Source organism: Bradyrhizobium sp. Kon69 (genome assembly GCF_055807515.1).
This window is the reverse complement of the sequence record NZ_JBVVOS010000023.1, coordinates 1-56,284: the sequence shown is the minus strand read 5'-3', so window position 1 is coordinate 56,284 and position 56,284 is coordinate 1. Positions and strand designations below refer to the sequence as shown.

The 56,284-nt window shown below is 63.3% G+C and carries 54 protein-coding genes and 4 pseudogenes (1 of these 58 cut by a window edge); 18 read left to right on the top strand and 40 right to left on the bottom strand.

Annotated features, from left to right (window positions below; translation table 11 throughout):
* The 11 genes from AC0L3U_RS27695 to AC0L3U_RS27645 all read right to left on the bottom strand — a co-directional run.
* Positions 1-410 carry the 5' end (the start) of a TRAP transporter large permease gene (locus tag AC0L3U_RS27695; RefSeq protein WP_473363951.1) on the bottom strand. 895 nt of this gene lie to the left of the window's left edge, so 410 of the gene's 1,305 nt are visible here — the first part of the coding sequence; it begins with the start codon at positions 408-410; the stop codon falls past the left edge of the window.
* Positions 411-444: 34 nt separating this feature from the next.
* Positions 445-1,038 (bottom strand): TRAP transporter small permease subunit, encoded by a 594-nt coding sequence (locus AC0L3U_RS27690; RefSeq protein ID WP_473363950.1) that lies wholly within the window; start codon positions 1,036-1,038, stop codon positions 445-447.
* 9 nt (positions 1,039-1,047) lie between these two features.
* Entirely contained in the window at positions 1,048-2,046 is a 999-nt protein-coding gene (locus AC0L3U_RS27685; RefSeq protein WP_473347510.1) for a TRAP transporter substrate-binding protein, read from the bottom strand.
* Positions 2,047-2,085: 39 nt separating this feature from the next.
* Entirely contained in the window at positions 2,086-3,744 is a 1,659-nt protein-coding gene (locus AC0L3U_RS27680) for a hydantoinase B/oxoprolinase family protein (RefSeq protein ID WP_473363949.1), read from the bottom strand.
* A 2-nt stretch (positions 3,745-3,746) separates the two neighbouring features.
* Positions 3,747-5,831, bottom strand: coding sequence for a hydantoinase/oxoprolinase family protein (locus AC0L3U_RS27675; protein WP_473363948.1), 2,085 nt, complete (start codon positions 5,829-5,831; stop codon positions 3,747-3,749).
* Between the two features lie 140 nt (positions 5,832-5,971).
* Positions 5,972-6,808, bottom strand: a complete 837-nt coding sequence (locus AC0L3U_RS27670; protein ID WP_473363947.1) for an NAD-dependent protein deacetylase — start codon at positions 6,806-6,808, stop codon at positions 5,972-5,974.
* Positions 6,809-6,845: 37 nt separating this feature from the next.
* On the bottom strand, positions 6,846-7,976 hold the full coding sequence (locus tag AC0L3U_RS27665; protein ID WP_473363946.1) for a helix-turn-helix transcriptional regulator: 1,131 nt from the start codon (positions 7,974-7,976) through the stop codon (positions 6,846-6,848).
* Between the two features lie 52 nt (positions 7,977-8,028).
* Complete coding sequence (locus AC0L3U_RS27660) at positions 8,029-8,652, bottom strand: hypothetical protein (RefSeq protein ID WP_473363945.1); 624 nt, start codon at positions 8,650-8,652, stop codon at positions 8,029-8,031.
* A 16-nt stretch (positions 8,653-8,668) separates the two neighbouring features.
* A complete protein-coding gene (locus AC0L3U_RS27655) occupies positions 8,669-9,913 on the bottom strand; it encodes a YadA-like family protein (protein WP_473363944.1) in 1,245 nt (414 codons plus the stop codon).
* 390 nt (positions 9,914-10,303) lie between these two features.
* Positions 10,304-11,140 (bottom strand): SDR family oxidoreductase, encoded by an 837-nt coding sequence (locus AC0L3U_RS27650; protein WP_473363943.1) that lies wholly within the window; start codon positions 11,138-11,140, stop codon positions 10,304-10,306.
* Between the two features lie 73 nt (positions 11,141-11,213).
* A complete protein-coding gene (locus AC0L3U_RS27645; RefSeq protein WP_473363942.1) occupies positions 11,214-12,533 on the bottom strand; it encodes a solute carrier family 23 protein in 1,320 nt (439 codons plus the stop codon).
* A gap of 125 nt (positions 12,534-12,658) precedes the next feature.
* Between AC0L3U_RS27645 and AC0L3U_RS27640 the strand changes: the two genes are divergently transcribed.
* Positions 12,659-13,993: a dicarboxylate/amino acid:cation symporter gene (locus AC0L3U_RS27640; RefSeq protein WP_473363941.1), complete on the top strand. Its 1,335-nt coding sequence runs from the start codon at positions 12,659-12,661 to the stop codon at positions 13,991-13,993.
* 266 nt (positions 13,994-14,259) lie between these two features.
* On the opposite strand, the gene AC0L3U_RS27635 is transcribed toward AC0L3U_RS27640, so the two are convergent.
* From AC0L3U_RS27635 to AC0L3U_RS27595, 9 genes are read right to left on the bottom strand one after another with little or no spacing between them, the layout of a single operon-like run.
* Positions 14,260-14,607: a RidA family protein gene (locus AC0L3U_RS27635; RefSeq protein ID WP_473363940.1), complete on the bottom strand. Its 348-nt coding sequence runs from the start codon at positions 14,605-14,607 to the stop codon at positions 14,260-14,262.
* Positions 14,608-14,622: 15 nt separating this feature from the next.
* The gene (locus tag AC0L3U_RS27630) at positions 14,623-15,744 is read right to left on the bottom strand and encodes an NAD(P)/FAD-dependent oxidoreductase (protein WP_473363939.1); all 1,122 of its coding nucleotides are present in this window, start codon (positions 15,742-15,744) and stop codon (positions 14,623-14,625) included.
* Entirely contained in the window at positions 15,741-17,159 is a 1,419-nt protein-coding gene (locus AC0L3U_RS27625) for an FAD/NAD(P)-dependent oxidoreductase (protein ID WP_473363938.1), read from the bottom strand. Before AC0L3U_RS27625 ends, AC0L3U_RS27630 begins: the two co-directional genes overlap by 4 nt.
* Positions 17,156-17,452, bottom strand: a complete 297-nt coding sequence (locus AC0L3U_RS27620; RefSeq protein WP_007614350.1) for a (2Fe-2S)-binding protein — start codon at positions 17,450-17,452, stop codon at positions 17,156-17,158. Before AC0L3U_RS27620 ends, AC0L3U_RS27625 begins: the two co-directional genes overlap by 4 nt.
* 19 nt (positions 17,453-17,471) lie before the next feature.
* Entirely contained in the window at positions 17,472-18,608 is a 1,137-nt protein-coding gene (locus AC0L3U_RS27615; RefSeq protein WP_473293807.1) for an NAD(P)/FAD-dependent oxidoreductase, read from the bottom strand.
* Between the two features lie 8 nt (positions 18,609-18,616).
* Positions 18,617-19,423 (bottom strand): ABC transporter permease, encoded by an 807-nt coding sequence (locus AC0L3U_RS27610; RefSeq protein ID WP_027570300.1) that lies wholly within the window; start codon positions 19,421-19,423, stop codon positions 18,617-18,619.
* Positions 19,420-20,295 carry an ABC transporter permease gene (locus AC0L3U_RS27605; protein ID WP_473363937.1) on the bottom strand — a complete coding sequence of 292 codons (876 nt, stop codon included), beginning with the start codon at positions 20,293-20,295 and terminating at the stop codon, positions 19,420-19,422. Before AC0L3U_RS27605 ends, AC0L3U_RS27610 begins: the two co-directional genes overlap by 4 nt.
* Positions 20,292-21,326 (bottom strand): ABC transporter ATP-binding protein, encoded by a 1,035-nt coding sequence (locus AC0L3U_RS27600; protein ID WP_473363995.1) that lies wholly within the window; start codon positions 21,324-21,326, stop codon positions 20,292-20,294. The genes AC0L3U_RS27605 and AC0L3U_RS27600 overlap by 4 nt, the downstream gene beginning before the upstream one ends.
* Before the next feature lie 23 nt (positions 21,327-21,349).
* A complete protein-coding gene (locus tag AC0L3U_RS27595) occupies positions 21,350-22,384 on the bottom strand; it encodes an ABC transporter substrate-binding protein (protein ID WP_473363936.1) in 1,035 nt (344 codons plus the stop codon).
* Positions 22,385-22,654: 270 nt separating this feature from the next.
* On the opposite strand from AC0L3U_RS27595, the gene AC0L3U_RS27590 reads away from it, so the two are divergent.
* The gene (locus AC0L3U_RS27590) at positions 22,655-23,554 is read left to right on the top strand and encodes a LysR substrate-binding domain-containing protein (RefSeq protein ID WP_473347494.1); all 900 of its coding nucleotides are present in this window, start codon (positions 22,655-22,657) and stop codon (positions 23,552-23,554) included.
* 254 nt (positions 23,555-23,808) lie between these two features.
* Here the strand turns inward: AC0L3U_RS27590 and AC0L3U_RS27585 are convergent, their stop codons facing one another.
* The 9 genes from AC0L3U_RS27585 to AC0L3U_RS27545 are packed head-to-tail and all read right to left on the bottom strand — an operon-like array spanning position 23,809 to position 32,578.
* Positions 23,809-25,182, bottom strand: coding sequence for an amidohydrolase family protein (locus tag AC0L3U_RS27585; protein WP_473363935.1), 1,374 nt, complete (start codon positions 25,180-25,182; stop codon positions 23,809-23,811).
* Positions 25,179-26,762, bottom strand: coding sequence for an ABC transporter substrate-binding protein (locus AC0L3U_RS27580; protein ID WP_473363934.1), 1,584 nt, complete (start codon positions 26,760-26,762; stop codon positions 25,179-25,181). Before AC0L3U_RS27580 ends, AC0L3U_RS27585 begins: the two co-directional genes overlap by 4 nt.
* Before the next feature lie 22 nt (positions 26,763-26,784).
* Positions 26,785-27,435 carry an aspartate/glutamate racemase family protein gene (locus AC0L3U_RS27575; protein ID WP_473363933.1) on the bottom strand — a complete coding sequence of 217 codons (651 nt, stop codon included), beginning with the start codon at positions 27,433-27,435 and terminating at the stop codon, positions 26,785-26,787.
* 8 nt (positions 27,436-27,443) lie between these two features.
* Positions 27,444-28,328 (bottom strand): polysaccharide deacetylase family protein, encoded by an 885-nt coding sequence (locus AC0L3U_RS27570; protein ID WP_473363932.1) that lies wholly within the window; start codon positions 28,326-28,328, stop codon positions 27,444-27,446.
* The gene (locus tag AC0L3U_RS27565; RefSeq protein ID WP_473363931.1) at positions 28,315-29,130 is read right to left on the bottom strand and encodes an ABC transporter substrate-binding protein; all 816 of its coding nucleotides are present in this window, start codon (positions 29,128-29,130) and stop codon (positions 28,315-28,317) included. The genes AC0L3U_RS27570 and AC0L3U_RS27565 overlap by 14 nt, the downstream gene beginning before the upstream one ends.
* A 16-nt stretch (positions 29,131-29,146) precedes the next feature.
* On the bottom strand, positions 29,147-29,911 hold the full coding sequence (locus tag AC0L3U_RS27560; RefSeq protein ID WP_473363930.1) for an amino acid ABC transporter ATP-binding protein: 765 nt from the start codon (positions 29,909-29,911) through the stop codon (positions 29,147-29,149).
* A complete protein-coding gene (locus AC0L3U_RS27555) occupies positions 29,908-30,765 on the bottom strand; it encodes an amino acid ABC transporter permease (protein ID WP_456767980.1) in 858 nt (285 codons plus the stop codon). The genes AC0L3U_RS27560 and AC0L3U_RS27555 overlap by 4 nt, the downstream gene beginning before the upstream one ends.
* Positions 30,762-31,586 carry an ABC transporter substrate-binding protein gene (locus AC0L3U_RS27550; RefSeq protein WP_473363929.1) on the bottom strand — a complete coding sequence of 275 codons (825 nt, stop codon included), beginning with the start codon at positions 31,584-31,586 and terminating at the stop codon, positions 30,762-30,764. Before AC0L3U_RS27550 ends, AC0L3U_RS27555 begins: the two co-directional genes overlap by 4 nt.
* Before the next feature lie 35 nt (positions 31,587-31,621).
* The gene (locus AC0L3U_RS27545; protein WP_473363928.1) at positions 31,622-32,578 is read right to left on the bottom strand and encodes an N-carbamoyl-D-amino-acid hydrolase; all 957 of its coding nucleotides are present in this window, start codon (positions 32,576-32,578) and stop codon (positions 31,622-31,624) included.
* 151 nt (positions 32,579-32,729) lie between these two features.
* Between AC0L3U_RS27545 and AC0L3U_RS27540 the strand changes: the two genes are divergently transcribed.
* Together AC0L3U_RS27540 and AC0L3U_RS27535 are read left to right on the top strand one after the other, a co-directional pair.
* A complete protein-coding gene (locus AC0L3U_RS27540; RefSeq protein WP_473363927.1) occupies positions 32,730-33,656 on the top strand; it encodes a LysR family transcriptional regulator in 927 nt (308 codons plus the stop codon).
* A 23-nt stretch (positions 33,657-33,679) separates the two neighbouring features.
* Positions 33,680-34,393, top strand: a complete 714-nt coding sequence (locus AC0L3U_RS27535; RefSeq protein WP_473363926.1) for a type 1 glutamine amidotransferase — start codon at positions 33,680-33,682, stop codon at positions 34,391-34,393.
* 208 nt (positions 34,394-34,601) lie between these two features.
* Here the strand turns inward: AC0L3U_RS27535 and AC0L3U_RS27530 are convergent, their stop codons facing one another.
* Together AC0L3U_RS27530 and AC0L3U_RS27525 are read right to left on the bottom strand one after the other, a co-directional pair.
* Positions 34,602-35,069, bottom strand: a complete 468-nt coding sequence (locus AC0L3U_RS27530; protein WP_473363925.1) for a nuclear transport factor 2 family protein — start codon at positions 35,067-35,069, stop codon at positions 34,602-34,604.
* Positions 35,070-35,146: 77 nt separating this feature from the next.
* On the bottom strand, positions 35,147-35,551 hold the full coding sequence (locus AC0L3U_RS27525; RefSeq protein WP_473363924.1) for a YbgC/FadM family acyl-CoA thioesterase: 405 nt from the start codon (positions 35,549-35,551) through the stop codon (positions 35,147-35,149).
* 1,215 nt (positions 35,552-36,766) lie between these two features.
* On the opposite strand from AC0L3U_RS27525, the gene AC0L3U_RS27520 reads away from it, so the two are divergent.
* On the top strand, positions 36,767-37,501 hold the full coding sequence (locus AC0L3U_RS27520) for an outer membrane protein (RefSeq protein ID WP_007596410.1): 735 nt from the start codon (positions 36,767-36,769) through the stop codon (positions 37,499-37,501).
* A 291-nt stretch (positions 37,502-37,792) separates the two neighbouring features.
* Positions 37,793-37,894, top strand: coding sequence for a hypothetical protein (locus AC0L3U_RS27515; protein ID WP_369126693.1), 102 nt, complete (start codon positions 37,793-37,795; stop codon positions 37,892-37,894).
* Positions 37,895-40,054: 2,160 nt separating this feature from the next.
* Here the strand turns inward: AC0L3U_RS27515 and sbmA are convergent.
* A complete protein-coding gene (gene sbmA, locus AC0L3U_RS27510; protein ID WP_473363923.1) occupies positions 40,055-41,266 on the bottom strand; it encodes a peptide antibiotic transporter SbmA in 1,212 nt (403 codons plus the stop codon).
* A gap of 630 nt (positions 41,267-41,896) precedes the next feature.
* On the opposite strand from sbmA, the pseudogene AC0L3U_RS27505 reads away from it, so the two are divergent.
* Together AC0L3U_RS27505 and AC0L3U_RS27500 are read left to right on the top strand one after the other, a co-directional pair.
* A pseudogene (locus tag AC0L3U_RS27505) lies at positions 41,897-42,630 on the top strand (outer membrane protein).
* A gap of 211 nt (positions 42,631-42,841) precedes the next feature.
* A complete protein-coding gene (locus AC0L3U_RS27500; RefSeq protein ID WP_374762392.1) occupies positions 42,842-43,183 on the top strand; it encodes a transposase DNA-binding-containing protein in 342 nt (113 codons plus the stop codon).
* Between the two features lie 206 nt (positions 43,184-43,389).
* Here the strand turns inward: AC0L3U_RS27500 and AC0L3U_RS27495 are convergent.
* Positions 43,390-43,983 (bottom strand): annotated as a pseudogene (locus AC0L3U_RS27495) (IS5 family transposase); the annotation flags it as partial.
* A 435-nt stretch (positions 43,984-44,418) separates the two neighbouring features.
* Here AC0L3U_RS27495 and AC0L3U_RS27490 point away from each other — a divergent pair.
* The 4 genes from AC0L3U_RS27490 (at position 44,419) to panC (ending at position 47,115) form a co-directional block, all read left to right on the top strand.
* Positions 44,419-44,676 carry a hypothetical protein gene (locus AC0L3U_RS27490; RefSeq protein WP_374762393.1) on the top strand — a complete coding sequence of 86 codons (258 nt, stop codon included), beginning with the start codon at positions 44,419-44,421 and terminating at the stop codon, positions 44,674-44,676.
* 6 nt (positions 44,677-44,682) lie between these two features.
* Positions 44,683-44,955, top strand: coding sequence for a phosphoribosyl-dephospho-CoA transferase MdcG domain-containing protein (locus tag AC0L3U_RS27485; RefSeq protein ID WP_374762394.1), 273 nt, complete (start codon positions 44,683-44,685; stop codon positions 44,953-44,955).
* 421 nt (positions 44,956-45,376) lie between these two features.
* Positions 45,377-46,249, top strand: coding sequence for a 3-methyl-2-oxobutanoate hydroxymethyltransferase (panB, locus tag AC0L3U_RS27480; RefSeq protein WP_259219193.1), 873 nt, complete (start codon positions 45,377-45,379; stop codon positions 46,247-46,249).
* 14 nt (positions 46,250-46,263) lie between these two features.
* Positions 46,264-47,115: a pantoate--beta-alanine ligase gene (panC, locus tag AC0L3U_RS27475; RefSeq protein WP_259219194.1), complete on the top strand. Its 852-nt coding sequence runs from the start codon at positions 46,264-46,266 to the stop codon at positions 47,113-47,115.
* 71 nt (positions 47,116-47,186) lie between these two features.
* On the opposite strand, the gene AC0L3U_RS27470 is transcribed toward panC, so the two are convergent.
* The 3 genes from AC0L3U_RS27470 to AC0L3U_RS27460 are packed head-to-tail and all read right to left on the bottom strand — an operon-like array spanning position 47,187 to position 48,852.
* Positions 47,187-47,879 (bottom strand): zinc ribbon domain-containing protein, encoded by a 693-nt coding sequence (locus AC0L3U_RS27470; RefSeq protein WP_259219195.1) that lies wholly within the window; start codon positions 47,877-47,879, stop codon positions 47,187-47,189.
* A gap of 29 nt (positions 47,880-47,908) precedes the next feature.
* Entirely contained in the window at positions 47,909-48,259 is a 351-nt protein-coding gene (locus AC0L3U_RS27465; protein WP_246648870.1) for a recombinase family protein, read from the bottom strand.
* Positions 48,256-48,852: a recombinase family protein gene (locus tag AC0L3U_RS27460; protein WP_259219197.1), complete on the bottom strand. Its 597-nt coding sequence runs from the start codon at positions 48,850-48,852 to the stop codon at positions 48,256-48,258. The genes AC0L3U_RS27465 and AC0L3U_RS27460 overlap by 4 nt, the downstream gene beginning before the upstream one ends.
* Before the next feature lie 520 nt (positions 48,853-49,372).
* Between AC0L3U_RS27460 and AC0L3U_RS27455 the strand changes: the two genes are divergently transcribed.
* From AC0L3U_RS27455 to AC0L3U_RS27440, 4 genes and pseudogenes are all read left to right on the top strand, one after another.
* Positions 49,373-49,675 (top strand): hypothetical protein, encoded by a 303-nt coding sequence (locus AC0L3U_RS27455; protein WP_219682286.1) that lies wholly within the window; start codon positions 49,373-49,375, stop codon positions 49,673-49,675.
* Positions 49,672-50,103, top strand: coding sequence for a type II toxin-antitoxin system VapC family toxin (locus AC0L3U_RS27450; RefSeq protein WP_219682287.1), 432 nt, complete (start codon positions 49,672-49,674; stop codon positions 50,101-50,103). Before AC0L3U_RS27455 ends, AC0L3U_RS27450 begins: the two co-directional genes overlap by 4 nt.
* A gap of 5 nt (positions 50,104-50,108) precedes the next feature.
* A pseudogene (locus tag AC0L3U_RS27445) lies at positions 50,109-50,831 on the top strand (DUF7146 domain-containing protein); the annotation flags it as partial.
* Between the two features lie 330 nt (positions 50,832-51,161).
* Positions 51,162-52,091: a DUF2493 domain-containing protein gene (locus AC0L3U_RS27440; RefSeq protein ID WP_259219198.1), complete on the top strand. Its 930-nt coding sequence runs from the start codon at positions 51,162-51,164 to the stop codon at positions 52,089-52,091.
* A 126-nt stretch (positions 52,092-52,217) separates the two neighbouring features.
* On the opposite strand, the gene AC0L3U_RS27435 is transcribed toward AC0L3U_RS27440, so the two are convergent.
* Together AC0L3U_RS27435 and AC0L3U_RS27430 are read right to left on the bottom strand one after the other, a co-directional pair.
* Entirely contained in the window at positions 52,218-52,391 is a 174-nt protein-coding gene (locus AC0L3U_RS27435; RefSeq protein ID WP_259219199.1) for a hypothetical protein, read from the bottom strand.
* Positions 52,391-52,897 (bottom strand): RNA polymerase sigma factor, encoded by a 507-nt coding sequence (locus tag AC0L3U_RS27430; RefSeq protein ID WP_259219200.1) that lies wholly within the window; start codon positions 52,895-52,897, stop codon positions 52,391-52,393. The genes AC0L3U_RS27435 and AC0L3U_RS27430 overlap by 1 nt, the downstream gene beginning before the upstream one ends.
* Before the next feature lie 114 nt (positions 52,898-53,011).
* On the opposite strand from AC0L3U_RS27430, the gene AC0L3U_RS27425 reads away from it, so the two are divergent.
* Positions 53,012-53,890: a protein-L-isoaspartate O-methyltransferase family protein gene (locus AC0L3U_RS27425; protein WP_259219201.1), complete on the top strand. Its 879-nt coding sequence runs from the start codon at positions 53,012-53,014 to the stop codon at positions 53,888-53,890.
* 111 nt (positions 53,891-54,001) lie between these two features.
* Here AC0L3U_RS27425 and AC0L3U_RS27420 read toward each other — a convergent pair whose 3' ends face one another.
* On the bottom strand, positions 54,002-54,340 hold the full coding sequence (locus AC0L3U_RS27420; protein ID WP_259219203.1) for a hypothetical protein: 339 nt from the start codon (positions 54,338-54,340) through the stop codon (positions 54,002-54,004).
* Between the two features lie 408 nt (positions 54,341-54,748).
* On the opposite strand from AC0L3U_RS27420, the pseudogene AC0L3U_RS27415 reads away from it, so the two are divergent.
* Positions 54,749-55,186: pseudogene (locus tag AC0L3U_RS27415) on the top strand (transposase); the annotation flags it as partial.
* 99 nt (positions 55,187-55,285) lie between these two features.
* On the opposite strand, the gene groEL reads toward AC0L3U_RS27415, so the two are convergent.
* On the bottom strand, positions 55,286-56,284 hold a 999-nt coding region (gene groEL, locus AC0L3U_RS27410), incomplete at its 5' end, for a chaperonin GroEL (protein WP_473363922.1).

Below are 56,284 nucleotides of genomic sequence, written 5' to 3'. Positions count from 1 at the left end.
TCGCGGGAATAGCCGCGGCGCGTGAGCTCGTTGAGCGACATGCGGCCGATCACCTGCGTCGTCGCCGCCGACGAGCCGGAGATCGCCGCGAAGATGGTGCAGCCGATCACATTCACATGCAGAAGACGCCCCGGCAGAAGCCCTGCCCAGGGCGCGAGCCCCTGGAACAGCGAACGTGACAAACGGGTGCGAAACAGTAGCTCGCCCATCAGGATGAACAGCGGCAACGCCAGCAATTCCTGCGTCGTCAAGATGTTCCAGGCGTATTGCGGCAGCAGCTTGTCGAGCGGGATCGAGCGGAACATCGCCAGCAGCAGCGTCGCAGTGAGCGCAAGCGTCAGGCCGATCCATACGCCGCATGCCAGAAGCGCAAACAGGATCGCAAAGAGTGCAACGACTTCGATGGTCATGAAATGCGGTGTCCGCTGGCTGGCGCGTGGGCGATCATTCGACGGGCGAGGCCTTCATGCGGTGATCTTCCAGCGGCAGGCCGAGCACGGCCTGGATCGCGCGCGCCAGGAACTGCAGCGTCAGCAGCAGCATGCCAAAGGTGACGACGGCCTGCGGAAACCACAGCGGGGTGTCGCTCGAGGTCGAAACCTGGCCGCGCACATAGGCGCCGAAGGCGAACTTCGCCATCGATGATGTCAGGAAGGCCATGAAGGCGAAGCCTGCGGCGGCCGACAGGATTTCGATCGCGCGCTGAAACGGGACGGGGACGTTCTTCAGCAGCAGCACGACACGGATATGGCCGCCGACACGCAGGGTCATGGCGGCGCCGAACGTGAAGGACGCCGCCATCAGATAAGAGGAATATTCCCACGCGATCGAGATCGTGGGCGGAAAGAACGGCAGGAAGTTCGAGAGGAAGCGCGTGGCGACCTCGCACAGCATCAGCAGCGTCAGCATCAAGAGGCAGCCGCCGCCAATCCAGCCGTCCAACCGGCCAAGACGGTCGATGCCGTCGAGCAGGATGCGCAGCGGCGCCGGCGCCGCTGCGTTGAGACTCTGCGGAGCTGCGGGCGAAACGCTGGCCACGGTCCGTCCTCAGCGCTTCATTTCGGCGAGATAGGCCCGCACCGGCTTGTCGGCCGCCGGCACGCGCTTGACGAAAGCGTCGAGCTGCGGCGCGGTCTTGGCGCGAATATCCGTGATCATCGCTTCCGAGACCGGTACCACCTCCATGCCGCCTTCCTTGAGCCGGTTGAGGCTGTCGACATCCGCCTTGAGCGAGTTCGCCCAGAAGCCCGGCTCCATCTTGGCGGCAATGCCCGCGACGAGCTGTTGCTGATCGGCGCTCAGTGCCTTCCAGGAATCGAGGTTGACGGTGAGCATCTGCGAGGACCAGACGTGGTTGGTCGGGTAGATGTATTTCAGGAATTCCCAGAATTTACCGTCGACGCCCGACACCGCCGAGGTGGAGACGCCGGAGACCGCGCCGGAGGCCAGCGCCGGGATGGTCTCGCCCCAGGGAATCATCACCGGCGCCATGCCGACCACGGCCAGCATATCGACGGCGTTCTTGTCGGGCACGCGGATCTTGATGTTCTTCAAGCCGTCGACATCGGCGACCTTGACCTTGAGGTGCAGATATTGCGTCGGCCACGGCACGATGTAGAGGATCTTCTGGTTGTTGCGCGCGGCGACCTTCTCGTATTCGGGCCGCACATATTTGTGCAGCACCTTCAATTCGTCCATCGAGCCGCAGAGAAAGGGAATGCTCTCGACGCCCATGAAGGGCTCGTCGCCGACCTGCTGGATGTTGAGGACGTCGGCGAGCGGCACCAGGCCGTCGCGCACGGCGCGCAGATGCTCGGGGCCCTTGAAGCCGAGTTGGCCACCGGCCTTCACGGTGATCGCGACCGAGCCACCCGTCTGCTTCTTCACCTCTTCCGCGAAGGCAAACGCGTTCTGAGTGTGGAAATTGCCGTCGGGCCATACCGTCGACATGTCCCAGCTCACCGTCGCAGCGCGCGCGCGGGTCGAGATGTGGCCGGCTGCGAGCAGTGTCGCTGCGCCCGCTGTAAAATTCCGTCGCGTGATCATTGAGCCCCTCCGTTTGCTACGCGCACGACGCCTAAAGCGTCATCGCGTATGCCCATAAACTGCAACCGCGTTGTCGGCAGACACGAGGCCGCTTTCAATGTCGTCGTTGACGGCTGTCGGCGCGCGCTCCCGGGGATCGCCGATGCCGGCGCCGCCTGGCGTCAGCACCACCAGCCGGTCGTCCGGCGGTACCTGCTGAAAGCCTTTTCCACGCAGCTTCTTGCCGGACTTCAGGCCGACATAGCCGGCCTCGCCGTTCTTGCCGCCATCCCGGCCACGTGGCGGATGATCGATGCGGTCGAATGCCGCCAGAATGTCGAACGGCGCATCGACGCCGCTGCCGACTTCGATGATCTGGCCGAGGCCACCGCGGGTGCGCCCTGCCCCGCCCGAATCCGGACGCAGCTCCTTGCGCCAGAAGATCAGCGGCGTCTGCGTCTCGGCGATCTCGACCGGCGTGCCCCGCACGCCGCTGGGATAGGCGGTCGCCGACAGTCCGTCCTTCGCGAAGCGCGCGCCGGTGCCGCCATTGGAGGTCACCGCCATCGAGAATCCGTAATTGCCGCCGGCGCCCGAGCGGGTCTGTCCGCGCACGTTGAGATTCCACAGGCACGAGGTGCCTTCCGCGGGCACGCGCTCGGGAATGATCTGGCGCAGGCAGCCGAACACGACATCAGGCAGCATCTGGCCGATGATGTGACGCGAGGCGACCGGCGCCGGCTTCGGCGCATTGAGGATCGCGCCCGGGGGCGCCGACACCGTCAGTGGCGAGAGCGAGCCGGCATTGTTCGGGATCTGCGAGGCGACGACGCAGCCGAGACCGAACACGGTGTAGGCGATGGTGTAGGACAGAGGCACGTTGATGCCGAACCTCGACGCGGCCGAGGTGCCGTCGAAATCGACGTGGATGCCTTCGTCCGAGATCGTCAGCGTCGCCTCGAGCGAGACCGGCGCGTCATAGCCGTCGACCACCATGGTGTTGTGCCAGGTGCCCTTCGGCAGCTTGGCGATCTCGGCCAGCACGGCCTCGCGCGAGCGGTCGCAGATGTAGTCGCCGAGCGCATCGAGCGAGTCGATGCCGAACTCGGTCATCATCTCGACCAGGCGCTCGCAGCCGACATCGTTGCAGCCGGCGAGCGAGTAGGTGTCGCCCTCGGTGTCGATCGGCAGCCGCGTGTTGGTACGGATCATCGCCATCAGCGTCTCGTTGACGACGCCCTGGTCGATCAGCTTCAGCATGGGAATGTAGAGCCCCTCCATGAACACGTCGGTGGCGTCGGGCCCGAAGCCGATGCCGCCGATGTCCATGAGATGGCTGGTGCAGGAAAACAGCGCGACCGGCTTGCCGTCCTTGAAGCAGGGCGTGGTGACGACGAAATCGTTGAGATGGCCGGTGCCCATCCAGGGATCGTTGGTGATGTAGGCGTCGCCCTCCTTCATCGTGTCGATCGGAAAGTGGGCGATGAAGTGCTTGACCGATTCCGCCATCGAATTGACGTGGCCGGGCGTGCCGGTCACTGCCTGCGCCAGCATCCGCCCCTTGAGATCGAACACGCCGGCCGAGAGATCGCCGCATTCGCGCACGATCGGGCTGAAGGCGGTGCGGAGCAACACCTGCGCCTGCTCCTCGACCACGGCGATCAGCCGGTGCCACATGATCTGGAGGTCGATCAGGCTCGCGCCGCTTGCCTTGCTCATGATCAGGCCGCCTTCCGTTCCATGACGATGCTGCCGGCACCGTCGATATGGGCATCAAAACTGTTGGAGACGAACGTCGAGGTCTCGTCCTCCGCGATCACCGCGGGACCTGCAATCGTCGCGCCCGGCGCCATGTCCTCGCGGCGGTAGAGCGGGATCTCGATCACCTCTCCCGCCCGGCCGTCGAAGAACTTGCGGCTGCCGGTCGCCTTCCCGGCGGGCTTGCGCGTCACGGCCGCGACAATAGCCGGATTGCGCGCCTCGGTCGTCGCAAGCACCGACCAGCTCAACACCTCGATCGCGGCGCCCGGAATCGACCGCTCGAACATCGCCGCATAATCCGCCTCGAACTTCTGGCGTAGGCCGGCCAGATCGGCCGTCGCCAACCGCCGGTTCGGCAACTCGATCGAGATCTCATGGCCCTGGCCGACATAGCGCATGAAGGCCGCGCGGCGCTCGCGCACCGGCGCGCCTGCTGCCCCCGTTTCGACCAGCGCACGCGCTTCGGTCACCATCTCCTGGAGCAGGTCGGAAACACCATCGGTGTCGAAATCGTCGAGCCGCACATGACGGCTGCGCACCAGCTCGTACGCGATCGGAGCCGCAAGGAAGCCCACCGCCGAACCCACGCCAGCATTGGAAGGGACGATCACGCGGGAGACGCCGATCTTCTCGGCGACGCGCGCTGCATGCAGCGGCGCCGCGCCGCCGAAGGCGATCAGCGTGTGCTGCCCGACAATCTCACCGCGCTCGACCGCATGCACGCGCGCCGCACTCGCCATATTCTCGCAGACGACCTCGTGCACGGCATACGCCGCAGTCTCCGCCGACAGGCCGAGCGGCTCGCCGACGGCGCGCAGCAGCGCCTGCTTCGAGAGTTCAGGGTCGAGCTTGATCGTGCCACCCGCGAAATCGTCGGGATCGATCATGCCGAGCGCAACGTCGGCATCCGTCACGGCCGGGCGCAGGCCGCCGCGGCCGTAGCAGGCGGGCCCTGGCTCCGACGAGGCACTTTCGGGACCGACCGTGACGCGCTTCATCGCGTCGACATGGGCGATCGAGCCGCCGCCGGCGCCGATCTCCACCATCTCGATCACGGGAATCCGCACCGGGAGACCCGAACCTTTCAGGAACCGCGCTGCGCGATCGACCTCGAACACACGCGAGGTCTCGGGCTGGTATTTTTCGATCAGGCAGATCTTTGCCGTGGTGCCGCCCATGTCGAAGGACAGCACCTTGCTCTCGCCGAGACGCGCCGCGATCTGCGCCGCGAAAATGGCGCCACCGGCAGGACCGGATTCGACGAGACGCACCGGAAAGCGCCGCGCCGTCTCGATCGAGGTGACACCGCCGCCGGAGGTGACGAGATAGATCGCGCCGCGGTACTGCTCGACCTGCAAGGCGTCGGACATGCGGGCGAGATAGCCGTCGATCAGCGGCTGCACATAGGCGTTGGCCACCGCGGTCGATGTCCGCTCATATTCTCGGATCTCCGGGCACACCGCGGACGATACGGTCACGGAAATGCCGGGCATCTCCTCACTGATGATCGCGGCCGTGCGGCGCTCGTGCTCGGGATTGGCGTAGGAGTGCAGGAAAGCGATCGCGACGCTCTCGACATTCAGCGCGCGCAATCTTGGCGCGAGCGCACGCACCGCCGCTTCGTCCAGCGGGAGCCGGACGGCGCCATGCGCGTCGATACGCTCGGGCACGGTGAAGCGCAGGGATCGCGGCGCCAGCGGCTTCGGCTTGTCGATGGAGAGGTCATACTGGTCGTAGCGGCTCTCGGTGCCGATATCGAGCACGTCGCGAAAGCCCTCCGTCGCGATCAACGCCGTCTTGGCGCCGCGACGCTCGATGATGGCGTTGGTCGCGAGCGTCGTGCCGTGAATGAAGACGTCGATGTCGCTGATATGGGCGCGCGCATCGGCGAGAATGAGCCGCATGCCATCGAGCACCGCTTGTTCGGGCCGCTGCGGCGTCGTCAGCAATTTGCGCGTCTTGCGATCCTGCCCCACGTCCAGCACGATGTCGGTGAACGTGCCACCGATATCGACGGCAAGCCGCACCTCGGCTCCCTCAAGCATTCCAAATTCTCCGTGCTGATCGTCAAGACTGAGGACAAAAGCGCAGCAATTTCCATGCCATGGGTGACAGGAACATGCTGTGCCCAGCTATTCTGCTTGGCACCCATGCAATAGGCAAGGCGTGTTCGCAGCCCGCGCGATCAGAGCAGGAATGCAAGCGCCGCCTCGCAGCGCTCCTCGACCTTCAGCGTGAGGAGATCATCGGCGCGGGTGCGTCCGAGATTGACCGCAGCGATCGGGATTTGCCGTTGCGCGGCAGCCTGCACGAAGCGGAAGCCGGAATAGACCATCAGCGACGAGCCGACGACGAGCATGGCGTCGGCCTGCGCCAGATGATCCTGCGCGGTAGCAACCACGTCACGCGGGACGTTCTCGCCGAAGAACACGACATCGGGCTTGAGGATGCCGCCGCAGACTTCGCAAGGAGGCACCTTGAACGACGAAAAATCCGCATGCTCCAGGTCCGCATCGCCGTCGGGTGCATCGGCGGCATCGAGCGTCAACCATTCCGCATTGGCGCGGCCGAGCATCTCCTGGAATTCGCTCCGCGGCGTCTTTTGGCCGCAGTCCAAGCAGCGGACCAGATCGAGCCGGCCGTGCAGGTCGATTACCCGGCGGTGGCCGGCGGACTGATGCAGCCGGTCGACGTTCTGGGTCAGCAGCATTCCGCAACGCCCGCTCGCCTCGAGCCGGGCAAGCGCGTGATGCGCATCGTTCGGCCTCGCCTGGCCGAACCGCCGCCAGCCGATCAGGCTGCGCGCCCAATAGCGCCGGCGCGTATGCTCTTCCGACATGAAAGCCTGGAAGTTCACAGGCTGGGTCCGCTTCCAATTGCCGTGACTGTCGCGATAGTCGGGAATGCCCGAATTGGTGCTGCAGCCGGCACCGGTCAGCACGAACAGATTTTCGTGCCGGCCGACGAAATCCCGGAGCGGATGATTTGCTAGCGGATCATTTGCCAGAGGATGATTTGCCATGGCGCAGATGTAGTCCGCGCAGGCCGGTTTTGCCAGATCACGGCCGTTCGGACCGGTCGAATCCCGCAATCAGCTTCACGAGCTCGCTCTGCCGCGCCGTACCGGTCTTGCGGAAGACGTTGTGGAGGTGTGTCTTGACGGTCGCCTGCGTCAGCCCGAGCAGCTCGGCCAACGCCTTGACCCCGCTCACCTTCATGACGGCGTCGATCAGGCGGACCTCGCTTGCGGTGAGCCTGTAGAGTTTTGCAAGCGCCTCCAGTGGCGGCGGATTGGCCGGCGAGGCCTTGCGCACGAACACCGCGGCAACCGCGGAATGCAGCGCGCCGGTACGCCGCCGGTCCCCCGAGGTCAACGGCAGCACGTTGGCAAACCAGCGGCCCTGCGAGGTCCCGAGCGGAATCGAGCCGCCGCTGTCTGTCGGCGTATTGCCGTTCTCCGCGGCGACAAGCGCTTCGCGCAACGCGCGCTGCGCGTCGAGGGCAACAGCGAACAACGTTCCGTTTCTTTCCGTGAGCAGCGCGGCCTCGTCCAGCATCGCGCGGCCGGGCGTGTTGGTGAAGGCGAGGCGTCCGTTGGGACCAACCAAAAAGACGGCCGCCGTGACGCTGTCGAGCGTCTGGGTCAACACCGCCTGTGTCGCCCTGTTCTGATCGAATAGCCGGCCAATCGAGACCGCGCGCTGGAAGTGCGGCACGATCAGCGCAAACCGGCTGCGGGCGTCGGCGTCGGCGAGACCGTCTTTCTCATGCATCCGGACACTGACGATCGATGAATAGGTTGCGCCCTTCTCCAGATTCGATCCGAGCGCATCGATCATGCCCTGCGGCTTCATCCACTCTTCGTAGAAGCGCGTCGCCACCATCTCCTCGAAGGGGACGAAGTCGGTTGATGCATAGACGAGACCAGCCTCGCAGAAAGTGGCCGCTGGAAAGCACGGGTTCAAGGCGAGATATTTCTCGAGATAGAGCTTCGTGTAGTCCGGCTCCTCATTGAAGAGGTGCAGCACCGCGGTTTGCTCTGTGGCCGCATCATGCCAGAACAGGGCGCCGGACGACCCGCCGACAAACAGGCAGGCCTGTTCGAGGGCGCGCGACCAAAAGGCGGGATCGAGCGCGGCGTCGTAAATCAGGCCGGTCAGGTCTGACAGCAGAGCGGCTTCGGATATCACGGCGGGCTCTCCGAGATGTCGAACAACGGATTCGGCATCCGCACCTCGTCTCTCATTGAGTCGAGACCGGAGACTGTTTCGCAGGCGCGCCCGGCTTCGGCGGGGCGGATTGCTTTTGTGAGACGACGGCCTTGCCAGGCGCAGCTTCAGGTGCGGTGGGCGCCACCGGTGCGGACTGCCCCACCGACAATGACACGCCGAACACACGCCATTGTCCTTCGACCGGTGCAAACATCAGTTCGAAATTCACCTGGGACGGCACCGACGGGAAAAATCCTGCCATGTGCAGAAGCCCGTTCGGCTCGATCTGCGGCAGCAGCGACAATTGCGGATCGATCACGGCAAGGCCGGAGAGATCGAGCTTGTCGCCACGCTGCTTGGCAAAGATCTCCGCAAGCTTTGCGGCGGTGTTCACCTGGAAGCCGGGCGCGCCGAGGTCGCGCAGCACGGTGTAGTTCCCGGTCTTGTTGGCGTGGTCGAGCGCGAGCAGCGTCGAGCGGATCAGCATCAGCACACCGTTGCGGTCGATATTGGCGGGCTTGGCCGCCTGCTGCTGCGACGGCGGCGTCTGGTGGGGCTGCGGCGGCGTCTGCTGCGCAGCTGTCGTCACCGCCCCCAGGATCAGAAGACCGGCAATCGGAAGACGAAGGCCCGCGCTCAACCAACGCAGCGTCATGACGAATGGGTTCTTCCTACCACTGGATCGAGACAGCACCACGTCCACCTGCAACGCTGCGCTCGAGTCCGATACCGCCGCCTGCATTGGCGATAATAGCATAGCTCTTGCCGTCATAGAGCAGTGCCGTTGCGCCGACCGCAAGCGCGTTGGCGCCCTCGAAATTGCCGTAGCCGGCCGAGAGCGCGAATTTGCGCCCCTGTTGCAGCGCCGGCATCGGGCCGGCCGCGAGCGCGACAGCGGTGCCGCTGCGGGCTTCGAGCCGGTTGTCCATCACCTGCGACTGCAACGAGGTCACCTGCGACTGCAGCGAGGTGATGTTCGCCGGATTGAAGCTGGACGTTGCCAGATTGCCGGCCGCATCGGTCGTCACGAAGGACACCGGTCCACTCTGTGCCGCAAGGCTCGCCGCCGACGCGACGCCGGCCATGCGATAAGTGTTGCTGGCGGTCCCGATCGCGACCTGGTTGACGGCCGTTGCTGTCGCACCGGAGCCGATGGCGGCGGAGTTCGCAAAGCCTGCCGAGGCGCCGGTGCCGATGGCGACGGCATTCGCGCCGGTGCCGGCGGTTGCACCATCGCCGATAGCGATACCACTTGCACCGATGGCGCTGGAACTGTTGCCGGCCGAGAGGGAATTGGTGCCGCTTGCGATGGCCGCGTTGCCCAAGGCAACGGCGTTCGCGGTGCCGGCACTCGCTCCGCTCCCGATAGCCGTCGAAGACACACCCGCGGCAACGCTGCTGATGCCGATCGCGATCGATTTGCTGCCGGTCGAGACGGCACCTACGCCGCCGACGCCATCGCCGCCTCCCATCGCCAGACTATAATTCCCCGTCGAACTGGCAGCAGAAGCTCCCGAAGCACCACCGCCGATCGCAGTGCTGTAGACGCCGCCCGCCGTACTGTTGGCGCCAAAGGCACTCGCGGCCACGCCGGTCGCCTGACTGGTCACGCCGATCGCCGTACTGTTGTCCGCGGTCGCCTGAGCGATTCCGCCGATCGCGATGGCGCTGTGACCGCTCGCATTGCTGAGGACGCCGCTCGCCACGCTGGCGGTGCCGCTCGCCGTGCTTCCGTTACCGATCGCCACGCTGCCACTGCCGCTTGCTGTACTGTTGCCGAACGCGCTGCTGCCACCGCCGCTCGCGTCGCCGCCGCAAGACACGCCGCCCAGCGCTGTGCCAAGAGGGGCGCCTGTCACCGCCTCGCCGCAGACCTGCGCGGCAGCGGGCGCGGAAGCCAACGCCAGCACGAGCATCGAGAGCGCTGCAGATAGAAGGACGCCGACCCCAGGCCTTGGCCGCCTCCGAATTTGAGCGGCAGACGTGCGGGATTTCAGACGAAACAGCGCCTCAGCAATCACACCAAGCATTTGCGCTCTCAATTCTGAGAAATAGGCCGATCTTGATCGATCGGTTGGCCATATTGCGAGGGGACGGATGGGAATGTCCCATCGATCCCGGGTTCAGCGAGGGTGAAGGGAGACGGCGGACCGCACATCAACCGTTCGGTTGAGTTCGTCCGTGCGTGCGACGCCGAGAGCCCGCTTTTTCACGACTGTTGCTGGATTGCATCGCGAGAAGTCTCGACGATGAGCGTCGGCGCCGCGGACAGACCGCGACAACAGCAAGGACGCTCGTGATCTTTGCTAGCTCGCCCAATTGTCCCGGAACTCGGGAAACAGTGTCAGGCCTCCACAAGCGTAGATGGTCTGGCCGGTGATGTAGCTTGCCTCGTCCGAGGCGAGGAAGGCGAACACGGCGGCGATCTCTTCCGGCGTACCGACGCGGCCGAGCGGAATGTGGCTGGTGACCACGCCGCGCTTTTCCGGATCACCGGTCCAGGCCGCGTTGATCGGGGTGTCGATCGCGCCGGGACCGACCGCATTGACGCGAATGCCGCGGCCGGCGAATTCCAGCGCCAGCGTACGCGTCAGATTGGCCATGCCGCCTTTGCTGATCGAGTAAGCGAGGTAGCCGGGTTTCGGGATGATCTGGTGCACGCTGGAGCAGTTGATGATGCTGCCGCCTGCGCCGCGCGCGACGAAATGCGCGAGCGCCTTCTGGGCGCAGAACACGGCACCGTTGAGATTGACGTCGATGATGCGGCGGTAGGTTTCGATGTCGAGCGCTTCGCTCGGCGATTCCCGCTGGAAACCGGCATTGTTGACAAGGCAGTCGAGGCGCTTCCAACGCGCCAGAATCGTCTCGAACATCGCGGCAACCTCTTGCTCATGACCGACATCGGCCTTGACGATGATGTGATCGAGCCTGCCGTGGCCGCGATCACCCGACGCCGTCCGCGCGAGCGCGAGCGTCTCCTCAGCCCCTTCAGGGTGACCGAAATAGTTGATGGCCACGGTCGCGCCTTCCTGGGCAAGCCGGATGGCGACGGCGCGGCCGATGCCTTGGGAGGCGCCGGTCACCAGCGCGTACTGGCCGACAAGACGCGAGTGGAACGAGGTCGAGCGATCGGTTTGTGGCATGGGTTCTCTCCGGGATGCCCTGATCAGCGACGGAACCGGCTTTTTGTTCCATCCCTCAGCGCATCGCTGTGATTCATTCGACGCGGCGCGCGAATGGCGAAGTCAAGATCTGGTACAGGATGATGGCGCCAAAGGTTGCGGTGCCGATCCCGCCGATCGTGAAGGCGCCGAATTTGAGCGTGAGGTCGCCGGCGCCTGCGGTGAGCGCGACCGCCACGGTGATCAGGTTTGCCGGAGTTGAGAAGTCGACCTTGTTCTCGACCCAGATCCGGCCGGCCATCGCGGCGATCAATCCGAACAGCACGATCGAGAGTCCACCGATGACAGGACCCGGGATCGACAGGATCAGCGCGCCGAATTTCGGCGAGAAGCCGAGCACGATCGACACCGCCGCCGCGAAGGCAAACAGCAAGGTCGAATAGACCTTCGTGGCCGCCATGACGCCGATGTTTTCGGCATAGGTGGTAACGCCGGTGCCGCCGCCGCAGGCCGCCACGATGGTCGCGAGGCTGTCGGCGAGCAAGGCGCGGCCGAGATAGTCATCGAGGCTCCGGCCCGTCATGGCGCCGACGGCCTTGATGTGACCGAGGTTCTCGGCGACGAGAATGATCGCAACCGGCGCGATCAGGACGATCGCATCGGTCTGGAAGGTCGGCGTGGTAAAACTCGGCAGGCCGATCCACGGCGCAGCCGCAAGCGGGGTGAAGTCAATCGGCTTGCCGAAGCCGAGGCCGTTCGCGAACAGCAGGTACAAGAGATAACCGCTGATCGCGCCGAGGATGATCGGCAGGCGGCGCCACAGGCCAGGTGCGCCAACGGCAACCACGCCAACGATCAGAACTGTCGCGAGCCCGATTCCTGTGTCGAACGCATTGGCACTCACGGCCTTGACCGCCACGGGCGCGAGGTTGAGACCGATCGCGGCGACCACAGCGCCGGTGACGGCCGGCGGCAACAGCCTCTCGACCCAGCCAACCCCCGACCACATCACGATCAGCGCGATCACGCCGTAGAGGACGCCGGCCCCGACGATGCCGCCAAGCGCAACCGACAGGTTCGGGTTCGGCCCGTGCCCGGCATAGCCGGTTGCGGCGATGACGACCGCGATGAACGCGAAGCTCGAGCCGAGATAGCTCGGCACGCGCCCCGCGACGATGACAAAGAAGATCAGCGTGCCGATGCCGGAAAACAGCACCGCAACATTGGGATCGAACCCCATCAGCAACGGCGCGATGATCGTCGAGCCCGACATTGCGACGCAATGCTGGAGACCGGAGACGACGGTCTGGCCGAGCGGCAGCCGCTGCTCGGGCATGATCACGCCGGAGGACTTCAGAGTCCAACGCGGAAAATAGCCTTGCGCTCGCTCGTCGGAGCCCGTTGCAATCGGCATGTTCCCCCCAGTTGCGGTGCAGCGACCGATCTTCGTGCGAACAGACAAAAATGTGATTGTCGCTTCTGCGGCGGCCATCACATGATGCAAATCAAACAAGATCAATACGTTCCGGGGCCTATTCTATGACACAGATTGCGATCCAGCCAGCCATCCACCGCCGGCACCAGCCCTGGTACAAGATCCTCTACATTCAGGTGCTGATCGCGATCGCGCTCGGGGTGCTCATTGGCTATTTCTATCCCGATCTCGGCAAGGCCCTGAAGCCGCTCGGCGACGGCTTCATCGCGCTGATCAAGATGATGATCGCGCCGGTGATCTTCTGCACGGTGGTGCACGGCATCTCCTCGATGGGCGACCTCAAGCGCGTCGGCCGGGTCGGGCTGAAGTCGCTGGTCTATTTCGAGACGGTCTCGACCGTCGCGCTCGCGGTCGGCCTTCTGGTCGGCGAGGTGCTCCAGCCCGGACACGGCTTCAACATCGATCCCGCCACGATCGACCCGAAATCGGTGGCGACCTACGTCACCAAGGCCAAGGAAGAAGGCATCATCGCCCATCTGATGGCGATCATCCCCGACAGCTATCTGGGCGCCATCGCACGCGGCGATCTGTTGCAGGTGCTGCTGATCTCGATCCTGTCGGGCTTCGCCATCGCGTTCCTCGGCAAGGCCGGCGAGCCGATTGCGGAGGCGATCGACAAGGCCGCAAAGATGTTCTTCGGCATCATCCGCATCATCGTGCGCGTCGCCCCGATCGGGGCGTTCGGCGCGATGGCGTTCACCGTTGGCGCCTACGGCCTTGGTTCGCTGCTCAACCTGGCAGCCCTGATCGGCACGTTCTATCTCACCAGCATGCTGTTCGTGCTGGTCGTGCTGGGGGCGATCGCAAGGCTCGCCGGCTTCTCGATCCTGCGCTTCATCGCCTACATCAAGGATGAGCTCCTGATCGTCCTCGGCACCTCGTCGTCGGAAACGGTGCTGCCGCAGATGATCCAGAAGATGGAGCATCTCGGCGCCTCGCGTTCGGTGGTCGGCCTCGTGATTCCGACCGGTTACAGCTTCAACCTCGACGGCACCAACATCTACATGACGCTGGCAACGCTGTTCCTGGCGCAGGCGACCAATACCCATCTGACCATCTGGCAGGAGCTCGGCATTCTCGGCATCGCCATGATCACCTCGAAGGGCGCCTCGGGCGTGACCGGAGCGGGCTTCATCACGCTCGCGGCGACGCTCTCGATCGTGCCCGACATCCCGATCCAGTCGATCGCGATCCTGGTCGGTATCGACAAGTTCATGAGCGAGTGCCGCGCGCTGACCAATCTGATCGGCAACGGCGTCGCCTGCGTCGTCATCAGCATCTCCGAAGGCGAGCTCGACCGTGATGCGCTACACGAGACCATGGCCCATCCGCTGGAGATGGGTGAGGCGCTTGAACCGGGCGGCAGCGCCGCCTCCTAGGCCGCGCGCAGGTTTGACGGAGTCCGGTTCCAACGCGGTAGTTTCCCGGAGTGGTAAATTGGCGCGACGCGAGTCACAACAATTAGGTTGGGATCACGGATTGATACTCATGTTTTTCCACCCGACGCGCTGGGGGCAGGGCGTCGGGTTTTTGAAAATCACTGCAAGGGGCGACTCGCCGGGACCGGCGCGCCGTCGACGGCCCGGATTGGCATCATCGTTCCGGCGGCTGGACGCCCCGCTCCAGTCCACATCGGCAGACGCCGCTAGCCCTTGAGCGCGGTGACCACGACCTCGATCAGCGCGCTGCCGCCGAGATCGGCGACGCCGACGGTGGCGCGGGTCGGCAGATTGTCGCCGAAGAACTCGGTCCAGACCGCGTCCATCTCCTTCTTCTTGGAAAGATCCGTGACGAAGATCGTGGTGTTCACGACGCGCGACTTGTCGGTGCCCGCTTCCTTCAGGTAGCCGGCGATCTTGCCGAGGATATTGCGGGTCTGCTCGCCCATCGACACCGAGGTGTCGTCGGCGATGGTGCCGCCAATGAAGACGAAGCCGTTGGCTTCGACGGCGCGGTGCATGATGGGCGTGCGGATGCTGCGGGTAATGCTCATGATGTCCTCTTGTTGCTAGAGCGTGGGGGAATAGAAACGGTCGATACCGAGATCGCCGATGCGTGTCTGGGTGCCGCCGTTGACGATCAGCTCCGCCATGACGGCGCCCGCGCCGGGGCCGAGCTGGAAACCGTGCAGCGAGAAACCGAACTGGTGATAGAGGCCCTTGTGCCGGCTGCTCGGTCCCAACACGGGCAGATCGTCCTTGGTCTTGGCCTCGATGCCGGCCCAGGCGCGGACGATCGTCGCGCTGCGCATGACCGGGAACAGCTCGAACACGGTGCGGGCGCTGGTCGCGAGGCTCTTCCAGTCCAGCACCGTCTCGTTTCGATCCTGATACGGCGTTGCCAGATGGCCGCCGCCGATCAGCACCGTGCCGTTCTTGAATTGCTTGAAGGACAGTTTGCGGCCGCGCAGGATCACGACGGGGTCGATGAAATGCGGCACGCGCGAGGTGATCATCAGCATCGGCGCTACGGTCTCGACCGGAACGGGCTCACCGAGCGCGGCAGCGATGGTCCCGGCCCAGGCGCCGGCGGCATTGACGAGCACCGGCGCGGCAAAGCTCTCGGCGCCGACATCGACATGCCAGAGCCCATCGGTGTGCCGGATGTTCGTGGCGGCAACGCCTTCGCGCACGGTCGCACCAAGCTGCCCGGCCTTGCGCCGGAACGCCGTCGTTGCCTGCGCGGGATTGGCCGCACCGTCGCGGCGCGAGACCACGCCTCCGGGACAGGTCTCGGCCACCGCCGGCACGAGGCGGCGCAACTCGGCCGCATCGATCAGCTCCTCGTGGGTGAAACCGAGCGCATTCAGCTCGGCGACGCGCGCACGGCAGACCGCGAGTTCCTCCTCGTTCTCTGCGACGAGGACCTGGCCATAGCTCTCAAAGCTGCAATCGTCGTCGAGGAGATCGGTGATCTTCTCCCAGATTCCCATCGAGCGGATCGAAAGCGGGATTTCGGGGATGTGCCGCGCAAGCTGGCGCACGCCACCGGCGTTGACGCCGGAGGCGTGACGGCCAGCATAGTCCTTCTCGATCAGCACCGGTTTCAGGCCGGCGAGACACAGATGCAGCGCAGTCGAGCACCCGTGGATGCCGCCGCCGACGACGATCGCATCCACGTTTTTCGTCATCCGCGCACCACCGCCTTGATGTCGTCTTCGCTCTTCGGAACGGCGGCAAGCTCGGCGAGCGTGATCGGCTTGACCGGCGCGCGCAGCCGGTAATAGCCGATCTCCTGCGGGCTCTTGCCCCGTGCCTGCGCCATCAACTCGGTGACGGTGAGGCCACAGAGCCGGCCCTGGCACGGACCCATGCCGGTGCGGCGATAGGCCTTGAGCTGGTTCGGCCCGGTCGCGCCGATCGCCACGGCATCGAGAATATCCTTTGCCGTGACCTCCTCGCAGCGACAGACGATGGTGTCGCCCGCGGGAATGCGAAACTGCGGCGCCGGCCGGAACAGCGTGTCGAGAAAAACGCGACCCCGTTCGGCCTTGGCGAGATCGGCGCGGAGGCTCGCCATCGGCGCAAGCTTTGTGGCAGCCGCAGGCGCCAACGCCTCCACCGCCGCGCGGGCCGCGATGCGGCCGCGCACCACGGCTGCGTTCGCGCCGCCGATGCCGGCGCCGTCGCCCGCAATCGCAATGCCGGCGACCAACGAATTGCCGCTCGCATCCAGCACCGGCGACCAGCACAATTGCAGATCATCCCAGCGATGCTCGATTCCGGCCGCCATCGCCAGATTGACGTTGGGCACGACGCCCTGATGCAGCAGCAGGAGATCCGCAGGAATGGTCTCGCGATTGCCGCCGGCGACATAGCTCACGCTCGCGAGCTGGCCGTCGCCGGATGCCGCAAGCTCGCTGACGCCGGAGACGACCTGCACCTTCGCCTTCACCTCGCGCATCATCGACAGGCCCTTGGCGAAATACGGCGAGATCAGGAAGGCGAAGGCGTGGGGGAGAGCCGCGAAATAGTTTCCGCGCTGCGTGGTGTCGAGAATGCGATCGATGCGACCGCCGAGACGCAATATCTGCGCGGCGAGCAGCCAGAGTAGCGGCCCCTGCCCCGCGATCACCGTGCGGCCATCCGGCACCAGGGCCGATGATTTCAACATCGTCTGCGCGGCGCCCGCGGTCATCACGCCCGGCAGCGTCCAGCCCGGAATCGGGAAAGGCCGCTCCAGTGCGCCGGTCGCGAGAATCACGCGCCTGGCCTTGACGAAGGCGGACGCGCCGCCGATCGAGACGGCGATGTCGAGATTCCGATCGAGGCTCCAGACCGTGGCGCGCTGAATGACCTCCGCGTTGCCTGCGCGGAGCACCTGCACGAGATCGGCGCCCACCCAATAGTCAGCGCCCAGCTGATTGCGCTCGGTCACCGGCGTCGAGGCAATGGCGCGGAACACCTGGCCGCCGGGCCCGACGTTCTCGTCAAGCAGCAACGTCGACAGGCCGGCTTCGGCGGAGGTCGCAGCAGCGGCGAGGCCGGCAGGCCCGGCCCCGATCACCACGACGTCGTATTCTTCGCGCTTGGGAGCCACAGTCATTTTCCGATCTCCCGCTTGCCCTTCTGAATCTCGATCTGCATGCCCTCAGTGACCGGCACCAGGCAGCCCTGTCGGTTGCCGACGCCATCGATGGTGACGAGGCAATCGAAGCACACGCCCATCATGCAATAGGGCAAACGCGGCGCGCCGCTCACCGCGGTCGAACGGCGTGCATCGCAGCTCGAGGCCAGCAGCGCCGCGGAGACGGTGTCGCCCTGCCGCGCCGCGACGGCAACGCCATCGACGAAGATCTGCACCGGCGGCCGTTTGTCCTGCTCGGATCGTTTGAACATCCTGGTTCCTTCAATATCTCTAGTAGCCGCTGTTGTTCGCGGCACCGGCGGCGCCAAAACGGCTGGCCGAGAACGCGCCGACCAGCTCCGGCTCGAGCGCGCCCTGCGCGACCATCCGCGCGATCTCGAACGCGTGGTTGGAGGCGAGCGTCACGCCGGAATGGCAGCAGGCGACGAAGGCGCCGGGATGCGTCTCCGACTGGTCGTAGATCGGAAAGCCGTCCTGCGGCATGACGCGGATGCCAGCCCAGCTCCTGACCACGTTGAGCCGCGCGAGATGCGGAAACATGCGCTGGGCGCGATCGGTCATCACGGCGCTGATCGAATGCTTCATCGTGCGATCGTCGAGCTCGTCTTCCTTGCTGTCGCCGATCATCACCGTACCCTCGTCGGTCTGGCGGATCGTGGTCAGCGGATGCGGCAGGAACGGCATGGTGCGCTCGGTCACCACGATCTGGCCACGGGTCGGGCCCATCGGGGCGTAGAGGCCGACCATCGGCGCCAGCGTCTGGTTGGCATTGCCGGCGGCGAGCACGATCTTGGCGGCACGGAGCTCGCCCTGCGGCGTCGTCAGGCGGAATTCGCCGCCGCTCTGGCTGATTGCCGAGACCGGACGCTCCGGAAGATAGTCGATGCCGAATGCCTTGAAGCCGGTGTGGAACGCACGAAACGTGCGCAGCGAATTGACGTGACCGTCGAGCGGACAAAAGCTGCCGCCGGAAACTTCAGGCCCGATCAGCGGCAGCACCTTCTTGACCTCGGACGCCGGCAGCATCTCCATCTTGTAGTCGGCGGCACCTGTCTGGTTGTGCATGCGCTTGACCAGCTCGGTGCGCTGGCCGAATTCGTCCTCGCCGAGCGTGAGATGAAAGCCGCCGTTCTGCTGAAGCGAGACGTCCAGGCCGGTTTGCTGCTTGAGCTCGGACGCGAGCCGGCTCCATGCTTGTGACGCCTGCACGGTCCACACCGTATAGGCCGGCATGCCCAGGCCCTTGCTCTGCACCCAGACCAGCGCAAAGTTGGCACGCGAGGCACGCTTGGTGATGTCGCCTTCGTCGAGCACGGCGACGCGCTTGCCGAGCCGGCCGAGGCCCCAGGCGATGGCGGAGCCGAGCAATCCGCCGCCGACGACGGCGACGTCGTAATCTGTTCGCATGGATTCTCCTATCGCCCTGTATCGCCCTTGCCGGCGAGCACGCGGTCGAGCCCGTAGAAGCGGTCGAGCAGAATGAGGGCGGTCATGGTGATCGCGATCACGCAGGCCGAGACCGACGTCACCAGCGGATCGATGTTGTCCTGGATGTACAGAAACATGCGCACCGGCAGTGTTTCGGTGCCGGGTGCCGCGAGGAAGACGGTCATGGTGAGATCGTCAAAGGACTGGATGAAGGCGAGCGCCCAGCCGCTGATGACCCCGGGCAGGATCAACGGCAAGGTCACGCGGCGGAACAGCGTCCAGCCGCCGGCGCCGAGCGAGACCGCGGCCATCTCGACCGAGAGGTCCATGCCGGTCGCCGCCGCCAGCGTCAGCCGCAGCGCGAACGGAAACACGATGATGACATGCGCGATGATCAGCGCGGCGAAGCTGCCGCCGAGGCCAGCCGAGGTGAAGAAGCGCAGGAATGCGATGCCGAGCACGACATGCGGGATCATCAGCGGCGAGAGAAAGAGGGCCGCGAGCGCATCACGGCCGCGGAACCGATAGCGCGCGATCGCCAGCGCCGCAGGCACCGCGAATAGCAACGCCACGAAGGAGGACAGTGCGCCAAGGCCAAGGCTGACCCAGAAAGCATGGACGAATTCGGGATAGTTGGCGATCGCCCTGAACCAACGCAGCGAAAAGCCGTTTGTCGGCAGCGACAGAAAGCCTTCAGGCGTGAACGCGACGAGGCAGACGACGAGGATCGGTGCCACCATGACGATGACGAAGATGGTGTGGAAGATCAGCGCCAGCGGCCCATTCCGGCTCATCGGAACACCTCCGCGTAACGACGCTCGATCAGTGTGTTGCTGCCGACGACGATCAAGACCAGCGCGGCCAGCAGCAGCGTGGCGACCGCCGCACCCAGCGGCCAGTTCAGCGTGTTGAGGAATTCGTCATAGGCGAGCGTCGCCGCGACCTTGAGTCGGCGGCCGCCGATGATCGCGGGCGTCGCAAACGCGCTGGCCGAGAGCGAAAACACGATGATCGCCCCCGACAGCACGCCCGGCATGATCTGCGGCATGATGATGCGGCGGATGATGGTCACAGGGCCGGCGCCGAGCGACAGCGCCGCATTCTCGATCTGCGGATCGAGCCGCTGCAGCGCAGCCCACACTGACAGCACCATGAACGGCATCATCACATGCGCAAGCGCGACCACCATGCCCGCTTCGGTGAACATGAAGGGGATAGGCGCCCGGATCAGCCCGGCCGACATCAAGAGCTTGTTGACGAGGCCGTTGTTGCCGCCGAACAGCAGCGCCCAGCCGAGCGTCCGCGCCACCACGGAAATCAACAACGGCCCCAGGATGACCAGCAGGAAAACGCTCTTCCAGCGTCCGCTCATGCGGTTGAGGATGTAGGCTTCGGGTGCACCGAGCACCGCCGTGAGCAGCGTGGTCAGGATCGCGATGCGAAACGTCCTCCCGAACATTTCGGCATAGTAGGGATCGGTCGCAATCTCTCGCCAGTTCTTGAGGATGAAAACCGGCTCGATGCCCTTGTACTGGCCCCAATCGTGGAACGACAGCATCACGGTCATTGCCAGCGGAATCAGGAGCACGCCGACGAACAGCATCAAAGCGGGCGCGGTCAGCGCCCAAGGCGTGCGTGCGTTTCGTTCCTCGGCGGAAGCGCTCATGCGACGCCCCTCACGCCCATGTCCTCGGGCCGCCAGGTGAGGTGAACGGCCTCGCCTTCGACCGGCTGCGATCGGCCGTCATTCTGGCGGATTACGGTCGCCGGGCCACATTCGCTCTCGCACTGGAACAGCCAGTGATTGCCCTGGAAGATGCGCGTGACGATCTTTGCGCTCAGGCCTGCGTCGCCAAAGTCGATCCGCTCGGGGCGAATGCTGATGGTGACGGGACCGCTGCGCCCGGCAGGCGCAGGCGCGCTCCAGGAGCCGGCGATCAGTCGCGCAGGCGCACTGGTCCGATCGATCGTCGCGGCAAAGTCGTTGGTCTTGCCCAAAAACTGCGAGACGAAGGCCGAGGCCGGCTTCTCATAGGTCTCCTGCGGCGTGCCGATCTGCTCGATCCGGCCCTGGCTCATCACCACGATACGGTCGGACAGCGACATCGCCTCGTTCTGGTCGTGGGTGACGAGGATCGTGGTGGTGCCGATGGTACGCTGGATCTGGCGCAGCTCGATCTGCATCTCCTCGCGCAGCTTGGCGTCGAGATTGGATAGCGGCTCGTCGAGCAGCAGTACGCTCGGCTTGATCACCAGCGCGCGCGCCAGGGCCACGCGCTGCTGCTGGCCGCCGGACATGCGGCGGGGATGGCGATCCTCGTAGCCGGCAAGCCCGACCATCGCGAGCGCGGCGCGGACGCGCTCGGTCCGTTCGCCGCGCGGCACATTGCGCATCTCAAGGCCGAAGGCGACGTTCTCGGCCGCGGTCATGTGCGGAAACAGCGCGTAGCTCTGAAACACGATGCCGAGCCCGCGTTTGGCCGGATGGATCGCGGTCAGGTCTTTGCCTTCCAGCCGGATCGCGCCGCGGCTGGGATCGAGGAAGCCCGCGATCATCTGCAGGGTCGTGGTCTTGCCGCAACCGGAGGGGCCGAGGAAGGAGATGAACTCCCCCTTCCCCACCGCGAGACTGAAGTCGTCGACGACAGTCTGCGCGCCGAATTGCTTGGCGACCCCTTCGAGCTCGAGATAGGCCATCATACTGTCTCCGGTATGACCGATCAGCGCTCGACCTCGCGATTCCAGCGCTTGGTCCATTCCTCGCGCTTCTCGTTGATGACGGTCCAGTCCGGATTATAGAGCTTTGCCGCGCGCTCGCCGATCGGCGCCATCTTGCCGAGCTCGGGCGGGATCACCAGCGATTTCAGCACCGGACCGTAGCCGTAGTCCTTCAGCATCACGAGCTGGATCTTGGGTTCGAGCAGCATCTTGACGAAGCTGGACGCAAGCGGCGAGGCGTTCGGTTTGGTGATCGGACACGCCGTCGTCAGCAACGTCGCGGCGCCCTCCTTCGGATAGACGAAATCGACGGGGAAGCCGGTATTGGCAAAGCTCTGCACGCGGCCGGTGCCCCACACCGCGATCACAGCCTGGCCGGACTGGAACAGCTCGGTCATCTTGCCCGGCGACGGCTCATAGGCCAGCACGTTCGGATTGATCTGCTCCTTGAAGATCTTGAAGCCGGAATCGACGTTGGTTTCGCCGCCGCCGTTCATCTTCGACAGCATCACCAGCGCTTCGAGGCCATAAGTGTTGTTGATCGGCGGGATCACGAGCTGCTTGGCGTATTTCGTGTCCTTCAGATCGTTCCAGGAGGTCGGCGGCGCCCAGCCCTTCTCCGCAAACACCTTGGTATTGTACATCAGGCCGGTCGCGACGATGCCGATGGCGACCGCACGATCGTCCTTGAAGCGCGCGGTGTCGTAGAGATCGGTCGGCAGTCCCTCGAGCTTGCCGCAGAAGCCGAGCTGGATCGCCTGGTACATCGGGCCGTCGTCAACGATGGCGACGTCGATCTGCTGGTTGCCCTTCTGCGCCTGCAGCTTTGCCAGCGTGTCGGTGGAGTTGCCGGCGACGTACTCGACCTTGACGCCGTTCTCCTTCTCGAAAGCCGGGATCACCTCGTCGCGGATGGTCTTCTCGAACGAGCCGCCATAGCCGGCGACGTAGAGCGTCTTTTGTTGGGCCGTGGCGACCGACGGGGCGGCGATGAGTGCCGCGATGCTGACCGCTGTCAGAAGGCGAAGAGTCTTCATGTGGTCCGATCTCCATACCGGAATGAGGTGACGTGCCGACGAGTCTCGTTGGCTGAACCTTCCGCATTTCCTTCCGCGCAGACCCTCTCCGACCAAGGCTCCGGTCCCTGCTCGGCGGGTTTTGGCGCGATCCGGAGGTCGAACCCCTCCAATCTGCCGAAAAAGCGGGCCGTCTCCAGCTCTGATGAAAAAGATCGCAAACTCCGGCTTCCATCGTCCAATGAATAATGGCACCGTCTGCATGCCTAAATGTTATGAATGGAATTCGGGATGGCGCGGATCAATTCGCGGCAGGTGGAAGCCTTTCGGGCGACGATGCTGACCGGAAGCGTGACCGAGGCGGCGGCGCTGATGAAAGTGACGCAGCCGGCGGTCAGCCGGTTGCTCCGCGACCTCCAGGCGCTGCTGAAGATGGAGCTGTTCGAGCGGCGCGGCACCGGCCTGGTGCCGACCGCCGCGGCGATGGCGCTCTACACGGAGGTGGAGCGCTCCTTCGTCGGCCTCGAACGCATCACCGCGGCAGCCGAGGAAATCCGGGGCCGCCGCACCGGCTCACTGCGGATCGCGGCACTTCCAGCATTGTCGAATGGCTATTTGCCGCGGCTCACCGGGCACTTCCTGAAGGAGCGGCCCAACCTCAACCTCGCTTTCTTCGGCGTGATCTCGCCGATCGTGGTCGACTGGGTGCTGAACAATCAGTGTGACGTCGGCTTTGCCGAGGTGCCGATCGCGCATTCCGGCTTGCCGAGCCAGAAGCTGCCGGCGCCGGCGCGTGTGGCTGTACTGCCCACCGGTCACCGCTTGGCGGAAAAGGAAGTGCTGGAGCCGCGCGATTTCGAGGGCGAGACGTTCATCTCGCTATCGGCGGGCTCGTCGAGCCGCCATCTCGTCGACCAGGTCTTCCATCGCCACGATGTCCGCCGCGTGCTCAGGGTCGAGACCACGCTGTCGGAGATCATGTGCGGCATGGTGTCGTCAGGACTTGGCGTCGCCATCTGCGATCCCTTCACCGCGCAGGAATTTTCCACGCGCGGCGTCGTCGTGCGCCGCTTCCTGCCGCGCATCGACTTCGAATTCTCGGCGGTCTTTCCGGCGCAGCGCAGCCCCTCGCCGGTGGCGCTGGATCTGGTCGAGACCATGCGCAAGGCGCTGGTGGAGTTCGAGGACTAAATCGAGAGTTTCGATTGCGGAAGTAGCCCCTCACCCCACCCTCTCCCGGTAAGAACGGGGCGAGGGAGCGAGAGACTGGTGCGTCCTTCACTCTAAGAGCCAGCTGAACGGGCGTGGCGTGCCGCGAGTCTTAACCTCTCCCCGCCCTTTCGCGGGGAGAGGTCGGATTGCGAAGCAATCCGGGTGAGGGGCTGGGCACTGCGTTGCCAGGAGCGGACGCCATCCGGCGCGCAAAGCCAACTCCGAAGTCGCCCTCAACCGTTGAACGCGGCCTGCGCCTCCGGCAGGTCCCAGATCTTGCCGATCGCAGCAGTCCCCGCCGCTATGATCGCCGCCTCGTCAGCGCCGAGATAGCGACCGGCATCGATCAGCATGCGACCGTCCACCATGACCTGATCGATATTGGCGCGATTGGCGAGCGCGATCAGCGCGCGGCGTGGGTCGAACAGCGGCTGAAGATGCGGATGGGTGAGATCGACAATGGTAAGGTCGGCGGTCGCGCCCGGCTCGATGCGGCCGAGGTCAGGCCGCTTGATCACGTCTGCGGCGACCGCCGTGTTGGCCTCGATCAATTCGGGCGAGCTCGCGACATCAGCGCGCGCCGAGGTGATCTTGGAGATCAACGACGCCGCATTGAGCTCGCCGAGCAGGTCCATGTTGTAGCCGTCGGTACCGACCACGGTGCGAACGCCGTGTTCCGCGAACCGGCTGAACGCGGCGGTGACGCCGGCGCGCGCGAACACGCGCGGGCAGTTGAGGACCGTCATGCCGCGCGCGGCCATCAGCTTGAGATCGTCGTCGGTGCTGAACATGCAGTGCGCCGCCATCAGATCGGGCGCCAGCAGGCCCAGCCAGTCGAGATATTGCGCCGGTGTGCGGCCGCCATAGCGCTTGCCGATGGTTTCGACCTCGGCGCGGCTCTGCGCCATATGCGTCGTTATGGGCACGCCAAGCTCGCGCGCCCGCGCGGCACAGGCCTTGAGCAGATCGGGGCCGCAGGTGTCGGTGGCGTGTGGGCTCATCGCAAGGCCGATGCGACCGTCGCCACGATTATTCCATCGCTGGTAGAGCGCATCCCAGGTCGCCATGTCGGCAGTGCCGCCATCGCCGGAGTAGTGAACCACGCCGTCGGGGCCAGCCTTGGCGTCCGACGTCGAGAACAGATAGGGCGCGCCGTAGAAACGGATGCCCATCTCCTCGGCGGCGTCGAACATCTCCGGGATGGAATTGCGGAACGGCTCCATCACCGTGGTGGCGCCGCCCTTCAGGAGTTGGAGGATGCCGAGCCGCGCGACCGCCATGCGCTCTTCCGCCGACAAGATATCTGCACCGCGCTTGGTCAGCGGCAAGAGCACCGTGTAGACGATGCTCTGGTTGTTGCGGCGGCCGTTGCCGTCCTCGGTGTGGCTGCGCGCCACCGCTTCCGAGAAGCAGTGATTATGCAGGTTCAGCAGGCCGGGCAGAACGAAGCGGCCGGGACGGTCATGCACCTCGTCCGCGCGCGGCTTGTCGCGCGTGACCGCGGCAATCTTCTTGCCTTCGACCAAGACCCAATGGTCGCGCAACACGTCCTGCGCGCCGTCCTTGCGTGACAGCACATAGCTGCCGAAAATTGCTGAGGTGCTCATGCGGGGCGTACGTTCCAGAAGACGGCGGTGCCGTCGAGAATGCCGGTGATGGCTTTGCGGTAGGCGGTCGGCTGCTTGTACAGGCCGATCGGGATATAGGGGATTTCCTGGAACGCCACTGCCTGAATCTCGCGACAGATGCGCTGCTGCTCCGCGAGCTCGGAGGCCGCGAGCCACTGGCTGCGCAAGGTCCCCATCTTCTCACTCGCATACCAGCCGGCAACCTTGCCCTCGCCGCGGATGTTGGTGTTGCCGGCCGGGTTGAGCCAGTCGATGCCCTGCCAGTTGCCGACCGCCGCGCTCCAGCCGCCCTGACCGATCGGATCCTTCTTGAGCTGGCGTTGCAACACCACGGCGAAATCGAGCCCGGCATATTCGACGTTCATGCCGGCCTTGCGCAAGGAATCGACGGCGATCTCGCCAAGCGGCTTCTGCGCCAGCGAGTTGGTGGGCACGAGCACCACGATCTTCTCGCCATTATAGCCGGCGGCCTTGAGATCGGCCTTCACCTTGGCGTAGTCGCGCGGGCCGCGGAACACATCAAGACCGACCTCGCTCGCCATCGGCGTATTCGGCGCGAAATAGCCGATCGGGGAGACCTGGAAGTTCGGATCGGTACCGGCGACCGCGGTCATGAAGGCGGATTGATCGATCGCCCCCAACAGCGCGCGGCGAACGGCAGGCTTGTCAAACGGCGGCTGCAGATGATTGAGACGCAGCATGCAGGCATAACCCCGGGGATCGAGGATGCGCGTCTCGATGTCGCCGGCAGCCTTGATGATCGGCAGCAGGTCGTGCGGCGTGGTCTCCTGCCAGTCCTGCTCGCCGGTCTGCAGCGCGGCGACGCCGGTACCGGCATCGGGCGTGGTGGTCCAGACCACCCGATCGTAATGCACGATCTTCGGACCCGCGGTCCAATCCGGCTTGCCGTCGCTGCGCGGCTGATAGCGTTCGAATTTGGCATAGGCATTGCGCGCGCCCTGCACGCGCTCGTCGGCGAGATAGCGGAACGGACCGCTGCCGATCACTTCGGTCAGCGGCTTGAATGGGTCCTGACTCGCGAGCCGTTCCGGCATCATGAAGCAGGCGTTGATCGCGGCCTTGCCTAGCGCCTGCGGCAGCAGCGGGAATGGACGCTTGAGGCGGAAGCGGATGGTGCGGTCGTCAGTGGCCGACAACTCGTCCGTCGCCTCCATCAGCTCACCGCCAAAGCCGTCGCGCGCGGCCCAGCGGCGGATGCTCGCGACGCAGTCGCGGGCAAGCACGCGCTCGCCGTCGTGCCAGAAGAGGCCGTCGCGCAACGTCAGATCCCACTGGAGCTGGTCACTGGAAATGACGTGGCCCGACAGCATCTGCGGCGAAACTTGCAGGGAGGAGCTCATGCCGTAAAGCGTGTCGTAGACCATGAAGCCATGGTTTCGCGACACCTGCGCCGTCGAATAGATGGGGTCGACGAAAGCGAGGTCGATGACGGGAATGAAGCGCAACGTAGTCTGGGATTCGGCGCGCAGGATGCCCGGGAATGACAGCGCCGGCACAGCGGCTGCGGCCTTGAGGAGCGAACGACGAGAGACGGGCATTGCAAGAGGCTCCTGAAGGATCTTACGTGTTCAACAACACCGCACCGATCGCAGCGGCCACTGCCTGCTGCGCCGGCTCGACCACGGGCACACCGATGGCATCCGCAATCGCCGCGCGATGCGAGGCCATGCCGGCGCAGCCCATCACCACGACGTCGGCGCGGCATTGCGCAACCAGCGCGCGGCCGGCTTCGATCAACCGTCCCCGGATATCCGCGCCTGCCGTCTCGGCCGCGCTCGCACCGACCGACCAGCTTCCGGCATAGCGGCTATCGACACCCATCAGCCGCACCATCCGCTGCTGGCGGCGAATGCTCGACGGCGACAGCGCAATGACGCCAAAACGTTCACCCAGCATCATTGCGCGAAAGATGCCGCACTCGGCGATGCCCATCACCGGGCGCCCGCCGGCCGCCTCGCGCACCGCATGCAGGCCGGGATCACTGAAGCAGGCGAGCACGAAGGCATCCGCATCGTCGCGCGACACACGGTTGACCAGCGGCATCACAACGCTGTCGGCGTCGCGCTGCGAGCTGATGCCGGGCGGGCCCTCGGCAAGGCCAACGACCTCGATTGCCGGTCCGCCGGCGGTGCGCAGCGGCGCGACCGCATCATCGATCGCCGCCGTCACCGAAGCGGAGGAGTTGGGATTGATGACGAGGATGCGAGTCATGGCATGGCTCAGCTGTTTCCGGCCTCGTGGCGCAGGAAGTTGGCTGCGATCTTCTCACCGGTCGTGATCCAGACGTCCGGGCACGACTTTGCGTAAGTCAGAAACTCACGCAGCAGGCGCAGCCGCATCGGTCGGCCGCTGCATTGCGGATGCAGCACGGTCGTCACCATCGCGCCCCAGTCTCTGGTTTCGTCGAGCTCGTCCTTCCAGATCGAAAGCACATGCTCCTTGGGGAAAATCGAGCGCGGACTGAAGCGCGCGGACAGGCCGTGCATCCAGTCGTCATAGCTTGCGGTCACCGGCAGCTCGATCGTGCCGGGCTTGCCGTCGGCGAGACGATGCCGATAGGGCCGCACGTCGTCGCGAAACGAGGAAGTGTAGACGATGCCGTGACGCACCAGCGCCACCCGCAGCTCCTCGGTGAACTCGCCGTAAGGCGCGCGGTAGCCGGTCGGCCTGACGCCAAGCCGGCGCTTGAGCGCCTCGAAGCCGCGCTCGAGCTCCTCCTCGATCCAGGGATCGCCGGGATCGGGAAGGAGATGATGATAACCGTGGTGGCCGATCTCATGGCCCGCTTTGAGGATGGACTCGGCCATCGCCGGATGCGCGTCGACCGACCATCCCGTGACGAAGAAGGTCGCCTTGAGATCGAGCTGGTCGAGCAGCTCCAGCAATTTCGGCGTGCCGACGCGCGCCTCATAGCCGCCATAGCTCATGGTGATGAGCCGCTGCGCGTGCACCGCGTCCTTGCTGGTCCAGGCGCTCTCCGCGTCGACGTCGAACGACAGGAACATCGCGGAATTGTACGGCTTCGGCCAGGGGTATTCCGGCGCAGGATCCGCGGTGTTGGCTGGGGTGAGCGGAATGCTCTGGAGTGCCTTACTGTCCAGCATTGAGGGTCGCCTTTTCGAGTGCGTTGTCGGTCAGTTTCCACTTGGCGAGCAGCGTGCGATAGGTGCCGTCCGCGATCAGCGCATCGACCGCCTCCAGCATCGCTTGCTGCAGCGCCTTTTCCTTGACCGGCAGAGCGATGCCGGTGAATTGCTGCGCGATGGGCTCGCCCACAGTCGCATAGGTGCCGGGCTCGAGGTCCATGATGTAGGGCAGCGTCTCGTTGCCCTGGGCGGCGGCATCGATGCGGCCCTGCCTGAGCTGGGTGCGGGCATCGGCCGAGCCGTCGGTGCCGACGAACTGGATCGGGTTGGTGCCGCAATTCTTCTCGCTCCAGGCCGCGATCTGCGCCGGGAACATGGTGCGGCGGCTGGCGCCGACCTTCTTGCCGCAGAGCGCGGCTGCGTCCTTGAACTCCGCCTTGCGCGACTGCTGCACGAAGAACTGCGGGCCGCTGCGCAAATAATCGACGAAGGACGCGATCTCGTGCCGGCTCGCATAGTCCGTAAAGCCGGACAGGATGGCATCCACCCGGCCCGTCGAAATCGACGGCATGAACTCGGCAAAGCTGGTCTCGGTCCATTCGATCTTGACGCCAAGCTTGCGCCCGAGCGCCTCGCCGAGATCGATGTCAAAGCCCGACAGCGCGTTGGTGCCGGGATCGCGGAACTCCATCGGCGGATAGTTCGGCACCACGGCCACCTTGATGCTGCCTCGCTTGGTGATCTCCGCCGGCAACTCGATCGCCATCACCGACGCGCTCATGGCGCCCAGAAACGCCGCCGCAACCAAAAGTCTCTTCATCAACACGCCCCCAATGCTAGATCACAGCCGAAAGAAATGCCCTGGTGCGCTCCTCGCGCGGCGCGCCCAAAACGTCGGAAGCGCGCCCCTGTTCGACGATCGCGCCCTGGTCCATGTAGACGACGCGGTCGGCGACCTCGCGCGCGAAGCCGAGCTCGTGCGTCACCACCAACATGGTCATGCCGCTCCGCGCCAGCTCCTTCATGACCGCCAAAACCTCGCCGACGAGCTCGGGATCGAGCGCGCTGGTCGGCTCGTCGAACAGCATCAGCATCGGCTTCATCGCCAGCGCACGGGCGATGGCGACGCGCTGTTGCTGGCCGCCGGAGAGCTGGGCGGGATACGAGTCCGCTTTGGCCGACAATCCGACGCGCCGCAGCAACTCGATCGCCTCCGCACGCACCTCGTCGGGCTTTCGGCCCTGAACCTGGAGCGGACCTTCGGTGATGTTTTCGAGCGCTGTTTTGTGCGGAAACAGGTTGAAGCGCTGGAACACCATGCCGGTCTTCAGCCGCTGCCGCCCGATTTCGCGCTCGCTGAGCCGATGCAGCCGGCCGCCCTGCTCGCGCACGCCCAGGAGCTCGCCGTCGAGCCAGATGCCGCCGCTGTCGATCGCGGCGAGCTGGTTGATGCAGCGGAGCAGCGTGGTCTTGCCGGAGCCGGAGGCGCCGATCAGGCACATCACCTCTCCGGGCCGGATGTCGAGCGAGACATTTTTGAGAGCCTGAAACTCGCCAAAACTCTTGCTGACGGAGCGGATCGCGACGAGGGGTTTTGTCATCGCGCGAGCCGCAATGTGCCGCGCGCAAAACGGCGTTCGAGCAGCATCTGGAGCGGCGTCAGGACCGAGACCACGAGCAGGTACCAGAGCCCGGCGACGATCAGGAGTTCGATCACGCGCGAATTGGCGTAGTAGATGTTCTCGGCGTTGTGCAGCAACTCCGGATATTGGATGACGCTGGCCAGCGAGGTCGCCTTCACCATGCCGATGAACTCGTTGCCGAGCGGCGGGATCACCACTCGCATCGCCTGCGGCAGCACGATCCGGCGCAGCGCACGCAAGCGTCCCATGCCGATCGCCTGCGCCGCCTCATATTGCCCGATATCGACCGACAGCATGCCGGCGCGCATCACTTCCGACGTATAGGCGCCCTGGTTGATGCCGAGCCCGAGCAGCGCGGCGAGGAACGGCGTCATGACGTCGACGGCGCGCGCGCTCCACAGCCCGGGAATGCCGATGGTCGGAAACACCAGCGCGAGATTGAACCACAGCAGCAGTTGCAGGATCAGCGGCGTGCCGCGGAACAACCAGGTGTAGCCGGCGGCAACGGTCTTCAGCACCGGGTTGGGCGACAGCCGCATGATCGCAACGACCACGCCGAGGAAGATGCCGAGCGCCATCGCCAGCACCGCCATCACCATGGTGTTGACGATGCCTTCGAGAATGACCTTTGCGGTCAGGAAGCGGCTGACATAGGACCATTCGATCTGGCCGGCCGCAAACGCACGCACGATCAGTGCGAGCACAGCAACGATCAGCGCGGCGCTGAGCCAGCGAAACCAATGCGGCTCGCGCGCGATCCGCATCCCCGACAGGTCGGGAAAACCCTCCGCGAGTGCCGGTGCCGTCTTCATTGCGATGCCGCGTTCAGCATGGGCTGGGCGACCGCATTGGCGCCGAGACCCCATTTGTCGAGGACAGCCTTGTAGGAACCGTCGGCGATCATCGCGGTGAGCTTCTCGGTCACCACCTCGCGAAGCGCGGCATCGTCCTTGCGGAACATGATGCCCTGATATCCTTTGGCAAAGGGCTCGCCGATCACGCGGTATTTGCCCGCTTCCTGCGTCTGCGCATAAGGCAGCGTCTCGCTGCCCTGCACGGCGGCGTCGATGCGGCCCTGCTTGAGCTGGTTGCGGACGTCGATCGAGTTCTCGCCCGGCACGTACTGGATCGCCGGCTTGCCGGCCGGCTCGCAATTCTGCTTGCTCCACTTCTCGATCTCGACCGGGAAGCTGGTGCTGCGGGTGGTGCCGACCTTCTTGCCGCAGAGATCGGTCGCGGCCCTGGCTTCGTTCTCCGCCATGACGAAGAACTGCGGGCCGGTCCCGAGATAATCGACGAAATCGGCGGTCTCGCGCCGCGAGGCGCGATCGGAGATGCCGGAGATGATGAAATCGGCGCGCCTGGTCTGAAGCGACGGGATCAATTCGGCGAACGGCGTCTCGCTCCACACGATCTTCACGCCGAGGCGCTTGGCGAGCTCGTTCGCCAGATCGACGTCGAGCCCGACGAGCTCATTGGTCGCGGGATCGCGGTATTCCATCGGCGCGTAAGTGGAGTTGACCGTGAGCTTCAACGCGCCCGCCTGCTTGATCTCAGCCGGAAGCTCTGCCGCCTGCGCGGACGTCGCGGCCGCCAGCGCTGCGATGCCGAGGAAATACGAGAGGCGCGTCATATCGGCTCCTTTGCCAACGTTGTTGGAACATCCTGTCAGTCTGCGTCGAGAACCGCGGGTTCGATCACGCCGGCGCGTTCGGTGATCACCCTGTATTGCTCCGGCCGCCGGTGGGCGGCGAAGTTGAACATCTTGTCCTTGCCCTGGCGGCAGAGGTCGAGATCGATGTCGGCGACGATCACCTCGTCAGTCAGCGTTGCGGCCTGCGCAACGATGCGGCCATTGGGATCGACGATGCAGGAGCCGCCGATCAGCCCGGAGCCGTCCTCCTCGCCTGCCTTCGCCACCGAGATCGCCCAGGTCGCGTTCATGTAGGCGTTGGCCTGCGTCACCAGCGTGGAGTGGAAGGTGCGCAAGGAGGCGTCTTCCGTGCTGCCGCCATTGGGATCATAGGCCGCCGAGTTGTAGCCGATGCAGACGAGCTCGACGCCCTGCAGGCCGAGCACGCGCCAGGATTCCGGCCAGCGGCGATCGTTGCAGATCATCATGCCCATGATGGCATGGGCCCAGGCCGAGCCGGAGCGGAAGGCCGGAAAGCCGAGGTCGCCATATTCGAAATAGCGCTTCTCGAGCTGCTGGTAGCGCGCACCTTGTCGCGGCTCGACCGAGCCCGGCAGATGCACCTTGCGATAGCGACCGAGCAGTTCGCCGTCGCGATCGACCAGGATGGCGCAATTGTAGCGGCGTCCATCCGGCGTCAGCTCGGCATAGCCGACATAGAAGCCGACGCGCAGCGCACGCGCACGGTCGAACAAGGCGGCGACGTTCGGGTTCGGCATGCCGCGTTCGAAATAATGGTCGAGCGCCTCGCCTTCGAGCAGCCAACGCGGAAAGAATGTGGTGAAGGCAAGCTCGGGAAACACCACGAGGCTGGCGCCGCGGCCGGCCGCCTCCTCCAGCAGCGCAAGCATCCGCGACACCGTATGCTCGCGCGTATCGGCTTTTTGCGTCGGCCCCATCTGTGCGGCGGCGGCGCGAAGGACACGAACCAAGATTGCCTCCAATCTGTGCGCAGTGGCGCCTCAATGGGCGGATGAACCCTTTGATGCCACGTGCAAATCCGCTGCCATTACGCGGAAGCGGGGCTGCAAAATCAATTCGTTCTGCTATGATGTTTTGGCCCAGAGTATAATCGGCAGTGATATGAACCTGCGCCAGCTCGAGATTCTCCGCGCCGTCATCCGCCACCGCACCACGGTTGCGGCCGCCGACGAGCTGGCGTTGTCGCAGCCTGCCGTCAGCAACGCGCTGAAGACGATGGAGGCGCAGGCAGGTTTTGCGCTGTTCGAACGCGTCAACAACCGGCTGTTTCCGACCACGGAAGCGATGGCGCTCTACAAGGAGAGCGAGGCGATCTTCGCGCTGCACGCAAAGCTCGAGAACCGCGTGCGCGATCTGCGCGAGAACCGCTCCGGGCATCTCGCGCTGGTCGCGACGCCGCCGCTCGCCTACAGCATCATCCCCTCGGCCCTGTCAGCCTTCCTGCGCCGCCGCCCGGAGACGCGGGTGTTCTTCGACGTGCGGCGCTATGAGGGTATCATCGAAGGCGTGCTCAACCGCGTCGCCGAGCTCGGCTTCGCGCTCGGGCTGACACATCATCCAGGCATCGCCCATGAGGTGGTGCACACCGGCGAGATGGTGTGCGTGCTGCCGCCGCAGCACCCGCTCGTCGATCGGCCGGTGATCTCGGCAGCCGACCTGTCCGGCCTGCCCTTCATCGGGCTTGAGCGCGGCACGCGCCTCGGTGAAGCTGTGCGTGACAGTTTTGCCCGCGCCGGCGCGCCGTTCCAACCGACCGTCGAGGTGCGCTACTGCAACACGGCCTGCGTGCTCGCCGCCGCCGGCGTCGGCGCCGCCGTGGTCGATCCCTTCTCGCCGCGGCAGAACGGCGGGACCGGCCTCATCGTGCGGCCGTTCGCGCCGACGACGCACGCGGTGGCCTATATGCTATGGTCGGAAGCCGAGCCGCTGTCGCGCCTGGCCAAGGCGTTTCTCAACGAGGTCCGGAAAGAGAGTGCACTGCTGGAGCGCACAGCGCCACACCAGCAACATGGGGCAGGAAGCGACTGAGCTTGACCTTTACCGGAGGGCACATGGCACGCATCACCATCATCGAGACCGGGCAGGTCCCACAAAAATATCGCGAGCGCCACGGTTCGTTCCCCGACATGTTCGAGCGCATGGTCCGCGCCGAGGATCCGACAGTTGCGGTCGAAATCGTCAGCATCCCAAACGGCGATACGCTGCCCGATCTGCGCAGTTTGGAGGCGGTGCTGATCACCGGCGCAGCCGCCGGCGTCTATGACGGGCTCGACTGGATCGCGCCGCTGGAAGATTTCGTGCGCGCGGCCTACGCCAACAGGACACCGATGGTCGGCATCTGCTTCGGTCATCAGCTGATCGCGCAGGCGCTCGGCGGCACCGTGCGCAAATCGGAGAAGGGCTGGGGCATCGGCCGGCACGTCTATCAGGTGCTGCCGGACAACGGCGTCGTCGACGGCGCAGCGGTCGCCATCGCCTGCTCGCATCAGGACCAGGTGATCGAGCCGCCCAACGATGCGCTGACGATCCTCTCCTCCGATTTCACCCCGCATGCCGGCCTGCTCTACGCCAACGGCGCGACGCTGTCGGTGCAACCCCATCCGGAATTCGACGTGCAGTTTGCGCAGGTGTGCTGCGAGCTGCGCGACGGCAAAGCGCCGGACGCGGTCGTTGCCACGGCGAGGAAGTCACTGGCGGAGCCGATGGATCACGCCAAGCTTGGTGGGGCGATTACGAGATTTCTGGCAAGGCGTGCGTCACTGTAGTCCGCAGCTCTCGCCACGCAGACTCTTCCCTTCTCCCCTTGCGGGAGAAGGTGGCGCGAAGCGCCGGATGAGGGGTCTCTATCCGCGGATTCAATCGCGAGAGGTGCTCGCTGAGAGAGACCCCTCACCCGTCTCGCCGCTTCGCGGCGAGCCACCCTCTCCCACAAGGGGAGAGGGGAAGAAAGCGACAAGCTCGTCTTGATAGGCCTCAGAACGGATCCGTCCCCAACCCCGCCACGTCCGCAGGCCTCGGCCCCGGTGCCGGCCAGTGAAACCGCCGGTCCTTCTCCGCAATCACCACGTCGTTGATCGAGGCCTCGCGCCGCTGCATCAGGCCGTGCTCGTCGAACTCCCACTGCTCGTTGCCGTAGGAGCGATACCACTGGCCGCTCGCATCGTGCCATTCGTACTGGAAGCGCACGGCGATGCGGTTTTCGTCGAACGCCCAGAGGTCCTTGATCAGCCGGTAGTCGTACTCCTTCTCCCATTTGCGGGTGAGGAACGCGACGATGGCGTCGCGCCCCTGAAAAACCTCGGAGCGATTGCGCCAGCGGCTGTCCTCGGTATAGGCGAGCGAGACGCGCACCGGGTCGCGCGAATTCCAGGCATCCTCGGCCATACGCGCCTTTTGCGCTGCGGTCTCACGGGTAAAGGGCGGAAGCGGCGGGCGCGACATGAGGGCCTCATCGGTTGGCGGGAGTGCAATCTATCGCCGCCCGCGGGGGAGTCGAGAGGCCGTCCGCTATCGCCCGATTACGAAATCAGATCAGCCTTCATCAAGGCGCGGATGGACTTCGGGATCGGCTGGGCGCGGCCGCCGCTGATGAACGCGACACGCACCTCGGCTTTCACCAGCACGTTTTCCCCGCGCCGCACCTCCTGCGCCAGCATGATCGAGGCGCCCTTCACGGCGACCGGCCAGGTCACGACGTCGAGCACGTCGTCCATCCGGGCAGGCTTGAGGAAATCGAGATGCATCGAGCGCACCACGAAGGCGAAGCTTGCGTCTTCCGTCTCCGCCTGCTCGAACAATGCCTGCTGCTCGGCGCCCATCAGCCGCAGATGATTGGTCCGTCCGCGCTCCATGAAGCGCAAATAATTGGCGTGATAGACGATGCCGGAAAACTCTGGTTTGACGATATCGCAACAGAATGCCAAGTTCTTGATTTCGTTGGGGCGCTGGAGGGCGATAGCGTGAACAAGCGCAGATTTTTCTACGTCCCTTTCATGGCGAGCCGCAGCGCCTTCGGGATCAGCTTCAGTGTTCACCTAGCTCGCCTCGAGAGAAATGTCAGCCCGGCCGCGAGCATAGCGGCCCGAAGGGGCATGCGGGACGAGTGCAGCGACAACACCGGTGTTTGAGCGGTACGCGGGAACGGGGCCGTGATAACGCTCGCCACAGGCGAGCCCGTTTTCCGAGTGCCCCCGGCGAGGAGCACTTTATGGCTTGCGCGAGGCATCGTGATCCGAAGGGCCGAGACAGCATGGCTCGGCAAGCTGGCTCATAGAGCCCCGTCCGCGGAGCGGACGCGCCCACAACCTAATTAGACCCGTACTTGTGCCATGGGCGAAACCGCGGCACTTATGAGCCTGATTTCGGGAGATCCTATCGCGGACCTCACACCACTGACCCACATTAAGAACGTGTGCGGTTATTTGCGTGAGAGTTTCCGGGTTCGTTGCTCCGTCGGCGCCGCCCCTGACCGAAAGCCCAACCGATCGCTCCTGCTTTGACGGTTTCGTTCGCGGAGCCGGAGCAGGACTGGCGTGTATCGTACTCCGTCAACCCAGCTCCATGGCCTGGCCGGAATAGTCGACGAACAGCTTCTCGCCGGCGACATGGACCTGGGGACAGGATGGGCTTGAGGGGGCCGGCCCATTGCTTGTAGCGTTCGCATAGCTGAAGCAGTCGGAGTTAGGCAAAAGACCAAGGTAGCTGGGTTGCAGACTGTCAGCGGTGCGCGCCTCCTGGTTCCCCCCGATCGCAATCGCTGAAATAGCGATCACGATCGGCTGGAAACGGTGATCACGATGCTCTGGAATGGGCGATCACGATGGCTTGGACTCCGTGATCACGAACGGCTGGAACACGCACTTACCGGGCGCCCCGTCGACCTACCACGCTACTACGTCGCGACGTGGAGCGATGCCGTCAAGCTGTCGGGTGCGCAAGAGGCAGGACACCGCGCTGATCTACGCTCGCAAGCGAAGGGGCATGTCAAGGAGTTGGAGATATGTGCAACGCCGCAACCTGACGCGGCGTTTGATTCACGCATTTCTTCCAGCGCCAATGTTGCGATGCAGTTACAGCAATTTGCGTGCACGTTGTTAAGACGCAGCCGGCTCGGGGGCACTCAAGACATGGGAATAGAAATGAAGAACTTGTTGCTTATGACAGTCAGTACGGTGGCGCTTGCTGCGGTGGCCCCCGCATTCAGTGCTGATCTGCCTGCGCAACCCATCAGGCCTCTCTACACCACCGCTCCAGGACCTGTCGCGGCTGCAATCTACGATTGGAGTGCTTACTATTTCGGCGTGAACGGTGGTCTGAGCTCAGGCGAGAGTTGTTGGGAGTACCTTGGCAGCACGCCCGAGGGCTGTCATCATCCGACAGGCGGTAGCGTGGGCCTCCAGATCGGCTATCGATGGCAGATGGGCCAGATCGTGCTGGGTGTTGAGGGCCAGGGCAACTGGGCTGATTTGACCGGGTCCAATCAAAGCATCGCGTTTTCCGATACTACCAACCAGACTAAGATTGACGCGTTCGGTCTCATGACGGGGCAGATTGGTTATGCCTTTGGGAATAACGTACTTTACGGCAAAGGCGGCGCCGCAGTCACGAGCAACATCCATCAGATCAGCTCGACCGTGGCAGGAGCCGCTAGGAAAAGTGACGTTCTTTGGGGCGGTGTGTTGGGGGTCGGATTCGAGCACGGCATCGCACCGAACTGGACGGTGGGCTTCGAGTACGACCACCTGTTCTTCCAGCCCCGCACGGTGAAATTCAGCGGGAACATTGGTGGGGCCGATCGCATCCGCGAGGATCTCGACCTTATCACGGTACGGGTCAACTATAAGTTTGGCGGTCCGATTCTCCTGAAATATTGATCCGTAGTTCTGTCGATGGCCCCGGCCTAGCCGGGGCCATTTGAAGGGAAGCATGGCCCGCTCAGAGCCCGGCCATTCAGGCAATTCCGACGTGAGATTCAAGCGCCGCCTGCGCGATCCCGGCCCCTTTCGCTGGCCTGCGACCCCTCCTTCTCCGGACGGCAAGCTCAGCACTTCGCGGGGAACCGCCGGCTCCGCGCTGAGCACACTCGACACCGAAAGTCAGCCGTAATCGTGGAGAGGGGTAGTCGCAAGGGCGACGAGCTCGGAACCTGCGTCGATGCCGCGGGAATGATACTGCTTGGCTTGCGGCTGCCGCCTTGCCAGGGTAAGCGGCGCATCGCCGTCGCAATCGAGGCAGACGAGATCGTCGAACACAGCTGCCTCCGCTGAGGCGGCCACGGCAAGAGTCCGCCTGCAAGCGTTGAGGACATAATAGATCGACTCATCCGCGTCTTCGCGAACCCGGACGATAGGCAGCTCGGCTTTCCAACATCTCACCGGCCCGTCCGATCTTTCGGATCACTCGGCCTCGCCCGCTTCGGCTACTAGCGGCAACCGAGCAGGCGAGCAGCCTGCCCTCCGACATCGCCGATATCGCGCGCCAAGCGCCGATGCGGACAGAGGAGAAATCCATCTGTGCCGCGGGCGGGGCGCAATGACGTCAGTGAAAGCCGCGGACACGGGCGACCTCATGATGAAGCAAGGCGGCATCCACAGCAGGACTGACCCGAGTTTCTCCGGCCAGGACGCCATAACCCTCGCGCTCAGATGGCATCGCTGCCGGGCGCAAGCTCCATGGCCGGGCAGACCTCTAATCTCGCGTCGCCTTGCAACCCGCCGAAACCCGGGCGGTCAGCCACGCCAGAGCGCGGGGAATAGGTTTGGAGTTCATTCTCGGTCCTTCACACCTCGAAGGGGTTCTGCAGTTCGCACCCGTAGCAACCACAACAGGATTCCTGCAGACTCCGTAGCGCGAGACGCGTCAAGACAGTTGGATCCAAGTGACCTTTTGCGGCCAGAGCTAATACCTTTTCGGCGAGGCACGCCTTCAACGAAGACGTCCGGTTTGCTTCGGGCACCATCCCGATCGCATCGTCCAGAACACCTCGCAACAAAGCGCATAGTTTGGTTTTCGGTGTCATGGCGCTAATCCAAAAACAACGGAGATCTGGCCGACCTCGGCTCCGGCCCGCCTGGCCGGTGGCCCCGGAAAGCCGTGCGGAATAAACCTTCTTCGCTCCAGGGAGCGGGAGGAATAAGGGAGACACGGCCGAGCCTTAGTACAAGAGCTAGGTTTCGGTAATGTGACAGTTCGTGCTCCGCTCATTCTGGATGCATGACGGCTTAAGAAAGCATCCTGCGGATAGGTCCTTTGGTTTTCAAGTCGACGCTTGCTGACGCTATCAACAAAAGTTCGTAAAGCATTTGGTGAGGATCGCCGAGCCGTGAATTGGGCAGCCTTAGTGGATTGCTTGTTCCGATCGCGCCAATTCCGGCTTAGGAGCTCGTCGCGCCTTTTGAGCCGGATGTGCGGCGCGGTTGCTATAGTCGGCGAGCCACGCTTGTGAATCCACGCTGCTCAATCTGGCGGTCATGTTCACGGCCAGAGCTCCGGCTCGGCGGAAACGGATTGGTCCGCAGGCTCAGAGTTGTCAAATCCCGGTTCTGGTAGTTGAAACACGACGCAACATCATCTTGAACTCTTCTGGCACGGTTCACAGTTGAGCTTACGGTGATAAGAATTTCTCTTCGAGATAATTTCGGCGTGCTCCGGCCAGCCCAGCTTGTCGCCGTCCAGGATCGCTGGTTCGAGTGGCTCGATATTCGCACCGAAACTTTCGCCCAGCTGCGCGATCCAGTGACGCTAGAACGTGCTTGGGTGCCACTGGGCTCGATTACCGTTCCGCCAGAACCAGAATGGACACCAACACATCCGGCGGTCACCAGGGCTCGCCGCCCCACATAATGCCTACCCCCCTGTTTAGCACCGTATTCCATGGAGCGGATCAAGTTTGAAGCATCCCGCATGGTCGTTCTGGCTAGTCAGTCACTGTCCGGTGCCATGTGTGACACAATTATGATTGCTCGCGGGACAACACCGTTGAGGCGTGTCTGACTCACACTGTCGAACTTACGACACGGTGGTACTTATTTGTAGAACTAGGCGGTGTGGACTCTGAGAACCCATTTCCAGGAGAAAATCAGATTCATGGCTGTTTTCTCGGAGCAAGTCTTCGGTGTCATGAACCCGCTGGGTCGACCGGAGGTCGAACGCGACGCGGCTGCTTTGTAGCTTACCCGCGGCGGCTGTAATGGCCCCTACAGCCATCCGCCGCCCCTTTGCCTCAGTCCGCGCGCTGCAACAGCGCGCTAGCCGTCATCCACAACAACACGTCACGGGGGTTCCGATATGCAGCTGCTAAGTTCCTCCACGCCGAGCGCCATTCTCTCGAGTGCCCCTTCTCACAACTTAAGCAATTCAGCAGCGTTGCGACCGATTGACGCGGAACGGAAGGTCAGGTGTCCGTCAACACCCTACAGCTATAGGAATCATGTGGCTTGCTTCCTTATCTCGATCGACGGCAGTAGCCCACCGTGGATCTTTGCCTCAAAGCTCCGCAGGCGCTGATAAATCGAGATCAGTTCGACGATCGTGCTCCAGGAGTTGACGAGATACTGAAACGAGGTTCGCACTTGCTTGAACGCGTTGAGGATCTGGTTCATCGCGCCGAGGGTGATCCTGCCCGCGATGATTGTGGGCGCAAGCAGCAGATAAGGAAAGATGACGTCAGTCTGCAGATAGACGATCCGGCCGATATTGAAGTACATGAAGTTCAGATAGAGCCGGAAGTAATTCCTGCGAATGTCTCTAAACAGTACGCTCAATGTCGGCGCATTGGCACGCGCCGTATCATCCTCGCCGAGCACGAGCTCCTTGCGATAGGCCGCTTCGACCCGCTGGTTGAGAAATTCAATTCCGGGCAGGCGGATGCCGATAAGCGCGAGAACGCCGGTGCCCAGGATCGACCAGATCACCGCGGCGAACACCAGCGGATAGGCAATCGAGCCGAACAGAGGCAGCTCCGTGACGTTGCTGGACAGCCTCACCAGAACCGGCAGGAAGGCCAACAGTGTCAGCACCGCGCTGATGAGATTGACGCCTAGACCTTCCATGGTGCTGGCGAAGCGCATGGTGTCTTCCTGGATGCGCTGGGAGGCGCCTTCGATCGTGCGCAGCCGTGGCCAGTTGGCGACATAAAAATCGTTCATCGCTGTGCGCCAGCGGAAGATGTAGTGGCTGACGAAGAATCGCGTCATCACGCCGACCACGACGGCCACGAGCGCGATACCGGCAAAGGTCGACAATTCGTTGTAGAACTGCTCAACCGTGACCGGCGCCGATTTCGAAAGCGCAGCCTGGACCAGGTCGTAGAACGGTCCATACCAGCTGTTGATCGCGACCGAGACCTGGACCTGAAAGTAAGAGGTGAACAGGATCAGCGCCGAACCAAGAATGGACCACGTCGCCCAGGGATGGGGGGCAAATAACATCCATGCCGCCGCGAACACCGTAACGGCCAGCGCAAAATAGAGATCAAACCACAGCGCCGAGGCCGACCAGAACGTCGCAAGCCCGACCGGCTTCTCCGGGGCTTGAAAGAGATTGCCGGCAAATACATACCAAAACGCCATCGCCAACGCCGTCCAAAGAATTGACGACGCAAAGAACAACTTTGGTCGAGGGAAGAATGAAACGAACATGCTCGCTGTCCTTTATCGACTCAGAACTTCAGCTCAGAAGATGAACACACCGCGGCCGCTGGCCACCACCGGTCGGCAAGCGTTATCGGCGATCTCGGCATTGGCGGTGTGGTAGGAAGCCTCGGGTGGAGAACGGCTCGCTCAACCAATAAGGGGCCGCATCCTTCATCCGCCGAGGGCGGAGGTTGTGTTTCGCATGCTCGGTCGACCGCGGGACACAGCGGCATCTGCGACGAACGGGTCAGCACCTGCAGGACATTGATTCAATCGAATAGTCATCTGATCTCTCGGAGCCGGTGGGTGCAACACGAGCATGGTCGTAACGGGGTCTTTAGTGGCGGCACGGGACAAGAGCAAGAGTTTTGCAAACCGCTTCACTCTTCTCACTTGCGGTGTGGCTTGCGACGATCTGACTTGCGTGCGCTTACTCCGCTGAAATCAGCGGCCGCTATCTATGCTCGCACGCGAAGGTGGATTGCGACGCTGTTGGAGATGATCTGCACCGCAACCTGACGCAGCGTTCGGTTCACGCATTTCTTTCAGCGCAAATGTTGCGATGCAGTTACAGCAATTCGCGCGGACGTTGTTGAGACGCATGAGGCTCGGAGCACTGAAGAGATGAGAGTAGAAATGAAGAACTTGTTGCTTGCGACTGTGAGCATTGTGGGGCTTGGCGCGTTGGTGCCCGCATTCGGCTCGGATCTGGCTGCGCAGCCCGCCAAGCCTCTCTACACCAATGCTCCGCGGCCTGTCGCGGCTGCAATCTACGACTGGAGCGGCTACAACGTCGGTATGAACGGCGGCTTTGGTTCAAGCTCGAATTGCTGGGATTCCGATGGTGGCAAGCCTGAGGGCTGCCATGATGCCACCAGCGGAAGCGTGGGCGGGCAGATCGGCTATCGATGGCAGACGGGCCCGATCGTGCTTGGTGTTGAAGGCCAGGGGAACTGGGCTCATTGACTGGTTGGAATCCCAGCGTTGCTTTTTTGGATATCAACCAGACCAAGATTGATGCGTTCGGCCTGGTAACGGGGCAGATCGGTTATGCCTTCGACAACGTACTGCTTTACGCCAAAGGCGGCGCCGCGGTGACGAGCAATACGTTTCGGGTCATCTGGACGACGGGCGAGTTAGGTGGAGAAAGCAAGCACGTTCTTTGGGGCGGCGCGTTGGCAGCCGGTTTCGAGTACGGCTTCGCACCCAATTGGTCGATTGGATTCGAGTACGCACACCTGTTCATGCGGCCAACCATGGTGGGCTTCACCGAGCCCGCTGGTGGGGTCGACCGCATCCGCCAGGATCTCGATCTTATGACGGCAGGGCTCAACTATAAGTTTGGCGGCCCGATTCTTCTCAAATACTGATCTATCGTTAAAAGGTGGATCGAAGGCCTTGGCCTATGGGCCGGGGCCTATTTTGGTGCGCCAGGCAGGCGCGGAGCGCCGCGACTGGCGCGGTTGACCGGCTTTCAATTACCCATAACTTTCTCCGCTTGAGCTGATCCGCTGATCAGCAAAACCTTGAAGAATCAATTGTGATTCCTTGCTGAGCACCTGATGCGCGAGGGGGGGCTCTATGGGGCTCACATTGAGGGATCGATCGGCAAAAGGCCGTTTGCGATTTTTAGGCGGTGAATGTTGGATTGATCGCGAGACTAGTGGATGCCAGTTTAGGGACGCGCGGCTCGGCGACAGATTCCGCTGCTCACGCAGATTGGAAGCGCCATCGGAGAAAGTATTCCGCTCGTCTGCCAATTGGGCGAATACCAAGGCAGCTTATCACTTCTTCTCTAATGACCGGGTCAGCGAAGCGGACATTCTGGCGGGCCACTTTCAATCGGCGCGTGAGCGCACGATTGCCGCCGGCGGTCCGGTTCTAGTGCTCCATGATACGACCGAGTTCAGCTATCAAAGATAGAACTCCGACCGATCGGAATCACGAAGAGCATAAACAGCGGCCGGGGACAAGGCGGGCTGCCTGAGGTCGCACGCGGTTTGCGGCATCCTGATGCACTCGAGCCTGGCGGTGACGACTGAAGGGCTCCGCTTGGGCTGGCCGCCGTCAAATTCCGGACCCAGAAGAAATTCAAGGGCCGCCGCGCTCAAGAAGACTAGGATCCAGGTTCAATTGAGCCAATATCCGACGAGAGCGGCAAGATGCGCAGCGGCCAAGAAATTCCGGCCGAGCTTGTCGCACCGCGGGGCGATGCGCCGCAAGTCCTTGAGCCTGCAAAAGCAGTGTTCGAGACGTTTCGGCCTTTGTAGGCGCATTTGTTGAAGCGCTGGATGGCAACACGGTCAGATTTTTTAGGGATTACGGGTTTCGCGCCGCGATGAATGATTTCGCCGCGAAGCTTGTCGCCGTCATACACTTTGTCGGCGAAAAGCGCACTGATAGGTGGCGCGAGCGCCAGGACTTCGGGAGCCGCTGCGATATCGGCACCCTGGCCTGCCGTCAGATGCAGGACGACCGGCTGGCAAAGGGATCGCTCAGCGTATGGAGTTTCGTCGTGCGGCCTGCGCGCGAGCGGCCGATTGCTTGATTGTGCTCCCCCCCCCCTTTTCCGCCGGAGGCACACCGGTGAGCTTTAATCGAGGTCGAATCGAGCGACAGCACAACCCCATCTTTGCCAGGCTTGGCCAGCGCTTCGAAGATTGCGCAACATCGTCCTCGCTTGGCCCAGCGATGAAGCGATTGTAGATCGTCGTGTAAGGGCCATTGCTGTGGAAGGAAAATTGAAAACAGCAAGTGTGAATATGGTTGGCTGCGGTCAACCGATCGGCGGAGCGGTGAGGAGGCGGTTTGATCGGCCGCCGGTTGATCGGGCCGTTGCTTTTGCTGCAACATGGTTAGGGTTGGTGGGGCATAGTATGTTGCAAGCTCCAGTCCGCACTGAAGGAAATTCAGCATCCATCGAACGTTCGAATACGCCAAGCACGACACTGCACGGCCCTGTGAAATATCCGCAACGTGCCGCTAAGTCCCGATCTATCTCAGTATAGGCAAGAGCCTCAAAATGTTCGACGACTGACCTTGACCGGCCATGCGAACAGCGCCGGCCACGCAGCTGTGTCGGTTCTTGCACAATCGATGTCATCGCTTGCGCGCCGCAGCCGACCTGCAGCACCAGACCATGATCCAGGCGGCGACAAATGCAAAAAATCACAAGCCAGAAGACGTCTCCGCGTGCATTAGTCGCGGGTGCCATGCAGATCGCACGTCTACTACAACATCCGGTAGATGCCAGCGCTGACGAAAGGGTGGCGTTTTTGTGCGGTAACCCACGCGCGCTCGTGGTGCGCCATGACGCAGTGAGCCGGTCGGTTCAATTTAACGACAAGCTCATTGCGTTCGCGAAGCATTGGGGCTTCCGTCCGCGCGCCCGCGCTGCGTATCGGGCGCGCACGTAAAGCAAGATGGAGAATGGCCTCGGCTACGTGAAGAAGAACGCGATCGCGGGTCATTCATTTGCGGGTTGGTCGGACCTCGACCTGCTTTGCAGGGTGGCGGCAACCAAGCAGGCCAGCACCCTGCGCTCTGACATCGCCGTCATCGCTCGCGAAGCGCTGATGCGGCTCGACCAAGAGATCATCTGTGGCGCGGGCAGCGTGCAATGGCGTGAGCCAACAACCGCGGAAACGGACGAACTCCTGGAGAAGCGTCAAGGCGGTGTCGACAGCATGACGTGAGTCCGCGGGACCACTGACCCGGACCCCGACTGACCACAGCTTCACCTTTCCGCCACTGGAAGAGCATAAGCTAATCGCAGCGCTTCGGCACGACTACATCAGGGCACCCTGCGTCGTCCGGTGCGCTCTCATCTGGAATGGCTCCGACCGCCCCAGCGCGCCCTGAGGCGCGGCGTGACTCAAGCTGCTTCCACATGACAATTTGAATTTTGGAAGTTCTTGCTTGGTGGTTGCGCGACCATTGGAATGTTTGTGCACTCGGTCGCGACCTTGGAGACATATGTTTCTTTCTTCCTTTCACGGTTGACAGTTTTCTCTTGTCCTCCATACGAAAGCATGGTCCCCAGGATGCGCGTAATACTCAGCCGCGTCGCTCGCAACATCGGATTACCGTTCGCCTAGTTGATGGAACGTATCAAAAATGAGCCACGCTTCGGAAGTGTCAGTTGAGCGGGTCACAATTCCAATCTTGCAGCGGTGGAAGCAGGAGCGGCGGCGTGTCACCATGACCACCGCCTATGATGCGGTTACGGCAGGCATCGCCGACCCAATCGTCGACATCATTCTTGTGGGCGACAGTGTTGGCAATGTCTGTCTCGGATTCGACAACACGTTGCCGGTCAGCATGGCAATGATGAACCATCATCTGGAGGCTGTTGCACGCACAAGGCCCCGTGCCCTGCTCGTGGCCGATCTGCCGTTTCTTAGCTTTCACCTTGGTCCGGAGGAGACGATACGCAACGCTGGAGGGTTCCTGCAGCGAGGCGCAGATGCCGTGAAACTCGAGGGCGGGGCCAAACGCGTGGAAATGGTGCGTGCCTTGGTCGATTGCGAAATTCCTGTCATGGGCCATCTCGGCCTCACCCCGCAAAGCGTCAATGTCATGGGCGGATTCAAGGTGCAGGGCCGGAACGCCGATGACGCTTTACGGCTGCTCGATGACGCTCACCGTCTGCAGGAGGCCGGATGCTTCGCGTTGGTGCTTGAAGGCATTCCGGCCGAGCTAGCCCAGCGAGCGACCGCATCGCTATCGATACCAACCATCGGAATCGGCGCGGGTCCCGACTGCTCGGGCCAAGTGCTCGTATTCCATGACGTGCTGGGGCTAACCATAGGTCATCGGCCCAAATTCGTTCGCGCCTATGCAGATGGTTTTCAGATGTTACAAGAGGCGCTCTCGCGCTGGGCTGCCGATGTCCGCACCGGTGCGTTCCCGGCGCCGCAGGAGTGCTATCGGCTTCCTGAAAGCCTGAGTCACATTATCGCAACCTGGGCTCCTCCCAACCCAACCTGATGTAAGGTGCAACGATGCAGACGATTACCACGGTCGCTGAGCTTCGTCGTGAGCTCGGGGCGGCTTGCAGCGCGGGCAAACGCGTCGGGTTAGTGCCTACAATGGGGTATTTGCACGATGGCCATCTGGCCCTGGTCGAGGCGAGCCGAGCGCAATGCGATGTCACCGTAGTTAGCATTTTCGTCAATCCGACTCAGTTCGGACCAAACGAGGATCTCAGCAGCTATCCTCGCGATTTCGTGCGCGATGAAAAATTGTGCCGCGATGCCGGTGTTGCGATTGTGTTCGCGCCGGGTGCACAGGAGGTCTATCCGGCTCAATTCGAGACCTTCGTCGAGCCGGGCGAACTGGCGAAACCACTCTGCGGGGCTTTCAGGCCTGGGCATTTTCGGGGCGTGGCGACCGTCGTGTGCAAGCTGTTCAACATGGTGCATCCGGCCGTCGTGTTTTTCGGGCAAAAGGATTTTCAGCAATGCGCGGTCGTGCGTCGCATGGCGACAGATCTCAATCTTCCCATCAAGATCGTCACAGTGCCAACCGTTCGGGAACCGGACGGGCTCGCGATGAGCAGCCGCAATCGGTATCTCAGCAAGGAAGAACGTGGGCGAGCCGTTGCCATCAGTCGTGGACTGTTCGCCGCGGCGGAAGAATTCCGCGCAGGAGTGCGCGAGGTGGAGAAGCTGATTGCGATCGCCGAGCGGCAACTTGAGACAGTTGATCGGCTGCAATATCTTGAACTTGTCGACGGTGACACGCTCAAGCGCACCGAGAGTCCCCTGCGGTTTCCGGCGGCGCTCTGTGTCGCAGCCTACGTTGGTTCGACCCGACTGATTGACAACGTCCTACTGGGACCACCAACTCCGTAGCGCAATTCAGAACCAAATCGATAAACTATCTTCTCGTTATAATCCACGGATCGGCCGACCGATTCACCTTTTCAGGCCGTGGGCCCAACCCAGCGATTTGAGACGGTGCAGGTCCCCGCAACCACTGATGCTTGCGATAGCAAGCCATCCAGAGCCCCGGCCTCCGAAAAGAAGTCGGGGTTTTTCTTGCCCGCCGCAAAGCGCAGGATCGCGGCCAGATCTCCGCGCAATATGATCGCCAGCTCTTCGCCATTGGGGACGAGCGTCACCTGATCGACCAACGTGCGGCAAACCTCCGCTGCTTCGGCTCTCTCGCCTTCACTTTGCAGGCTCTCGTACAGGGCGGCCACGCGTTGATGGTAGATCTCCGCCATATTCGGATGGAGGAGGGGCGGCGGCTCCTCCGCGTTCGCAAGGAGGTCGACCAACTCGGCCTTGCGCTCTTCCAGAGCACCAATCTTGTCCTTCAACTTTGCCCCCGGTACACCCTCAAGGATAGCTTGTACCCCCTTATCCAACTCGCGCTCAGTCCGCTCGAGCTCGCGCCTTTGCGCCTCGATATCGGCTCCGCGCTCGATCCTCAGCCGATTAACCTCCCGGGTAAACTCTTGGCAGAATTCCTTAAACAATTCGGGTTCCATGAGATGCGTGCGGAGGCCGCTCAATACGGACGCCTCCAGCGCGTCGCGCCGGATGTTCAAGCGGTTATTGCACGTTCCCTTGTTGCGCGCCGTTGCGCAGCCGAGCAGGTGCTTCGAAATCATCGTGTACCCGCCGGCGCAGCATCCGCACTTCACGAGGCCGGCGAAGAGGTATTGGGCCGGCGGCGATCATTGAGCCTGTTCTCGCCGGGTGCTGACTGCTCGTAGGCGAGCGTCTGCTGACGCGCCTTGACCGCATCCCATCTTTCCCGATCGACAATGCGCAGCTCGGGGACTTCTTGGATCACCCATTCGGATTCGGGGTTCAGCCGAGAAACGCGCTTTGCGGTATCCGGGTCTTTGAGATAGCGAAGCCGATTCCACACGAGGCGGCCGACATAGAGCTCGTTGTTGAGGATGCCAACGCCGCGCTTTGGGTTGCCGTGAATGGTCGATGGTCCCCATTCAGCGCCCTGTGGTCCGGGCACACCGTCGCGGTTCAGCTCGAAAGCGATTGTTCGCGAGGACTTGCCGGCAGGTAATCTGCGAAGATACGTCGAACGACAGCCGCTTCGGCTCCGTTGATTGTGCGGTCACCTCGGAGCAGCTCTCCATTTGCGGCGAACTGTTTGACGACATCATAACCGAAGCAGAGTCCGCCGCCGGACTTTCCGCCCTCGACGCGACCGCGCAAGCCTCGTCGCGTCTTGTCGGCCAAGTCCTTCAAGAACAGGGCGTTCATCGTGCCCTTCAGTCCGACGTGGAGATGCGTGACGTCTCCTTCCGAGAGGGTGACAATCCGTACCCCGGCGAAGGCCATGCGCTTAAAGAGCCCAGCAATATCTTCCTGATCGCGGCTGAGGCGGTTCATCGCCTCGGCAAGCACAACCGCAAACTTTCCGCGCATAGCGTCACTGATCAGTTCCTGGATACCAGGGCGAAGCAGCGATGCGCCGGAGATCGCTCGATCCGTGTAGCTGTCGGCCACTGTCCAACCTTGCTTCTCAGCGTGGAGGCGGCAGAGCCGCAACTGATCTTCAATCGATTCGTCGCGCTGATTGTCGGACGAGTAGCGGGCGTAAAGTGCGATCTTCATGACGCCTCCTTAGTCCGGGAGACGGTCATGCTTCCGGCTGTTGGTTTCGGCTCGAACGAAATCCCGCGCGGCTTGCCGGGCGAGCAATCGCACCAGATTGAGAAGGCGAGGATCAGGGTTGGACGCGACGGATGCAACCGTGGTTCCGGGCGCCGCATCGACGACCACGCGAAGCTTTTCGGCTGTCGTTCCTCTCGCTCGCGCCACCGCCGCGTCCTCGCCATTGCCCGGAGATCGCGAGTTACACTTCCAAGACAAGGACAAACTTCTCGTAATATCAGTGTGTTGCATCGTAGTCGCGCGCTGATCCGAGATGAGAAGCGTAGCAAATCGGGCTGGCGCAAAGCCGAGCGTACAGCAAACATTTCCGTGATGGCGTGTCCAAACCGCCCATTTCCTTGATCGCGACGTGACGCACATCTCCGCCCTCTTTTTATCTGTGCCGCGCTCGGGATTACAAGAGCCGCGGCCTTGCAGCGAGCCGAAGATTCGGCTATATATCCAGATATGGAGGTGATCAGTGAGCAAGAGCGCACAGAAAAGGGCGATCGAAAATTACCGATCCCGGCTGACGAAGCGTGGCATTGTGCGGTTCGAACTCCAAGCCCTCGAGACCGATCGCGACCTCATCAGAGTGCTTGCGCGTAAGCTGAGCGAGGAAGGGCCAGAAGCTGGTAATCTCCGACGCACGGTTCAACAGGCCGTTTCTGGCGAGCCCCCCAAGCCCGGAGGCATCTTGAACGCATTGCGTCGCTCACCACTTGTCGGCGCCGATCTCGACCTGACGCGCCCGCGCCAAGAAGGGCGCCAGGTCGATCTGTGACTCGCTATCTTCTCGACACCAACATCATCAGTAACGCCGTCAAGCCGCAGCCGTCAGAGCCGCTAATGGCTTGGATGGCAGCACAGCGAGATGAGGATCTGTTCATCGCATCACTTACGATCGCGGAAGTCCGGCGCGGCATCCTGGAGAAGCCGAGCGGTAAAAAGCGCGCAGCGCTTGATGCCTGGTTCTCTGGTCCGGAGGGGCCTCGAGCTTTGTTCGCGGATCGCATCCTGCCGTTCGACGAGAATGCGGCCCTCATCTGGGCGGAATTGATGGCGGAAGGAAGAGCCGTCGGCCGGCCACGCAGCGGGCTCGATATGATCGTCGCTGCCGTCGCCAGCGCGAACGATTGCAGCGTGGTGACAGACAACGAGAAAGACTTTGCCGGCGTCCAGATCATCAATCCGATGCGTGGACCGGCGTGATGCAACGAAAGACTACGGCTTCCGCTTACGGCGCTTTCTCGATCGCCGCGATAATGCGATGTGCCGGACCGCCCAACACGAATGATGCGGGGGAAGCGTATCTCCGCAATCGCGGCATTACGTCTTTGGACGAAACCGGAAGTCTGCGTTTTCACCCGCGGTGCTACTACAGGCCCGACGACCACAGTCCGACCGAGACCTGGCCGGCGATGATCGCCGCCGTCACCGATCTCTCCGGCCACCTGACCGGCGCGCACCGCACCTGGCTTGACCCCGACGGCTTCAGAGAGAAAACGCTCGGCAAGGCGCGGATCGACACCCCGAAACGGGCGATGGGCGACCTGCTTGGTCACGCCGTTCGATTTGGCGTAGCTGATGAAGTCATAGCAGCCGGCGAGGGCATCGAGACGATGCTGTCGCTCCGCAGCATCCTGCCGACGATGCCGATGGTCGCAGCCCTCTCGGCGGCGCATCTCTCCGCCATCCTTCTCCCGGACACGCTCCACCGGCTCTACATCGCCCGCGACGACGATCCTGCTGGTGACGGCGCCATGGCGACCTTGATCGACCGGGCGCAGGGGGCCGGGATCGAGGCGATCGTGATCTCGCCACGGCTTGGCGACTTCAACGAGGATCTTCGCCTGCTCGGATTTGACGCCCTTCGGGCCACGAGCCGCGTGCAGATCGCGGCGCAGGACGTCGCACGCTTTATGGAGCTGGCGGCATAGCCGGAACGAGGGACGAGGGGCGATGCGCCGCTTCGTTATACCACGAGGCCGTTGGTCCTGCTTCCCCTCGGCGGCGGAGAGGACCGCACCCACGGACTTCTGAGAGGGCGATCGGGCGGCAAGCGGTCCGGACCGGCAACCTCGTGGGCCGACTATTTTCCGTCGGCGGCAGAGCCGCCTTTACACCGCGAGGCAAAATAGTCGGCTCCCTTCGGCCCTCCGCCAAGGCTGCGGCCCTCCGCTGCGCTGCGGGTGCAAGTCCGTTCCGCCTGCCGCTTTCGTCGCCATGAAGGCCGCGATGGGCGGTCGATCCGACGAGGGAAAGCCGCGATGACTACCGACCACGACAACGATTTCGAGCCGCACCAAAGCTCATCCCCGACCGATCAGGTCCTCCAGGAACTCCAGCTCTATGGCTACTGTCCCTTCCACGATGAGCCCGATCCCCGGAAGCTCCCTGAAGGGCGAGTCTTCGCCGGCAGCATCGCCGATATCTTCGATGCCCTGGTGGTGACGCTGTCCGATACCCGTCTTGAGCCGGACCTCGAAGACCTGCTCTGGTCGACGGCGAACGTCTTCCATCGTGCCGTCGACAGGATCGAGCGCGAGCTCGACGACAACGAGCTGGCGCAGCAGCGCTCGCAGCGGGAGCAGGACGGCAGCGAGATCAAATCCGTCGAGCTGGAGCGATTGACGGCGGAAGGGCAGACGCTGATCGAGCGACGCAACGCCTTCGAACTGATGCGCGACCAGGCCGCCGACGAGTTCGAACGCCACACCCATTCCGCCTGGCGGCCGCGCAACGGGTCGAAGGTCAACCACCGCAATCTGACCTCGGCGATGATCGACAGCCGCGATTTCCTCGCCGCGAAGAAGCGCGCCGACAACCAGGTGCTTCTGCCTGCAGGACCGAAGGTGGCGCTGACCGGTGGACTTGACTTCAATGATCACCGGTTGATCTGGGCTAAACTAGACCAGGTGCATGCCAAGCATGCGGACATGGTGCTGCTGCACGGCGGATCGCCCAAGGGCGCCGAGCTGATCGCCGCCAAGTGGGCCGACAATCGCAAGGTTTCGCAGATCGCCTTCAGGCCCGACTGGACGAAGCATGCCAAGGGCGCTCCGTTCAAACGCAACGATGCGATGCTGGAGACCCTACCCATCGGCGTGTTGCACTTCCCCGGCACCGGTATTCAAGACAATCTCGCCGATAAGGCCAAGAAGCTCGGAATCCCGGTCTGGAAATTCGGCGGCGCGTGAGCGATGCCGCATCTTCCCTCCGGCTCGCTCAATGCCGCTGATTGTGCAACGAGCCGCGGCCCGCGCGCATCGGCCGTCGCTTGGCATCAGTCTCGCTCAGATCACAATTTCGATTAAGGCTCCCACTCACGTCCCGTGCGCGGCCTTGATCACTTCTCTGACCACGCGGGCGGTGTTGGCGATTGTCCATCCTTGCAGAGCAGAGGTCTGCCGTACCTCCTCATCGGTCGCTGCGAGGACTTCCTTGCTCAATGAGTCGAGCAGGCGGGCCAAATCGAGAGCAGGGTGCCAGCGTGTCATCACTTGCTCCAGTTCTGTTGATGGCGCAGCAAGGTGCGTCGCATCCGCCGTCGCGTCGTGTCGTAGTCGAGCTTGGACATATCGTAGACCCTGCAAATCTCCCTGACCGCCAGGCCGTCAGCCATGCCCGCGATGATCTTCAGCGCTAGCGGATCGGCTTCGAACAGCCGATAGATGTTGGCCAGCGTCTGTGCGGCGGCAAGGACCCGCTCAGGATCGGGCACCTCATCGGCTTCCTCACAGGACCAGCTTCGCTGGTCCGGATCATCGCGGCTCACAAGTAGCCTTTGCTCGAGCCGCGCACGCCGCCAATGGTCGTTGCAGATGCTGCGCATGACGCCCGACAGGAACGCCAGGATGGGGACGTCGGGCGGCCAGGGGCGCGAGCCGTCGAGGGCGCGTGCAATCGCTTCGTGGAGGATGTCGCTCCAGCCGAGTCCTCCCGGCAAGTCGCGGCTCCACAGCCGCGCCAGAGCTTCTAGTCGCACGAGGTCGACGTCGGACATTGCATCGATGGCGGACGCGACATCAGCCGCGTGGGCACCCCGGTCATCAGCTTTGGGAGCTATCGTCAATGTTTCCATGGTCACACGATATATGCGCTTCACCGAGCCCAGTGCATGGACGACACGTTGGCAGCGGCGCGCCGCTGGTATGCAGAAGACCTGCGATACAAAGTCCCGGTCCAGCGCAACGCCCATGTGATCGAGGCATTTGCGTCTGTTCCTCGCGAGCAATTCGTGGGCCTTGGGCCGTGGCGCATCATCTCGGACCCGTACAGCGACGCATTCCTGACCCCCGATACCGACCCGCGCTGGGTCTATCATGACGTTCTCGTGACGATCGACGCGAGCCGCAATCTCAACAATGGGATGCCCAGCTTCTGGGCGCGCAACTTGGAGCATCTCGACATCGCGCGGGGCGAACGCGTGCTCCAGGTCGGCGCCGGGACCGGGTACTATTCCGCGGTACTGGCCGAGATTGTCGGCTCCACTGGTCGCGTGACGGCGGTTGAAACCGACCCAATGCTGCCCTCGCAGGCCCGGGCGAACCTCGCGACCTGGCCGCACGTCGATGTCATCTCGGGCGATGGCCGGACGGTGGACGTCGGCGAACTCGATGTGGTCATCGCATTCGCCGGATCCACCCACCCATCCCGGCGCTGGCTCGATCGCCTTGCCGAAGGCGGCCGGCTTATGATGCCGCTGACCGATGAATCCTGGAGGGGCTTTCTTCTCCATGTGGTCCGGCGTCGAAACCAGTTCGAGGCCTCTTCGATTGGTACCGTGTCTGTTTATCCTTGCATGGGTGGACGCGACGAGAATGCTGGAAAACGTCTGCATGCCGCGCTCGAAGGCCTGCCGCCTGGCAAGGTTCCGATTCGCGCGCTGCACGTCGGTGATCCCGGCTCCGACGATGCAGAAAAGGTCTGGTTTCAAGGAGCCGGATTTTGGCTGGAACGCGAGCCCGTCGATGCGAATGCCGGCGCTCCGAATTGATCGGAAAGGGTTTTGATAGTGTGAGACACTCTCACGCTGGAGCGCATCAGTTGTTTGCCACCCGATCCAACTCTCTGAAACAGGTCGTCCGTTCAGACAAGCCGCCGGTGTCTATTTGTGATTCGTCCCATCGAAACGGATGTATCCTAATTGCCGTTCTAGGGCGGCCAAAGCTAGGCGGGCGAACTCTAATTTCGCAGTCGCCTCCACCAGGGCGTTTCGCGCTTCGTCAGACCGCGCAACGACTGTCGCGCCGGTCTCGAATAGGCTGTCCTTGAGATTCGGCGCCGCTTCGCCTCGCATGGCATGACGCAAATCGACGAGCGTGCGCGTCAGTGCTCGATGCGCGTCGGAATCCTCTCGTTCCAGATGTTCCACCCGTGTGAGGGCCCCGCGATATTGTCGCAACGCAGCGACGACTTTGCTTTCGAGATCGGTGTTACCGCTCATCCGCCCTTCTCCTCGCGAATGTTTGATAAATTTGTGCAAGCCTGAAACGAGCAAAAATTAGGCGGCTCGTAGGCCGTGAGAGGGACAAGATGAAGTCAATTGGCTTGAAAATTAGGCCACGTACTCATCTGTGGACGCCCCGCGAGATGCAAGCGATTTTTGAAGAAGATCGGCACGTAGTCGGATGCTGCCATCTGTCCGGCCTCTGATGGTGCAGCGATGAAGCTGCGGGCCCGTATGGGAGTTCGCGGACCGAAACCAAATCATAAACGCGTGCTCTGGACACGATGAGTACACCTGGTTCTTCCGGCCCCGTCTCGCCGACTGTTGCGCCATACCCTCCTTCGACCGACTACATCTCTGACGACCTCAGGCCCCCCAAGATCAAGCCTTGGCTGAGACCGGAGCCGAGCTCATTTTGCTGAATTCGGTATCGGGCAAGGCCGGCAAAGAGTGGATGGTCTGGTGGACTTGCTGAACGATGAGGAGCTGACGCTACCGACCCATGCCCGCATCGCAGTGACTGTTCTTGTGAACCAACTGAAGGAATTGGACCGGCAGGCCGAGGCCATCGAGCGTGAGCTGGCTGACATTCAGAGAGTAAATCCGATGGCGAAGTTGCTGTCCTCGATTCCCGGCATCGGTCCCGTAACGGCCACGGCCCTCGCCGCGACCGTGCCGGACCCGACCATGTTCCGCTCCGGGCGAGAGTTCGCGGCTTGGCTGGGCCTGGCGCCTAACTTGACCTCCACCGGCGGGAAAGACCGGCTCGGCCGCATAACGAAGCAAGGCGATTCCTATCTCCGGCACTTGCTTGTCATCGGGGCACGCAACGTCGTTCGGTATGGTCTGTTCATACTGGCAGAGTAACGAACTTGAAAAAGCGCAAGCAAAAAAAGACCCCGGCATTTTTCTGCCGGGGATTTCACTTCAGAGAAAGTTGGATCAGAAGTCCATGCCGCCCATGCCGCCGCCCGGAGGCATTGGGGGCGCGCCGGTGTTCTTCTTCGGCAGCTCGGCGACCATGGCCTCGGTAGTGATCAGCAGCGCCGCCACGGAGGCAGCGTTCTGGATCGCGGTGCGCACGACCTTGGTCGGGTCGATAATGCCCTTGGTGACCAGGTTGCCATACTCGCCCGTCTGCGAGTCGAAGCCATAGGCGTACTGCTCCTTCTCCAGGATCTTGCCAACGATGACGGAACCGTCTTCACCGGCGTTGATCGCGATCTGGCGGGCGGGAGCCGACAGTGCCTTGCGCACGATCTCGACGCCGGTCTTTTGATCGTCGTTCTTGGTGCGCAGCCCCCTGAGCTGCTCGGAAGCACGGAGCAGGGCGACGCCGCCGCCCGGGACGATACCCTCTTCCACAGCCGCGCGGGTCGCATGCATCGCGTCATCAACGCGATCCTTGCGCTCCTTCACCTCGACCTCGGTCGCGCCGCCGACGCGGATCACCGCGACGCCGCCCGCGAGCTTGGCAAGACGCTCCTGGAGCTTCTCACGGTCGTAGTCCGAGGTGGTCTCCTCGATCTGCGCCTTGATCTGCGCCACGCGCGCCTCGATGTCGGCCTTCTTGCCGGCGCCGCTGACGATCGTGGTGTTTTCCTTGTCGATCATCACCTTCTTGGCGCGACCGAGCATGTTGAGCGTGACGTTCTCGAGCTTGATGCCAAGGTCTTCCGAGATGGCCTGGCCGCCGGTCAGGATCGCGATGTCCTGCAGCATCGCCTTGCGGCGATCGCCGAAGCCCGGAGCCTTGACGGCAGCGACCTTCAGGCCGCCACGCAGACGGTTCACGACGAGGGTGGCGAGGGCTTCGCCTTCGACGTCTTCCGCGATAATCACGAGCGGCTTGCCGCTCTGCACTACGGCCTCGAGCAGCGGCAGCAGCTCGTTCAGCGAGGAGAGCTTCTTCTCGTTGATGAGGATGTAGGCGTCGTCCAT

Coding starts and splice junctions, on each gene's coding strand:
- AC0L3U_RS27685 (WP_473347510.1), bottom strand. CDS start 2,046: ATGATCACGCGACGGAATTTTACAGCGGGCGCAGCGACACTGCTCGCA.
- AC0L3U_RS27680 (WP_473363949.1), bottom strand. CDS start 3,744: ATGAGCAAGGCAAGCGGCGCGAGCCTGATCGACCTCCAGATCATGTGG.
- AC0L3U_RS27675 (WP_473363948.1), bottom strand. CDS start 5,831: ATGCTTGAGGGAGCCGAGGTGCGGCTTGCCGTCGATATCGGTGGCACG.
- AC0L3U_RS27670 (WP_473363947.1), bottom strand. CDS start 6,808: ATGGCAAATCATCCTCTGGCAAATGATCCGCTAGCAAATCATCCGCTC.
- AC0L3U_RS27660 (WP_473363945.1), bottom strand. CDS start 8,652: ATGACGCTGCGTTGGTTGAGCGCGGGCCTTCGTCTTCCGATTGCCGGT.
- AC0L3U_RS27655 (WP_473363944.1), bottom strand. CDS start 9,913: ATGCTCGTGCTGGCGTTGGCTTCCGCGCCCGCTGCCGCGCAGGTCTGC.
- AC0L3U_RS27650 (WP_473363943.1), bottom strand. CDS start 11,140: ATGCCACAAACCGATCGCTCGACCTCGTTCCACTCGCGTCTTGTCGGC.
- AC0L3U_RS27645 (WP_473363942.1), bottom strand. CDS start 12,533: ATGCCGATTGCAACGGGCTCCGACGAGCGAGCGCAAGGCTATTTTCCG.
- AC0L3U_RS27640 (WP_473363941.1), top strand. CDS start 12,659: ATGACACAGATTGCGATCCAGCCAGCCATCCACCGCCGGCACCAGCCC.
- AC0L3U_RS27635 (WP_473363940.1), bottom strand. CDS start 14,607: ATGAGCATTACCCGCAGCATCCGCACGCCCATCATGCACCGCGCCGTC.
- AC0L3U_RS27630 (WP_473363939.1), bottom strand. CDS start 15,744: ATGACGAAAAACGTGGATGCGATCGTCGTCGGCGGCGGCATCCACGGG.
- AC0L3U_RS27625 (WP_473363938.1), bottom strand. CDS start 17,159: ATGACTGTGGCTCCCAAGCGCGAAGAATACGACGTCGTGGTGATCGGG.
- AC0L3U_RS27620 (WP_007614350.1), bottom strand. CDS start 17,452: ATGTTCAAACGATCCGAGCAGGACAAACGGCCGCCGGTGCAGATCTTC.
- AC0L3U_RS27615 (WP_473293807.1), bottom strand. CDS start 18,608: ATGCGAACAGATTACGACGTCGCCGTCGTCGGCGGCGGATTGCTCGGC.
- AC0L3U_RS27610 (WP_027570300.1), bottom strand. CDS start 19,423: ATGAGCCGGAATGGGCCGCTGGCGCTGATCTTCCACACCATCTTCGTC.
- AC0L3U_RS27605 (WP_473363937.1), bottom strand. CDS start 20,295: ATGAGCGCTTCCGCCGAGGAACGAAACGCACGCACGCCTTGGGCGCTG.
- AC0L3U_RS27600 (WP_473363995.1), bottom strand. CDS start 21,326: ATGGCCTATCTCGAGCTCGAAGGGGTCGCCAAGCAATTCGGCGCGCAG.
- AC0L3U_RS27595 (WP_473363936.1), bottom strand. CDS start 22,384: ATGAAGACTCTTCGCCTTCTGACAGCGGTCAGCATCGCGGCACTCATC.
- AC0L3U_RS27590 (WP_473347494.1), top strand. CDS start 22,655: ATGGCGCGGATCAATTCGCGGCAGGTGGAAGCCTTTCGGGCGACGATG.
- AC0L3U_RS27585 (WP_473363935.1), bottom strand. CDS start 25,182: ATGAGCACCTCAGCAATTTTCGGCAGCTATGTGCTGTCACGCAAGGAC.
- AC0L3U_RS27580 (WP_473363934.1), bottom strand. CDS start 26,762: ATGCCCGTCTCTCGTCGTTCGCTCCTCAAGGCCGCAGCCGCTGTGCCG.
- AC0L3U_RS27575 (WP_473363933.1), bottom strand. CDS start 27,435: ATGACTCGCATCCTCGTCATCAATCCCAACTCCTCCGCTTCGGTGACG.
- AC0L3U_RS27570 (WP_473363932.1), bottom strand. CDS start 28,328: ATGCTGGACAGTAAGGCACTCCAGAGCATTCCGCTCACCCCAGCCAAC.
- AC0L3U_RS27565 (WP_473363931.1), bottom strand. CDS start 29,130: ATGAAGAGACTTTTGGTTGCGGCGGCGTTTCTGGGCGCCATGAGCGCG.
- AC0L3U_RS27560 (WP_473363930.1), bottom strand. CDS start 29,911: ATGACAAAACCCCTCGTCGCGATCCGCTCCGTCAGCAAGAGTTTTGGC.
- AC0L3U_RS27555 (WP_456767980.1), bottom strand. CDS start 30,765: ATGAAGACGGCACCGGCACTCGCGGAGGGTTTTCCCGACCTGTCGGGG.
- AC0L3U_RS27550 (WP_473363929.1), bottom strand. CDS start 31,586: ATGACGCGCCTCTCGTATTTCCTCGGCATCGCAGCGCTGGCGGCCGCG.
- AC0L3U_RS27540 (WP_473363927.1), top strand. CDS start 32,730: ATGAACCTGCGCCAGCTCGAGATTCTCCGCGCCGTCATCCGCCACCGC.
- AC0L3U_RS27535 (WP_473363926.1), top strand. CDS start 33,680: ATGGCACGCATCACCATCATCGAGACCGGGCAGGTCCCACAAAAATAT.
- AC0L3U_RS27530 (WP_473363925.1), bottom strand. CDS start 35,069: ATGTCGCGCCCGCCGCTTCCGCCCTTTACCCGTGAGACCGCAGCGCAA.
- AC0L3U_RS27520 (WP_007596410.1), top strand. CDS start 36,767: ATGAAGAACTTGTTGCTTATGACAGTCAGTACGGTGGCGCTTGCTGCG.
- AC0L3U_RS27515 (WP_369126693.1), top strand. CDS start 37,793: ATGATACTGCTTGGCTTGCGGCTGCCGCCTTGCCAGGGTAAGCGGCGC.
- sbmA (WP_473363923.1), bottom strand. CDS start 41,266: ATGTTCGTTTCATTCTTCCCTCGACCAAAGTTGTTCTTTGCGTCGTCA.
- AC0L3U_RS27500 (WP_374762392.1), top strand. CDS start 42,842: ATGGGGCTCACATTGAGGGATCGATCGGCAAAAGGCCGTTTGCGATTT.
- AC0L3U_RS27490 (WP_374762393.1), top strand. CDS start 44,419: ATGCAAAAAATCACAAGCCAGAAGACGTCTCCGCGTGCATTAGTCGCG.
- AC0L3U_RS27485 (WP_374762394.1), top strand. CDS start 44,683: ATGGAGAATGGCCTCGGCTACGTGAAGAAGAACGCGATCGCGGGTCAT.
- panB (WP_259219193.1), top strand. CDS start 45,377: ATGAGCCACGCTTCGGAAGTGTCAGTTGAGCGGGTCACAATTCCAATC.
- panC (WP_259219194.1), top strand. CDS start 46,264: ATGCAGACGATTACCACGGTCGCTGAGCTTCGTCGTGAGCTCGGGGCG.
- AC0L3U_RS27470 (WP_259219195.1), bottom strand. CDS start 47,879: ATGATTTCGAAGCACCTGCTCGGCTGCGCAACGGCGCGCAACAAGGGA.
- AC0L3U_RS27460 (WP_259219197.1), bottom strand. CDS start 48,852: ATGAAGATCGCACTTTACGCCCGCTACTCGTCCGACAATCAGCGCGAC.
- AC0L3U_RS27440 (WP_259219198.1), top strand. CDS start 51,162: ATGACTACCGACCACGACAACGATTTCGAGCCGCACCAAAGCTCATCC.
- AC0L3U_RS27435 (WP_259219199.1), bottom strand. CDS start 52,391: ATGACACGCTGGCACCCTGCTCTCGATTTGGCCCGCCTGCTCGACTCA.
- AC0L3U_RS27430 (WP_259219200.1), bottom strand. CDS start 52,897: ATGTCCGACGTCGACCTCGTGCGACTAGAAGCTCTGGCGCGGCTGTGG.
- AC0L3U_RS27425 (WP_259219201.1), top strand. CDS start 53,012: ATGGACGACACGTTGGCAGCGGCGCGCCGCTGGTATGCAGAAGACCTG.
- AC0L3U_RS27420 (WP_259219203.1), bottom strand. CDS start 54,340: ATGAGCGGTAACACCGATCTCGAAAGCAAAGTCGTCGCTGCGTTGCGA.